At 64.2% G+C, this 53,858-nt stretch carries 62 protein-coding genes; 32 read left to right on the plus strand and 30 right to left on the minus strand.

Going from position 1 to position 53,858, the window contains the following annotated elements; all coding sequences use genetic code 11:
* Positions 1-17: 17 nt before the first annotated feature.
* A complete protein-coding gene (locus IE071_RS02520; RefSeq protein WP_189440858.1) occupies positions 18-899 on the plus strand; it encodes a cytochrome c oxidase assembly protein in 882 nt (293 codons plus the stop codon).
* Between the two features lie 92 nt (positions 900-991).
* Here the strand turns inward: IE071_RS02520 and IE071_RS02525 are convergent, their stop codons facing one another.
* Both IE071_RS02525 and IE071_RS02530 read right to left on the minus strand, forming a co-directional pair.
* Positions 992-1,459: a copper chaperone PCu(A)C gene (locus IE071_RS02525; RefSeq protein ID WP_189439598.1), complete on the minus strand. Its 468-nt coding sequence runs from the start codon at positions 1,457-1,459 to the stop codon at positions 992-994.
* On the minus strand, positions 1,456-2,064 hold the full coding sequence (locus IE071_RS02530) for an SCO family protein (RefSeq protein WP_189439599.1): 609 nt from the start codon (positions 2,062-2,064) through the stop codon (positions 1,456-1,458). Before IE071_RS02530 ends, IE071_RS02525 begins: the two co-directional genes overlap by 4 nt.
* A gap of 81 nt (positions 2,065-2,145) precedes the next feature.
* Here IE071_RS02530 and IE071_RS02535 point away from each other — a divergent pair, with 81 nt between their 5' ends.
* Together IE071_RS02535 and IE071_RS02540 are read left to right on the plus strand one after the other, a co-directional pair.
* Entirely contained in the window at positions 2,146-2,523 is a 378-nt protein-coding gene (locus IE071_RS02535) for a DUF423 domain-containing protein (protein ID WP_189440859.1), read from the plus strand.
* Between the two features lie 49 nt (positions 2,524-2,572).
* On the plus strand, positions 2,573-2,935 hold the full coding sequence (locus tag IE071_RS02540; RefSeq protein ID WP_189439600.1) for a PQQ-binding-like beta-propeller repeat protein: 363 nt from the start codon (positions 2,573-2,575) through the stop codon (positions 2,933-2,935).
* Between the two features lie 10 nt (positions 2,936-2,945).
* On the opposite strand, the gene IE071_RS02545 is transcribed toward IE071_RS02540, so the two are convergent.
* The 5 genes from IE071_RS02545 to IE071_RS02565 form a co-directional block, all read right to left on the minus strand.
* On the minus strand, positions 2,946-3,725 hold the full coding sequence (locus IE071_RS02545; RefSeq protein ID WP_189439601.1) for a CPBP family glutamic-type intramembrane protease: 780 nt from the start codon (positions 3,723-3,725) through the stop codon (positions 2,946-2,948).
* Positions 3,726-3,734: 9 nt separating this feature from the next.
* Positions 3,735-4,109 (minus strand): hypothetical protein, encoded by a 375-nt coding sequence (locus IE071_RS02550; RefSeq protein WP_189439602.1) that lies wholly within the window; start codon positions 4,107-4,109, stop codon positions 3,735-3,737.
* A gap of 26 nt (positions 4,110-4,135) precedes the next feature.
* Positions 4,136-4,330, minus strand: coding sequence for a DUF4177 domain-containing protein (locus tag IE071_RS02555; protein WP_189439603.1), 195 nt, complete (start codon positions 4,328-4,330; stop codon positions 4,136-4,138).
* A gap of 20 nt (positions 4,331-4,350) precedes the next feature.
* Positions 4,351-4,542 carry a type II toxin-antitoxin system antitoxin gene (locus IE071_RS02560; RefSeq protein ID WP_189439604.1) on the minus strand — a complete coding sequence of 64 codons (192 nt, stop codon included), beginning with the start codon at positions 4,540-4,542 and terminating at the stop codon, positions 4,351-4,353.
* 88 nt (positions 4,543-4,630) lie between these two features.
* The gene (locus tag IE071_RS02565; RefSeq protein WP_189439605.1) at positions 4,631-5,500 is read right to left on the minus strand and encodes an SPFH domain-containing protein; all 870 of its coding nucleotides are present in this window, start codon (positions 5,498-5,500) and stop codon (positions 4,631-4,633) included.
* 159 nt (positions 5,501-5,659) lie between these two features.
* Here IE071_RS02565 and purT point away from each other — a divergent pair, with 159 nt between their 5' ends.
* Positions 5,660-6,841: a formate-dependent phosphoribosylglycinamide formyltransferase gene (gene purT / locus IE071_RS02570; protein WP_189439606.1), complete on the plus strand. Its 1,182-nt coding sequence runs from the start codon at positions 5,660-5,662 to the stop codon at positions 6,839-6,841.
* A 57-nt stretch (positions 6,842-6,898) separates the two neighbouring features.
* Complete coding sequence (locus IE071_RS02575; RefSeq protein WP_189439607.1) at positions 6,899-8,401, plus strand: FMN-binding glutamate synthase family protein; 1,503 nt, start codon at positions 6,899-6,901, stop codon at positions 8,399-8,401.
* 31 nt (positions 8,402-8,432) lie between these two features.
* On the opposite strand, the gene IE071_RS02580 is transcribed toward IE071_RS02575, so the two are convergent.
* Genes IE071_RS02580 through IE071_RS02595 form a run of 4 tightly spaced genes read right to left on the minus strand, consistent with a single transcriptional unit; the run spans position 8,433 to position 11,088 of the window.
* Positions 8,433-9,146, minus strand: a complete 714-nt coding sequence (locus IE071_RS02580; RefSeq protein ID WP_189439608.1) for an arginyltransferase — start codon at positions 9,144-9,146, stop codon at positions 8,433-8,435.
* Between the two features lie 44 nt (positions 9,147-9,190).
* On the minus strand, positions 9,191-9,583 hold the full coding sequence (locus IE071_RS02585) for a hypothetical protein (protein ID WP_189439609.1): 393 nt from the start codon (positions 9,581-9,583) through the stop codon (positions 9,191-9,193).
* Positions 9,584-9,605: 22 nt separating this feature from the next.
* Complete coding sequence (locus IE071_RS02590; RefSeq protein ID WP_189439610.1) at positions 9,606-10,472, minus strand: acyl-CoA thioesterase; 867 nt, start codon at positions 10,470-10,472, stop codon at positions 9,606-9,608.
* 55 nt (positions 10,473-10,527) lie between these two features.
* Positions 10,528-11,088 (minus strand): N-acetylmuramoyl-L-alanine amidase, encoded by a 561-nt coding sequence (locus tag IE071_RS02595; protein ID WP_189439611.1) that lies wholly within the window; start codon positions 11,086-11,088, stop codon positions 10,528-10,530.
* 89 nt (positions 11,089-11,177) lie between these two features.
* On the opposite strand from IE071_RS02595, the gene IE071_RS02600 reads away from it, so the two are divergent.
* The 3 genes from IE071_RS02600 to IE071_RS02610 all read left to right on the plus strand — a co-directional run bounded on the left by IE071_RS02600 (position 11,178) and on the right by IE071_RS02610 (position 14,366).
* Complete coding sequence (locus IE071_RS02600) at positions 11,178-11,705, plus strand: alpha/beta family hydrolase (RefSeq protein ID WP_189439612.1); 528 nt, start codon at positions 11,178-11,180, stop codon at positions 11,703-11,705.
* Positions 11,702-13,888 carry a bifunctional 23S rRNA (guanine(2069)-N(7))-methyltransferase RlmK/23S rRNA (guanine(2445)-N(2))-methyltransferase RlmL gene (rlmKL, locus tag IE071_RS02605; RefSeq protein ID WP_189439613.1) on the plus strand — a complete coding sequence of 729 codons (2,187 nt, stop codon included), beginning with the start codon at positions 11,702-11,704 and terminating at the stop codon, positions 13,886-13,888. The genes IE071_RS02600 and rlmKL overlap by 4 nt, the downstream gene beginning before the upstream one ends.
* 64 nt (positions 13,889-13,952) lie before the next feature.
* Positions 13,953-14,366 (plus strand): hypothetical protein, encoded by a 414-nt coding sequence (locus tag IE071_RS02610; RefSeq protein WP_189439614.1) that lies wholly within the window; start codon positions 13,953-13,955, stop codon positions 14,364-14,366.
* Between the two features lie 89 nt (positions 14,367-14,455).
* Here the strand turns inward: IE071_RS02610 and IE071_RS02615 are convergent, their stop codons facing one another.
* Positions 14,456-14,896, minus strand: coding sequence for a DUF6491 family protein (locus tag IE071_RS02615; protein ID WP_189439615.1), 441 nt, complete (start codon positions 14,894-14,896; stop codon positions 14,456-14,458).
* Between the two features lie 236 nt (positions 14,897-15,132).
* Between IE071_RS02615 and egtB the strand changes: the two genes are divergently transcribed.
* Both egtB and egtD read left to right on the plus strand, forming a co-directional pair.
* The gene (gene egtB, locus IE071_RS02620; RefSeq protein ID WP_189439616.1) at positions 15,133-16,383 is read left to right on the plus strand and encodes an ergothioneine biosynthesis protein EgtB; all 1,251 of its coding nucleotides are present in this window, start codon (positions 15,133-15,135) and stop codon (positions 16,381-16,383) included.
* Positions 16,380-17,369: an L-histidine N(alpha)-methyltransferase gene (gene egtD, locus IE071_RS02625; protein ID WP_189439617.1), complete on the plus strand. Its 990-nt coding sequence runs from the start codon at positions 16,380-16,382 to the stop codon at positions 17,367-17,369. The genes egtB and egtD overlap by 4 nt, the downstream gene beginning before the upstream one ends.
* A 65-nt stretch (positions 17,370-17,434) precedes the next feature.
* On the opposite strand, the gene IE071_RS02630 is transcribed toward egtD, so the two are convergent.
* Both IE071_RS02630 and trxC read right to left on the minus strand, forming a co-directional pair.
* Complete coding sequence (locus tag IE071_RS02630) at positions 17,435-18,943, minus strand: S10 family peptidase (protein WP_189439618.1); 1,509 nt, start codon at positions 18,941-18,943, stop codon at positions 17,435-17,437.
* A 103-nt stretch (positions 18,944-19,046) separates the two neighbouring features.
* Entirely contained in the window at positions 19,047-19,490 is a 444-nt protein-coding gene (gene trxC, locus IE071_RS02635) for a thioredoxin TrxC (RefSeq protein WP_189439619.1), read from the minus strand.
* A 133-nt stretch (positions 19,491-19,623) separates the two neighbouring features.
* Here trxC and IE071_RS02640 point away from each other — a divergent pair, with 133 nt between their 5' ends.
* Positions 19,624-20,079, plus strand: a complete 456-nt coding sequence (locus IE071_RS02640) for a hypothetical protein (protein ID WP_189440860.1) — start codon at positions 19,624-19,626, stop codon at positions 20,077-20,079.
* Between the two features lie 89 nt (positions 20,080-20,168).
* Here IE071_RS02640 and IE071_RS15915 read toward each other — a convergent pair whose 3' ends face one another.
* The 6 genes from IE071_RS15915 to IE071_RS02670 all read right to left on the minus strand — a co-directional run bounded on the left by IE071_RS15915 (position 20,169) and on the right by IE071_RS02670 (position 27,015).
* Positions 20,169-20,942: an SH3 domain-containing protein gene (locus tag IE071_RS15915; RefSeq protein ID WP_189439620.1), complete on the minus strand. Its 774-nt coding sequence runs from the start codon at positions 20,940-20,942 to the stop codon at positions 20,169-20,171.
* Positions 20,943-21,048: 106 nt separating this feature from the next.
* Complete coding sequence (locus tag IE071_RS02650; protein ID WP_189439621.1) at positions 21,049-22,353, minus strand: amino acid permease; 1,305 nt, start codon at positions 22,351-22,353, stop codon at positions 21,049-21,051.
* A complete protein-coding gene (locus IE071_RS02655) occupies positions 22,350-23,429 on the minus strand; it encodes an aromatic ring-hydroxylating oxygenase subunit alpha (RefSeq protein WP_189439622.1) in 1,080 nt (359 codons plus the stop codon). The genes IE071_RS02650 and IE071_RS02655 overlap by 4 nt, the downstream gene beginning before the upstream one ends.
* Before the next feature lie 202 nt (positions 23,430-23,631).
* Positions 23,632-24,534, minus strand: coding sequence for an SH3 domain-containing protein (locus tag IE071_RS02660; protein ID WP_189439623.1), 903 nt, complete (start codon positions 24,532-24,534; stop codon positions 23,632-23,634).
* A 121-nt stretch (positions 24,535-24,655) separates the two neighbouring features.
* Complete coding sequence (gene msrB / locus IE071_RS02665; protein ID WP_189439624.1) at positions 24,656-25,258, minus strand: peptide-methionine (R)-S-oxide reductase MsrB; 603 nt, start codon at positions 25,256-25,258, stop codon at positions 24,656-24,658.
* A 35-nt stretch (positions 25,259-25,293) separates the two neighbouring features.
* A complete protein-coding gene (locus IE071_RS02670) occupies positions 25,294-27,015 on the minus strand; it encodes a cytochrome c biogenesis protein DipZ (protein WP_189439625.1) in 1,722 nt (573 codons plus the stop codon).
* A 197-nt stretch (positions 27,016-27,212) separates the two neighbouring features.
* On the opposite strand from IE071_RS02670, the gene IE071_RS02675 reads away from it, so the two are divergent.
* Together IE071_RS02675 and IE071_RS02680 are read left to right on the plus strand one after the other, a co-directional pair.
* Positions 27,213-27,818 (plus strand): RNA polymerase sigma factor, encoded by a 606-nt coding sequence (locus tag IE071_RS02675; protein ID WP_229792706.1) that lies wholly within the window; start codon positions 27,213-27,215, stop codon positions 27,816-27,818.
* 4 nt (positions 27,819-27,822) lie between these two features.
* Positions 27,823-28,476: an NrsF family protein gene (locus IE071_RS02680; protein ID WP_189439627.1), complete on the plus strand. Its 654-nt coding sequence runs from the start codon at positions 27,823-27,825 to the stop codon at positions 28,474-28,476.
* A gap of 6 nt (positions 28,477-28,482) precedes the next feature.
* Here the strand turns inward: IE071_RS02680 and IE071_RS02685 are convergent, their stop codons facing one another.
* On the minus strand, positions 28,483-28,965 hold the full coding sequence (locus tag IE071_RS02685; protein ID WP_189439628.1) for a YajQ family cyclic di-GMP-binding protein: 483 nt from the start codon (positions 28,963-28,965) through the stop codon (positions 28,483-28,485).
* Between the two features lie 134 nt (positions 28,966-29,099).
* On the opposite strand from IE071_RS02685, the gene IE071_RS02690 reads away from it, so the two are divergent.
* From IE071_RS02690 to IE071_RS02700, 3 genes are all read left to right on the plus strand, one after another.
* Positions 29,100-30,278: a BaiN/RdsA family NAD(P)/FAD-dependent oxidoreductase gene (locus tag IE071_RS02690; RefSeq protein ID WP_189439629.1), complete on the plus strand. Its 1,179-nt coding sequence runs from the start codon at positions 29,100-29,102 to the stop codon at positions 30,276-30,278.
* Between the two features lie 209 nt (positions 30,279-30,487).
* Positions 30,488-31,015, plus strand: a complete 528-nt coding sequence (locus tag IE071_RS02695; RefSeq protein WP_189439630.1) for a DNA/RNA non-specific endonuclease — start codon at positions 30,488-30,490, stop codon at positions 31,013-31,015.
* A gap of 15 nt (positions 31,016-31,030) precedes the next feature.
* A complete protein-coding gene (locus tag IE071_RS02700) occupies positions 31,031-31,957 on the plus strand; it encodes an NAD(P)-dependent oxidoreductase (RefSeq protein ID WP_189439631.1) in 927 nt (308 codons plus the stop codon).
* A gap of 23 nt (positions 31,958-31,980) precedes the next feature.
* On the opposite strand, the gene IE071_RS02705 is transcribed toward IE071_RS02700, so the two are convergent.
* Positions 31,981-32,868 (minus strand): PhzF family phenazine biosynthesis protein, encoded by an 888-nt coding sequence (locus IE071_RS02705; protein ID WP_189439632.1) that lies wholly within the window; start codon positions 32,866-32,868, stop codon positions 31,981-31,983.
* Positions 32,869-33,069: 201 nt separating this feature from the next.
* On the opposite strand from IE071_RS02705, the gene IE071_RS02710 reads away from it, so the two are divergent.
* The 5 genes from IE071_RS02710 to IE071_RS02730 all read left to right on the plus strand — a co-directional run bounded on the left by IE071_RS02710 (position 33,070) and on the right by IE071_RS02730 (position 36,602).
* Entirely contained in the window at positions 33,070-33,681 is a 612-nt protein-coding gene (locus tag IE071_RS02710) for a rhomboid family intramembrane serine protease (RefSeq protein ID WP_189439633.1), read from the plus strand.
* A 66-nt stretch (positions 33,682-33,747) separates the two neighbouring features.
* On the plus strand, positions 33,748-34,548 hold the full coding sequence (locus IE071_RS02715) for a histone H1-like repetitive region-containing protein (RefSeq protein WP_229792708.1): 801 nt from the start codon (positions 33,748-33,750) through the stop codon (positions 34,546-34,548).
* 129 nt (positions 34,549-34,677) lie between these two features.
* The gene (locus IE071_RS02720; RefSeq protein WP_189439634.1) at positions 34,678-35,103 is read left to right on the plus strand and encodes a hypothetical protein; all 426 of its coding nucleotides are present in this window, start codon (positions 34,678-34,680) and stop codon (positions 35,101-35,103) included.
* 94 nt (positions 35,104-35,197) lie between these two features.
* Positions 35,198-36,208, plus strand: coding sequence for an aminopeptidase (locus IE071_RS02725; protein WP_189440862.1), 1,011 nt, complete (start codon positions 35,198-35,200; stop codon positions 36,206-36,208).
* Positions 36,209-36,218: 10 nt separating this feature from the next.
* Positions 36,219-36,602 carry a nuclear transport factor 2 family protein gene (locus IE071_RS02730; protein ID WP_189439635.1) on the plus strand — a complete coding sequence of 128 codons (384 nt, stop codon included), beginning with the start codon at positions 36,219-36,221 and terminating at the stop codon, positions 36,600-36,602.
* Between the two features lie 15 nt (positions 36,603-36,617).
* Here the strand turns inward: IE071_RS02730 and IE071_RS02735 are convergent, their stop codons facing one another.
* Positions 36,618-37,427: a c-type cytochrome gene (locus tag IE071_RS02735; protein ID WP_189439636.1), complete on the minus strand. Its 810-nt coding sequence runs from the start codon at positions 37,425-37,427 to the stop codon at positions 36,618-36,620.
* Between the two features lie 357 nt (positions 37,428-37,784).
* On the opposite strand from IE071_RS02735, the gene pncB reads away from it, so the two are divergent.
* Complete coding sequence (gene pncB / locus IE071_RS02740) at positions 37,785-38,969, plus strand: nicotinate phosphoribosyltransferase (protein ID WP_189439637.1); 1,185 nt, start codon at positions 37,785-37,787, stop codon at positions 38,967-38,969.
* A 125-nt stretch (positions 38,970-39,094) separates the two neighbouring features.
* On the opposite strand, the gene IE071_RS02745 is transcribed toward pncB, so the two are convergent.
* From IE071_RS02745 to IE071_RS02755, 3 genes are all read right to left on the minus strand, one after another.
* Positions 39,095-39,892, minus strand: a complete 798-nt coding sequence (locus IE071_RS02745) for a MetQ/NlpA family ABC transporter substrate-binding protein (protein ID WP_189439638.1) — start codon at positions 39,890-39,892, stop codon at positions 39,095-39,097.
* A gap of 226 nt (positions 39,893-40,118) precedes the next feature.
* Positions 40,119-40,796, minus strand: coding sequence for a methionine ABC transporter permease (locus IE071_RS02750; protein WP_308427758.1), 678 nt, complete (start codon positions 40,794-40,796; stop codon positions 40,119-40,121).
* Entirely contained in the window at positions 40,793-41,803 is a 1,011-nt protein-coding gene (locus tag IE071_RS02755) for a methionine ABC transporter ATP-binding protein (protein ID WP_189439639.1), read from the minus strand. Before IE071_RS02755 ends, IE071_RS02750 begins: the two co-directional genes overlap by 4 nt.
* A 100-nt stretch (positions 41,804-41,903) precedes the next feature.
* Between IE071_RS02755 and IE071_RS02760 the strand changes: the two genes are divergently transcribed.
* Positions 41,904-42,389, plus strand: a complete 486-nt coding sequence (locus tag IE071_RS02760) for a glutathione peroxidase (protein ID WP_189439640.1) — start codon at positions 41,904-41,906, stop codon at positions 42,387-42,389.
* Between the two features lie 15 nt (positions 42,390-42,404).
* Here the strand turns inward: IE071_RS02760 and dacB are convergent, their stop codons facing one another.
* Positions 42,405-43,949, minus strand: a complete 1,545-nt coding sequence (gene dacB / locus IE071_RS02765) for a D-alanyl-D-alanine carboxypeptidase/D-alanyl-D-alanine endopeptidase (protein ID WP_229792709.1) — start codon at positions 43,947-43,949, stop codon at positions 42,405-42,407.
* A gap of 114 nt (positions 43,950-44,063) precedes the next feature.
* Here dacB and IE071_RS02770 point away from each other — a divergent pair, with 114 nt between their 5' ends.
* Complete coding sequence (locus IE071_RS02770; protein WP_189439641.1) at positions 44,064-44,546, plus strand: FKBP-type peptidyl-prolyl cis-trans isomerase; 483 nt, start codon at positions 44,064-44,066, stop codon at positions 44,544-44,546.
* 10 nt (positions 44,547-44,556) lie between these two features.
* Positions 44,557-45,741 carry an FAD-dependent oxidoreductase gene (locus tag IE071_RS02775; RefSeq protein WP_189439642.1) on the plus strand — a complete coding sequence of 395 codons (1,185 nt, stop codon included), beginning with the start codon at positions 44,557-44,559 and terminating at the stop codon, positions 45,739-45,741.
* A gap of 9 nt (positions 45,742-45,750) precedes the next feature.
* On the opposite strand, the gene IE071_RS02780 is transcribed toward IE071_RS02775, so the two are convergent.
* Both IE071_RS02780 and IE071_RS02785 read right to left on the minus strand, forming a co-directional pair.
* On the minus strand, positions 45,751-46,842 hold the full coding sequence (locus tag IE071_RS02780; RefSeq protein WP_189439643.1) for a phospholipase A: 1,092 nt from the start codon (positions 46,840-46,842) through the stop codon (positions 45,751-45,753).
* A gap of 138 nt (positions 46,843-46,980) precedes the next feature.
* The gene (locus IE071_RS02785) at positions 46,981-47,421 is read right to left on the minus strand and encodes a hypothetical protein (RefSeq protein WP_189439644.1); all 441 of its coding nucleotides are present in this window, start codon (positions 47,419-47,421) and stop codon (positions 46,981-46,983) included.
* Positions 47,422-47,579: 158 nt separating this feature from the next.
* On the opposite strand from IE071_RS02785, the gene IE071_RS02790 reads away from it, so the two are divergent.
* Positions 47,580-48,851 (plus strand): winged helix-turn-helix domain-containing protein, encoded by a 1,272-nt coding sequence (locus IE071_RS02790; RefSeq protein ID WP_229792710.1) that lies wholly within the window; start codon positions 47,580-47,582, stop codon positions 48,849-48,851.
* 38 nt (positions 48,852-48,889) lie between these two features.
* Here the strand turns inward: IE071_RS02790 and IE071_RS02795 are convergent, their stop codons facing one another.
* Positions 48,890-49,369 carry a hypothetical protein gene (locus IE071_RS02795; RefSeq protein ID WP_189439645.1) on the minus strand — a complete coding sequence of 160 codons (480 nt, stop codon included), beginning with the start codon at positions 49,367-49,369 and terminating at the stop codon, positions 48,890-48,892.
* Between the two features lie 362 nt (positions 49,370-49,731).
* Between IE071_RS02795 and IE071_RS02800 the strand changes: the two genes are divergently transcribed.
* The 6 genes from IE071_RS02800 (at position 49,732) to IE071_RS02825 (ending at position 53,753) form a co-directional block, all read left to right on the plus strand.
* Positions 49,732-49,941, plus strand: coding sequence for a cold-shock protein (locus IE071_RS02800; protein ID WP_189439646.1), 210 nt, complete (start codon positions 49,732-49,734; stop codon positions 49,939-49,941).
* A 258-nt stretch (positions 49,942-50,199) separates the two neighbouring features.
* On the plus strand, positions 50,200-50,409 hold the full coding sequence (locus IE071_RS02805; RefSeq protein ID WP_007507924.1) for a cold-shock protein: 210 nt from the start codon (positions 50,200-50,202) through the stop codon (positions 50,407-50,409).
* An 87-nt stretch (positions 50,410-50,496) separates the two neighbouring features.
* A complete protein-coding gene (locus IE071_RS02810; protein ID WP_189439647.1) occupies positions 50,497-51,414 on the plus strand; it encodes an alpha/beta hydrolase family protein in 918 nt (305 codons plus the stop codon).
* 53 nt (positions 51,415-51,467) lie between these two features.
* Complete coding sequence (locus IE071_RS02815; RefSeq protein ID WP_189439648.1) at positions 51,468-52,529, plus strand: NADH:flavin oxidoreductase/NADH oxidase; 1,062 nt, start codon at positions 51,468-51,470, stop codon at positions 52,527-52,529.
* A gap of 15 nt (positions 52,530-52,544) precedes the next feature.
* The gene (locus IE071_RS02820) at positions 52,545-53,417 is read left to right on the plus strand and encodes a pirin family protein (RefSeq protein WP_189439649.1); all 873 of its coding nucleotides are present in this window, start codon (positions 52,545-52,547) and stop codon (positions 53,415-53,417) included.
* Between the two features lie 33 nt (positions 53,418-53,450).
* Positions 53,451-53,753: an Mpo1-like protein gene (locus tag IE071_RS02825; protein WP_189439650.1), complete on the plus strand. Its 303-nt coding sequence runs from the start codon at positions 53,451-53,453 to the stop codon at positions 53,751-53,753.
* Positions 53,754-53,858: the final 105 nt, after the last annotated feature.

Consider the following 53,858-nt stretch of genomic DNA (forward strand, 5'->3'; position numbering starts at 1 on the left):
TCGCTGGTGCCGTGACCGTGACCGCAACCTTGCTGAAATGGATCGTGCCGTGGGAGTTCTCGTGGGTATTCCTCGCGGGCTTCGTGCTGACCTGCGTGTTGTATTTGCGCGGCAGCCGTCGGCTATCGGTGAGCCGCAGCCGCCGGCTGGCGTTCTGGATCGGCATGGCGATCATCTACCTGTCGCTGCACACCTATCTGGATTATTACGCCGAGCATGAGTTCTTCATGCACCGGATCCAGCAGCTCCTGCTGCATCATCTGGCGCCGCTACTGATCGTCACCGCGTTTCCGGGCACGGTGCTGCGCGCCGGCATGCCGCTGGCGTGGCGGGTGCATGTGCTGCAACCGCTGCGGCGCTCGTGGCCGTGGCGCATCGTCAGCGGCGTGCTGCTGAATCCGACCGTGGCGACGCTGCTGTTCATCGGCTTCATCGTGATCTGGCTGATCCCGTCGATGCAGACGCTGGCGATGCTGGATTGGCGCATCTACCGTTTCATGAACTGGAGCATGTTGATCAGTGGCTTCGCCTACTGGTCGCTGGTGCTCGATCATCGACCGCATCCGCCGGGGCGGATGACCGCCGGTCTGCGCGTGCTGTCGCCAGCGCTCACGATGACGCCGCAGATCCTGGCCGGCGCAATCGTCACCTTCTCCAAGACCGACCTGTATCCGATCTTCGAGATCTGCGGGCGCGCGTTCACCTTCAACGTGCTGACCGGTCAGCTGATCGGCGGCGTGATCATCTGGGTGCCGTCGGCGTTGCTGGAATCGATTGGCGGCCTGATGGCGCTGCGCCAGTGGCTGCGGCTGTCGCGCAACGGGCGGCTACCGCGCAAGCCGTTGCGTCAACGTTCGGCGGCGGCAACTGCCAGGGTTAATGCGGGCCGCTCGTCGTAGGAGCCCGCTTGCGGCGAAGGGCAGGAAAGCATCGCCCGCGAGTGGGCTCCTCCTACCGATAGCCAAGTGAGGTGGGCAAGTGCGGTGTGGCCTCAGTGTCCACGGTGATCGTCGCCGGCATCCATGGCATTGGCTGGACGTGCGATGAAGTCGGTGGCGAGCGTGCTGCCATCGGTGAAGCTGAGCGTCAGCCTGACTGTGTCGCCGGGCTTCACCGGTGCGTTCGCCTGCATCAGCATCAGGTGGTAGCCGGCCGGTGCCAGCACCGCCTTGCCATGCGCCGGTACGGGCAGCGCATCGACCATCGTCATGCGGCTCATGTCGCCCGCGGTCGAACTCTGGTGCAGCATCACGTCGGCATACACCGTGCTACTGGCGCCGCTCAGCGCGACCGGTTGGTCGCCATCGTTCTGCAACGTGACATAGGCGCCGGCTGGCAGGTCGCCGGGCAGTACACGGATCCAGGCATGACTGGCATGCACGTGGTCGGCGGCGCTGGCGTGTACGCCGCCAGTCAGCAACAAACCAGCGAGCAGGAATGACAACGTGGATGACTTCATGGCGTGGCTCCGGTATCGAGCAGCAGATGCAGGTCGTGCACGAGATCGTCGCGCGAGGCGGACGGCGTGGACAGCAGGCGCGCCTTGCCGTCGCGGTCGAACACGTAGATCGCCGAACTGTGGCTGACCTCATAGCTGCCGTCGGCCGAACCCGGTTCGCGGGTGAACGCTGAGCGATAGCGCTTGCTCAACGCCTCGGTCGCCCGCGCGTCGCCGGTGAGACCCACCGCGCGCGAGTCGAACGCATTGACGTAGGCATGCATCACGGCCGGTGTGTCGCGTGCCGGATCGACGCTGACGAACAGGATCCGCGCGCCATCGGCCAGCGGCCCCAGCCGCTGCATCACCACATGCAGCTGGGCCAGGGTCAACGGGCACACATCGGGGCAGTGGGTGTAGCCGAAATACAGCAGCACGACCTTGCCGCGATAATCGGCGCCGGTCACTGCCTTGCCATGATCGTCGGTGAGTTTGAAATCGAGGTCGGGCATGTGGCCGCTGATATTGGTCAGCCGGAACGGCAGCGGTTCATCGTGTTGGCAGCCAGCCAGCAGCAGGCCGACGACCAGCAGCAGGGCAGGGAGAAAGGCGCGGCAGAGCTTCATGCGAGAATCCGGAGCTTCAACCGGTCAAGCATACGACAGTGGTCGCAATGCACGGTCCGGCAAACAGGATATTCCGTGATGATGCGACAACCTGTCCATGCGCGAGCAGGTCTGCTGGTCGGCCTCGCCGGCGCCAGTGCGGTGCTGCTGGGTGCCTTCGGCGCGCATGCCTTGCGCGGCGTGCTCGACATGCACAGCAGGGAGTTGTGGCAGACCGCGGTGAACTATCACGTCTGGCATGCGCTGGCGCTGGCCTTGGCGGCGGGACTCGGACGTGGTCGCAGCGGGCGTTTCGCGATGGCTGCATTTGCCATCGGCATTGTGCTGTTCAGCGGAAGTCTGTACGCGCTGGCGCTCGGTGCGCCGCGCTGGACCGGCATCATCACGCCGATCGGCGGACTCGCTTTCATCGCGGGCTGGATCGCGCTGGGTTTGTCGCTGCGCTCGCGTGTGGATTGAGCCGCAGGCCCGTCATTCACCTGTCATGCCGTTGAGTCAGCATGCCGGCATGAACCTGGCCACGATTTTCCGCACGCATCCATGGTTGCCCGTCGTCGGCATGCTGGCGGCGCTGCTGGCCATCGTGCTGAACGGTTTCGGCCTGGTTCGTCCGCTGCCGGGATCAGGTACGCTGATGCGCTGGCACGATGCCGGGCGCGACTGGTTGCTGGTCGCCGATGACGACGCCAACCAGCTGACCGTGTATGACGCTGCCGATGGACGGCCGCTGCGACGGCTCGGCCCGGGCGCCGTCGGCAATGTCGCGACACTGGCCCAGCGCGACGGTCACTTGTTCGTGGTCGACGATGACGGCACACGCAATGAGCTCAAGCTGCCCCAGCTGAAGACGGTTGCCTCCAGCTCACCTTGATGCATCGCAATCAGAGGCTGGCCGCCAGCGGCAGCGCCACGTGCAGCACCAGATCGGCACAGAAGTGCGCCAGCATCGCGTGCTCCAGCCCGTACTTCCAGAACAGCGTGCCGGTCACCACCCCAACCAGCGCATTGAGCAGCACGATGCGGGCGATCGCGAACGGTGCGTGCGCCATGCCGGTGGCAAACGCAGCCGGCAGGTGACCGGCGCCGAACAGCAGCGCCGCCAGCACGATCGCGACGACGAACATCCACGCTCGCGCCTGTCGCCGGTTGAGCCATGCCAGCAGCCATACGAACAGGCTGACCAGCAGCAGGCGGCATTCAGTCTCTTCGACGATGCCGCCATAGAACGAGGCCAGCGCGCCACGCCACGCCGAGTCGATGGCGGCGGCTGTGCCGATGGAATGCCATGGTGAACGCGCCAGATCGAAGCCGACAACCAGCATCGAGGCCACCGCGCCGAGCACGGCAGCCAGCCACCAGTGCGCGCGCCGGGCGGGATCGCGCGGTTGGCGGTAAACCCAGGCGCGCAGCCAGGGTGCATCGAGTCCGTGCCGCGCGCCAAGGAACAGGCCCAGCCAGCCCAGCAGCCAGCACAACACGCCCGCCTGCAGAGCCTGGGCCGGCAGTAGCACCCACAGCGGAAGTGGTGACGCAGCGAGCTTCAGCGGCATCAGCGCGATGAGATAGGGGCACAGCGCCAGCGTTGCCAATATCCCGGCCACGCCCAGCCATAACGCCAGCTTCAGATGCGGTCCACGGACATATGGTTCGGTCGGCAGCATTGACGTGTCCTAGGGCATCGACTTGACGAAGAAGCCGCCGATCTTGCCGTCGGCGTCGCAGACCACCCGCGTATTGAGCTGGTCCTGGCCGTGGTGCAGCGGTGTCACCACCACGGCATAGCCTTGTACATTGCTGAGCTGCACCGGGCCGCGCACATCGGGTAGGTCAGGGTGTTGCACCTTGGCCTGCCAAAGCCGGGCCAGCCTGTCGACACTCAGACTTGCCTTCATGCGTTCGTTGAAATCTGCGGTGGCGCCGAGATAGTCGCGCTTGTCCAGATGGTCGAGCATTCTGCTGGAGGTGGCCTGGCAATCGGCGTCGGCGGCATGTGCTGTGCCGACCGCGAGACCGAGTGTGATGCAGACAGCAAAGGCAAGTTTCATCAGATGATTTCTCCGGATGAGGCCGCTCAGCGCGGCCGCTTGAAGTACAGCACGGTCGGTTGACCGGGGCCGACGCAGATGGCGCTGACCAGCTCCCAGCCAAGTGCGCCCTCGCGGTTGAGTTCACCGATGGCCTCGTCATCGGTTGGGGTCAGCACGAACTTGAGGCCACCGCCGCAGTGCTTCAGCGTCACGACCTTGTATTCCCATGTGGCAGTCATCGTGTGCTCTCTGGGTACCTTCAGTAGCTGTCGTCATCGGCCGGTGTTGCGGCCTTTTCGTTCTTCAAACGGCCGTTCTTGCGCAGCGCCTCGCGCAACACGTACTCGATCTGCGCATTGACGCTGCGCAGCTCGTCGTCGGACCAGCGCTGCATCGCATCGAGTACGGCAGCGCTGATGCGCAGTGGATAGGCTTTTTTCTCGGCGGCCATGCGTGCTCAGTGCTGCCGGCGGTGCCGGGCGGCGCTGGCGAAGGCTGCAATGACGATGATGATGAGAACGGCGGTCATGCTGTGCTCCTCAGCCGTTGTACAAGGTGCCGGTGTTCACCACCGGCTGGGTGCCGCGCTCGCCGCACAGCACCACCAGCAGGTTGCTGACCATGGCCGCCTTGCGCTCTTCGTCGAGCTGTACCACGCCACGTTTGCTGAGTTGGTCCAGCGCCATCTCGACCATGCTGACGGCGCCTTCGACGATCCGGGTACGCGCCGCGATGATCGCGCCGGCCTGCTGCCGCTGCAGCATCGCCTGGGCGATTTCCTGGGCATAGGCAAGATGGCTGATGCGCGCTTCGACCACCTGCACGCCGGCCTTGCCGAGACGGGTCTGGATTTCGTCGCGCAGATGCGTGTTGATCACATCGCCATGGCTGCGCAGCGATGGCACGTTGTCGTCGTGCGAGTCGTACGGATAGCTCTGCGCCATCTGCCGTAGCGCCGATTCGCTCTGGATGTGCACGTAGTTCTCGTAGTCGTCCACGCAAAACACCGCCTCGGCGGTATCCACCACTTGCCACACCACCACGGCGGCGATCTCGATCGGGTTGCCGTCGCTGTCGTTGACCTTCAGTTTGCTGCTCTCGAAGTTGCGCACGCGCAGCGACAGGCGCTGCCTGCTGTAGAACGGATTGGTCCAGCGCAGGCCGGCATCGCGCACGGTGCCAGCGTATTTGCCGAACAGTTGCAACACCTGGCCTTCGTTCGGCGCGACCTGGAAGAAGCCCTTCAGCAGGAGCACTTCGAGCACCCCCAAGGCGGCACCGACAAAGATATGCAGCGCCGGCTGTGCCGGATCGGCTGTAAAAATCAGTGTCGCGGCGACGCCGGCCAGCACGATGCAAAACCCGATGAAAGGGATGCCGGCGACGGAAAAACCATTGCGTTCGTTCATGGTGTTGTCTCCCTGAGATAGGCAAATTAGATATCAAATAGATATCAAATACAAGAGCCGATCTGGAATGCCAGGTAGGGCGGCCGAGAACCCGGATGGGGCGCCCTGAGCAGCCTCCTGGCCGCATACAATGGCGCTTTGCCTGCGCCGGAGAACCCGATGAAGCCGTTTGGTACGCCCCATTCCGATCATGCCTTGCGGGTCCTGCTGCTCGGGGCGGGCGAGCTGGGCAAGGAAGTCGCGATCGAGCTGCAGCGTTACGCGGTGGAAGTGATCGCGGTGGATCGCTACGCGAATGCGCCGGCGATGCAGATTGCCCATCGCAGCCATGTGATCGACATGCTCGACGGCAAGGCGTTGCGCGCGGTGATCGAGCTGGAAAAGCCCGACCTGGTGGTGCCGGAGATCGAGGCAATCCACACGCCAACCTTGATCGAGCTGGAGAAGGAAGGGCAGCGGGTGATCCCGACCGCCCGCGCGGCGTGGTTGACGATGGACCGCGAAGGCATCCGCAAGCTGGCCGCCGAGGAACTGAAACTGCCGACCTCGCCGTATCGCTTCTGCGATAGCGAAGCGCAATACCGCGATGCGGCCGCCACGATCGGCTACCCGTTCGTGATCAAGCCGGTGATGAGTTCATCCGGCAAGGGCCAGAGCGTGGTGCGTAGCGCCGATGAATTGCAGCATGCATGGGACTACGCGCAGTCCGGTGGCCGCGCCGGCAGGGGGCGCGTGATCGTCGAAGGCTTCGTGGATTTCGATTATGAAATCACCATGCTGACGGTACGGCACACCGATGGTGTCAGCTTCTGCGCGCCGATCGGCCATCGTCAGGAAGACGGCGATTATCGTGAGTCGTGGCAGCCGCAGCCGATGAGCGAGGTCGCGCTGGCCGAGGCGCAGCGACAGGCCGCCGCGGTGACCGGTGCGCTCGGTGGCTGGGGCGTGTTCGGCGTGGAGTTCTTCATCAAGGGCGATGCGGTGATCTTCTCCGAGGTCAGTCCGCGTCCGCACGACACCGGCCTGGTCACGCTGATCTCGCAGGAACTGTCCGAGTTCGCGCTGCATGCGCGCGCGATCCTCGGTCTGCCGATTCCGGTGATCCACCAGTATGGGCCATCGGCCTCGTGTGCCGTGCTGGTCGAGGGTGATGGCGCTGGGCCGCGCTATCACGGTGTGGCCACGGCACTGGCCGAACCGGATACGCAACTGCGCATCTTCGGCAAGCCTGAAGTGAAGGGCCGTCGACGCATGGCGGTGACGCTGGCGCGCGCCGGGTCACTTGAGGCGGCGGTAGGCAAAGCGGTACGGGCGGCGGGGCATCTGCGCATCGAGTTGTGAGCGCGGGCGATGCGCTAGGCTTGAAGGGTATGGCGACTGACTGAAGGGAGAGCATGCATGGAAACATCCGGATTTGCGCACTGGCTGGTCGTCGTAGTGGAACTCTGCACGGCGTTCGCGCTGCTGTTGCTGGCACTCGCGGTGGTTGTGGTGCTGGTGACCTGGGTGGTCGATCGCAACCAGACCGGCAACGCCGTGCTGCGCAACTTCCCGGTGATCGGCCACTTCCGCTACTGGTTCCTGCATCTGGGCGAATTCTTTCGCCAGTACCTGTATTCCAGCGATCGCGAGGAGATGCCGTTCAATCGCGCGCAGCGCACCTGGGTTTATCGCGCCGCGAAGAACGTGGACAACACTAACGCGTTCGGTTCCAGCCGCGACCTGCGTGGCGAGGGTGTGCCGTTCTTTGTCAACGCGCCGTTCCCGGATCTCGGCGTGGATCACGTCAAGCCGGTGCCGGTGACGATTGGCCCGTACGCGCGCGAGCCGTACAGCCATGCGCCGTTCTTCAACATCTCGGCGATGAGCTTCGGCGCGCTGTCGGCGCCGGCGGTACGCGCACTGTCGCGCGGCGCGGCCAAGGCCGGGATATGGATGGACACCGGCGAGGGCGGCCTGGCGCCGTATCACCTCGAAGGCGGTTGCGACATCGTGTTCGAGATCGGCACCGCCAAGTACGGCGTGCGCACGCCCGATGGCAAGCTTGACGACGACAAGTTGCTGGCGATCTGCGCGCACAAGCAGGTGAAGATGGTCAGCATCAAGCTGGGGCAGGGCGCCAAACCGGGCATGGGCGGCTTGCTGCCGGGCGCCAAGGTCACTGCCGAGATCGCCGCGATCCGCGGCATCCCGGTCGGCGAGGATTCGCAGAGCCCGAACCGTCATCTCGATATCGGCAACGTGCCCGAGCTGATGAATGCGATCCAGCACATCCGCGAACTTACCGGCAAGCCGGTCGGCTTCAAGGCGGTGCTCGGCGGGGTGGAGTGGATCGGCGAGCTGTGCGATGAAGTGCACAAGCGCGGCATCCAGAGCGCGCCGGACTTCATCATCGTCGACGGCTCCGAAGGCGGCACCGGTGCGGCGCCGCAGACGCTGATGGAAGGCGTCGGCCTGCCACTGCACGAAGCATTGCCGGCCCTGCTCGACATGCTGATCGTCAAGGGCCTGCGCGAGCGCATCAAGGTGGTCTGCTCGGGCAAGTGCATCACCGCCTACGACGTGGCGTGGGCGCTGTCGATCGGCGCGGACTTCGTCAATTCCGCGCGCGGCTTCATGCTGGCGCTGGGCTGCATCCAGTCACTGCAGTGCAACCGCAACACCTGTCCCACGGGCATCACCACGCAGAACCCGAAACTGCAGCGCGGCCTGGTGGTGCTGGACAAGAGCGAGCGCGTCTACCACTACGCGACGAACGTGATGAAGGAAGTCGGCATCATCGCGCACAGCTGCGGCGTCAGCGAGCCGCGTCAGCTCAATCGTGGACATTGCCGCGTGGTTGGCGATGATGGCTTGTCGATTCCGCTGGAGAAGTTGTTTCCGTATCCGCAGACGAAGTAGACAATCTGAACTCGACGACAGTCGCCGACCGTCATGCCTGTGGCATGGGTTGCCAGCCGTCCGCCGTGCGTATCTGCAGCGGCTTGAAGCGCCGCTTGTAATCCATCTTCGGATGCCCGTCGATCCAGAAGCCGAGATACAGCCACGGCATGCCGCGACGGCGGGCGAGTTCCACCTGTTGCAGGATCGCGTAGGTGCCAAGACCACGCGCGCTTTCGTTGGGATCGAAGAACGTATAGACGGCCGAAATGCCGTTGAGGCAGACGTCGGTGACGGCCACCGCGAGCAGGCGTTCACCCTGGTGGAGTTCCATGAACAGGGTCGGGCTCCACGGTGCGGTGAGGAAGCGGCGGAAGTCGCTGGCCTCCGCATCATCCATGCCGCCGCCAGCATGCCGGCTCTGCAGGTAGCGCTCGTACAGCGCGTGGCGTTCGCGGTTGTAGCCGGGGATCGATTCGCTGACGACAAGGTCGGCGTTGCGCTTCAGACAGCGGCGCTGGGCGCGGTCCGGCTGGAAGTTCGCTACGTCGATGCGGCATGGCGTACAGGCATGGCATTGCGGGCAATGCGGGAAATACAGGTGACCACCGGCGCGGCGAAAGCCGCGTTCCAGTGCCGGGCCATATAACTGGTCAAGGTTCGGTGCCGCCGGATCCAGCACCAGGTTCTGCGCCGTGCGATCGGCGTAGTAGCCGCACGCATGGGGCAGCGTCTGGAACAGGCGGACTTGGTCGGAGCGGCGCATGGCCCGATTCTATGCCTGCGCGGCGGCATCACACCATCCGGGCGTCAGACCACGTGCAGATAGCGCAGCGCCACCATCGCGAAGGCCGCCACCACCAGCAGCAGCACGATGCGCCGCACCCGAGCCACGGTGTTTTCACGGCGCGTCTCCGGCGTGGGATTGCGCGCGGCCGCGAGCTCCTCGCCGTGGCGGATCACCGGCTCGATGCCGATGTCGCGCAGCAGCGCGCGGGCCTTGGTGTAGTCGTCGGCGCTGGTGATCCACACCTGCGCCCAACTGCTGCGGTCGTCCTGTCGCTGCGAGTAGCTGAAACGCTGCCAGGTCGGGCGGTTGTAGTTGGAACGATTGACCACGGTGGCCTCGATGCCGTGTTCGGCCATCAGGGCGACCACGCGATCGATGCTTTCGTTACGGGGTGAGGTAAAGATCTGGCGCATGCGCGCAGTTTACGCGATCGGCTCAATCACCGCGGACGCGGATCAACCCTTCCTGCGCGGTGGAAGCGACCAGTTGGCCATCGCGGCTGAAGATCTGCCCGCGTGCCAGACCACGACCGCCCTGCGCGGTCGGGCTATCGAACGAATACAACAGCCATTCGTCGACACGGAACGGGCGATGGAACCACAACGCATGATCGAGGCTGGCCACCTGCACGTTGTGGGTGAGGTAGGAAATGCCGTGCGGCAGCATGGCCGTGCCGATCAGGTGAAAGTCCGACGCATACGCCAGCAGCGCGCGATGCAGGATCGCCGAATCGCTGATCGGCGAGGTCAGCTTGAACCAGATGTGCTGGATCGGCGGCCGCTTGGCCGGATGACGTTCGTCGCGCGGCCACACCTGGCGGAACTCGAACGGGCCGTCGATGCCAAGCCAGCGCTGCAACTTGACCGGCAGTCGCGCCAGCTCGTCCGGCGGCAGCGGGTGCAGCGGCTCGATGTCTTCCGGCGCTGGCACTTCGGGCATCGAGGTCTGGTGTTCGACGCCGTGCTCGGGTACTTGGAACGAGATCGAGCCATTCAGGATCGGCTGGCCGTGCTGGATCGCCAGCACCCGCCGCGACGAGAACGTGCCGCCATCGCGGGCGCGCTCCACGCTGTAGACGATCGGCGCATCGATATCGCCGGCGCGCAGGAAGTAGGCATGCAGCGAATGCGCCTCGCGCAGTGGGTCCACCGTTTCCTGGGCCGCCGCCAAGGCTTGTCCCAGCACCTGGCCGCCGAATACGTAGCGCGTGCCGATGTCGCGACTCTGGCCGCGGTACAGATTGTCTTCCAGCCGCTCAAGCTGCAGCAGATCGACCAGTTCGGTGACGTGGTTTGGCGACATCGGGGAAGCTCGTGGCGTTGGCGAAGGCGCGATTATAGCGGCCGTCGATTGGGGTCTAGCGCGTACCGATTTGCGTCAGTCCGCTGCCTTCCAGTACCGCGGCCCACGGAAACAGCGGGCCGGGATCGAGCTTGCGATGGATTTCCAGTGCGGGATCGTCGCTGGCCGGCATCAGCGCGGTGTCCAGCTCTTCATGCCCGGCGATCTGCCGCAGGTTCGGGAATTCTTGGCGCAACTGGAGCAAAAGGGCGCGTAGCGCACCGATCTGGGTATCCGTATACGGCTCGGTCATCTGCTGGTGTCGCGAGTCCCACCAGTGCGGGTAACGGCCCAGGTTGACCAGTTCGATGCCGATCGAGTTCGGATTGTGACCGCGCACATGATTGGCGACACGGGTGCCGGGAACATAGCGGTAAACCGCGCCATCACGGTCGATGTAGTAGTGGCCGCTGTTGCCGGCGCCGCTGGCGTGCAGCACTTTCTCGCCGTATTCGCGGGCGGTGGCCAGGTCCGGCAGCTCGGTGCAGTGGATCACCACCAGCTCGACCGCCTCGGCGGAGCGCTCGGGCAGCGCTTCGACGTAGGGCAACGGCTGGTCATGGATGGTCAGGCTCATGCGCGGCAGTTTCGCATGCGGCAAGGCCGCCCGGAAACGCCGCCTGTTACCATGCGAGTCTTGCTTTCAGCAGTTTCATGGAGACCGCCATGCGCGGCCAGATCATTCTTTCGCACGGTTCGGACTCCAGTCCGGACGCCACCAAGGTCAGCGCGCTGGCCGCACTGGCCGAGTCGCTGGGCTGGCACACGCAGCGGCCGGACTACAGCACCGACGATGCGCGCGGCCATGCTGGCTCGGTGGCGCCGCGGATCGCCCGCCTGCGCGCCACCATCGAGGCGCTGGATGCGCCGCCGCTGCTGGTCGGTTCCAGCATGGGCGCGTTCGTGTCCGGGCTGGTCTCGCTGGATGTGCCGGTGGCCGGCTTGTTGCTGCTGGCCACGCCGAGCGGGATTCCCGGCTATGCGCGCGCGTTCGACCTGCGCCGTGAGGTGCCGACGATGTTGATTCACGGCTGGCGCGACGACGTGTGTCCGCTGAGCGGCGTGCATGCGTTCGCGGCCCAGCGCCGTCTGCCCTTGCTGGTGCTGGACGACGACCATCGGCTGACTGCCAGCATGGACGCGATCACTGCGCAGTTCCGCACCATGCTCGATCAACTGGCGGCCAGCGCATGAGTCACTACTTCGCGACCTGCCCGAAGGGGCTGGAATACCTGCTGCGCGACGAACTGATCGCGATCGGCGCCAGCGACGTGCGCGAGGCGCTGGCCGGCGCGCATTTCTCCGGCACGCTGGAAACCGCGTACCGCGCCTGCCTGTGGTCGCGACTGGCCAGCCGTATCCTGTTGCCATTGGCCGAATTCGATGCGGCGGATGACGATGCGCTGTATCGCGGCGTGCAGGATATCGACTGGAGCCAGCACCTGGCCGCGCACGCCACCTTCGCGGTGGACGCCGGCACCGCGCTGAGCAAGCTCACCCACAGCCAGTTCATCGGCCTGCGCACCAAGGATGCGGTGGTCGATCAGTTCCGCCAGCGCGATGGCAATCGGCCGGGCATCGACACTGACGAGCCGGACATCCGCATCAACCTGCGTCTGCGTCGCGATCGCGCGACGGTGTCGCTCGATCTCGCGGGTTCGCCGCTGCACCGCCGCGGCTGGCGCGAAGTGCAGGGCGAAGCGCCGCTGAAGGAAAACCTCGCCGCCGCGATGCTGCTGCGCGCGCGTTGGCCGGAGGTATATGCCGCCGGCGGTGCCTTGCTCGATCCGATGTGCGGTTCCGGCACGCTGCTGATCGAAGGCGCCTTGATGGCGGCCGACGTGGCGCCCGGCCTGCGCCGCGAATATTTCGGTTTCCTCGGCTGGCAGCAGCACGACATCGCGCTGTGGCGCGGCCTGCTCGACGAGGCGAAGCAGCGCGCTGAAACCGGCCTGCGTGGTTTGCGCAGCGTGTTCTTCGGCAGCGATGCCGATCCGCGCATGGTGCAGACGGCCATCCGCAATGCGCAGGAGGCCGGTGTGGCCGGCTTCTTTACGCTGGATCGGCAGGATATGACGCATGCCGCGCCGCCAACCGGTGTCGACTACGGTCTGGTCATTACCAACCCGCCGTATGGCGAGCGACTGGGCGAACGCGCCGAGATGCCGAAGCTGTATCGCGCGCTGGGCGACACGCTGCGTACGCGTTTCACCGGCTGGCGCGCCGCCGTGCTGGCCGGCGATGTGGAGCTTGGGCGGGCAATGCAACTGCATGCGGACAAGCGCTACGCGCTGTACAACGGTGCGCTGGAAACCGTGCTGCTGACCTTTGACCTGAGCAAGCGCGACGAAGCGCCGCGCGAACTGAAGCCATTGTCGGCTGGCGCGCAGATGCTGAAGAACCGGCTGGAGAAAAACCTCAAGCACCTGCGCAAGCGGCTGACCCGCGAAGGTATCCACTGCTGGCGCGCCTACGATCAGGATCTGCCCGAGTACGCGGCGGCGATCGACGTCTACGGCGACACCAACGGCGACGATCACCTGCACATCCAGGAATACCGCGCGCCAGCCGATGTGCCCGCGGACATCGCGCGACTGCGCTTGCGCGAGATCGCCCGCGTCGCCGGTGAAGTGCTGGGCGTGCCGCGCGAACGCATCGCGATCAAGACGCGCGAGCGTGGCAAGGGCGGCTCCAAGTACGGTCAGCTCGATCAGCGCAACGAGTTCATCGAAGTGGACGAGGGTGGCCTGAAGTTCCTGGTCAACCTCACCGACTATCTCGATACCGGACTGTTCCTCGATCATCGGCTGGTGCGCGCGAAGGTACGCGAGCTGGCGGATGGAAAGTGCTTCCTCAATCTGTTCGCCTATACCGCCACCGCCAGCGTGCACGCGGCCGCTGGTGGTGCGCTGGAAACCACCAGCGTGGATCTGTCGGCCACGTATCTGGAGTGGGCCTCGCGCAATCTCGCGCTGAACGGCTTCAGCGGTTCGAGTCACCGGTTGATGCAGTTCGATGCGCTGGAATTTCTGCAGCGTGACCGTGGCCATTACGGGCTGATCTTTGTCGATCCACCGACGTTCTCCAACTCCAAGCGCGCCGAGGATTTCGACGTGCAGCGCGATCACGTGAAACTGCTCGATGCCTGCAACGAGCGGCTGACCCGCGACGGCGTGATCGTGTTCTCCAACAACTTCCGGCGCTTCAAGCTCGACCGCGCGGAACTGGAACAGCGCTTCGAGATCGAGGACTGGACCGCACCGAGCATCCCGTTCGACTTCGCCCGCCGCGCCGACATCCACGGCTGCTGGCTGCTGCGGCGGCGCAAACCTGACGCCGGGATTAACCCCTGGGACAGCGCCCGCATCAAAAAATGAACCCTTCAGTCCACATTAAGCGCGATCAGCCGAGCATAGGCACCGTAATCAACGGAGAGGTGTCATGACCAAGCGTTTCAGTAGTGCGAGCAAGCTGGCAGCCATCAGTCTGGCAGTCGCGGCAGCGGTGGCGATGCCACTCAGCGCGTCGGCTCGTGGCTGGGGCGGTCATGGTGGTGGCTGGGGTCATGGTGGTAGCTACCATGGCGGTTATTACGGTCATGGTGGCGGTCACTGGAGCGGCGGCCGCTGGATTGCCGGCGCGATCGTTACCGGTGCCGTGCTGGGTGTGGTAGCCGATGCCTTGAGCCCGCGGCCGGTGTATTACGGCGCGCCGGTGGTCTACGCCCAGCCGGGCGTGGTCTATGAGGACGGTCCGCCGGTAGTGGTGCGGCGTCGCGTGGTTGAAACCCGTACCACGGTGTATGACGATCCGCAGCAGACGCGTTACATCGGTGACGATGGCTACAGCGACTAAGCCCGTCTCGGTCAATCGCGATCACGGTTGGAGTTGAAAAAGAAGAGCCCGGCATGTCCGGGCTCTTCTTTTATCCAGCATGCACAGATTCAATGGGCGGGCATGGTCGTCGGCTGATCCGCGCCACTGCCATGGCGCTTGGCGTGGGCACTCAATTGATCAAAGCGCGCCTTGTCGATCATGCTGACCGACTGGATCGCACAGGGTGGCTGGTTGCGTGAATGCACGGTCTCGCCTACTTCGCCGCAGATGCGGCCCTGGTTGGCGACGACGTTGGACCGGTTAGGTCGGAACATCAAGCCGGGTGGAGACATGCCAAGTCGCGGACACGCGCTCTGCAGGGTCACCAGATAACGCTTGGGACCGGTACGCACGATGGCGGTGCGCGCGTCGACGATATGCCATTCATTGATCTGGCTGGTATCGATGCAGTCGGAGGTGTGCAGCGGTATGCGTGTCGGCGGGGTCCCGGCGGCTTGCACGGCACCGACGGTGAGAGCAAGCAACAGGATGGGGATGAGCGTTTTCATGGGCGTTACCTCGTCTGTTCGGGTAATACGCGTACCGTGATGCAGTCACGGGAGTTGCGTGTCGACCGGCATCTGTCACCGGCATGGGTGAGACGTCGCTGCAAAGTATCTGCCATCTACATATCACAAGAAGTGAACGGTTGGCACGGCATGCTGGCGGACATGTTTTTGAACGATCCATGCCACGAGACCCTCCGCTCTGCAGCGCCTTTACCGGCAGTGCCGGAGAGCCGCCGATGACGACCTGGCAGTCGTCTGCGCCGGCCAGCATGATGGCGCGTTTCCAGCAGGTGCGGCAGCAGACGCTGGCGCTATGCCACGGCCTGAGCGCCGAGGATCTGCTGCTGCAGTCGATGCCCGACGCCAGCCCCGGCAAATGGCATTTGGCGCATACCAGCTGGTTCTTCGAACAGTTCGTGCTGGGCCGTGACCCGGCGTATCGGCCGCACGATCCGGCGTGGCATTACCTGTTCAACTCCTACTATCAGTCGGTCGGTCCGATGCATGCGCGGCCGCAGCGTGGTCTGTTGTCACGTCCCTCGCTGGACGAAGTGCATGGCTATCGGCAGTACATCGACGCCGCCGTGAGCGAACTGCTGAGCCGTGATGACGACCCGGAGTTGGCCGCGCTGGTCGAGTTGGGTCTGCAGCACGAACAACAGCATCAGGAACTGCTGCTGACCGACATCAAGCATGCGTTCTGGTGCAACCCTTTGCAGCCGGCGTATCGCGCTGCATTGGCGAATCCGACCAAGTCGAAAACGGTGCCGCTGCGCTTCGTCGACGGCCGCGAAGGCATCGTCGAGATCGGCCATCGCGGCGAAGGGTTTGCGTTCGACAACGAAACCCCGCGTCACCGCAGCCTGCTGCAGCCGCATGCACTGGCCAACCGGCTGGTGACCAATGCCGAGTATCTGGCGTTCGTGCGCGAGGGCGGTTATCGCGAACCAGGCCTGTGGCTGTCCGATGGCTGGGTCACGGTGCAGCGCGAAGGCTGGCAGCATCCGATTTACTGGCAGGACGACCTGGCCAGCGAGTTCACCCTGGCTGGTGTGCGTGAACTCGATCCGCACGAGCCGGTGTGTCACCTGAGCTATTACGAAGCCGAGGCGTTTGCCCGCTGGGCTGGCGCGCGGTTACCGACCGAGGCCGAATGGGAGTCGGCGGCGCAGGGCGCCGCGATCGACGGCAACCTGCAGGATGCCCAGCGTTTCCAGCCGCGTGCGGCGAGCGGCGATACGGCGCTGCTGCAGCTGTACGGCGACGTGTGGGAATGGACAGCCTCGCCCTACGTCAATTATCCGGGCTTCCGCCCGCTGCCCGGCTCGCTGGGCGAATACAACGGCAAATTCATGTGCGGTCAGTGGGTGTTGCGCGGCGGTTCCTGCGTCACCCCGCGCGATCACATTCGCGCCAGTTACCGCAATTTCTTTCCACCCCATGCCCGCTGGCAATTTGCCGGGCTGCGATTGGGACAGGACCGATGAGCAGCGTGCAACCCTGTGGCGTCAGCGACGACGATCGTCGTCCGCCGATAAACGATTTGCTGGAAATCGCCCAGCGCGGACTCGCGCTCAAGCCGAAGCGGCTGCCGTCGTGGCTGTTCTACGACGAGCGCGGTTCCGCCTTGTTCGACGCGATCTGCGAGCAGCCGGAGTACTACCTCACCCGTTGCGAAATCGCGTTGATGGACGTGCATGCGGCAAGCATTGCCGACACCCTCGGCAGCGACGTGCGGCTGGTCGAATACGGCAGCGGCAATGCGCGCAAGACCCACATGTTGCTGGAGCATCTGCATGCGCCGGTTGCGTACGTGCCGGTGGAGATTTCGCCCGAGCCGTTGCGGCAGAGTGTCGAACGGCTGGCGGAAGCGTTTCCGCAGCTGCCGTTGCAGCCGCTGTGCGCGGACTTCAGCAAGCCGCTGCGGCTGCCGATTCCGCCGCGTGCGCCGCGCCGCACGGTGGTGTATTTCCCCGGCTCCACCATCGGCAATTTCGAGAACCGTGGAGCGGCCGCGCTGCTGCGCAAGATGCGCAACGAGATGGGCGACGCCGGCGGCATCCTGATCGGCGTGGACCTGAAGAAGGATCCGGCGGTGATCGAGGCGGCCTACAACGATCGCGCCGGTGTCACCGCCGAGTTCACCCTGAACATGCTGGCCCGGTTGAATCGCGAGATCGGCAGCAACTTCGAACTGTCGGCGTTCGCGCATCGCGCGCATTACAACCCGATGGCCGGGCGCATCGAGACGCATATCGTCAGCCGCCGCGAGCAACAGGTCAAAGTCGGTCGGGTGAACGTGGCGTTCCGCGCGGACGAGGTGATCCAGGTCGAATACAGCTGCAAATATTCGCTGGAGGATTTCGCTGCACTGGCCGCCAGGGCCGGCCTGGCGGTACTGCGTGTATGGACCGATCCGGAGCAGATGTTCAGCGTGCAGTATCTGGTGCGCGCCAGCACGGTGACGCGCTGAGTCGTTCCTGCGTCAGGTCGGATTGTCAGCTGGGGGCGCATGCCATGCGCCCCGGCTGACATCGATTACTTCGCGCCGTACAAGGCCTTCACGTCGCTGGTCAACGCGGATTGGCTGTCTGCCCGCGCGTAGAACATGTGACCGCCCGGATAGCTCTTCACCTGCACGCGGGTCGGGTCACCCATCGCCGGCATCTGGTCGACGATCAACACCGAGGCCATGAACGGACAGGACAGGTCGTCCCAGCCGTGCGCGATCAGCACGCGCAGGCCGGGATCGTTGGCGACTGCTTCACGCAGCTGCGATACCGAGCCCTTGTTCGCGTCGTCGTCTTCATGCCACAGCTTGTTCACCTCGTAGCTCAGCGCGTTGTAGCGGCCCTCGAATTTCCAGCCTACGGTCTGGGTGACGAAGTTGACCATCGCGCTGGTGGTCGGCGCGATGATGCCGTTGAGGATAGGATCGCCGGTCTGCTGACGCGGCGCATACGGGAACGGGTCCCACGCGGTGACATTGGAGTCGTAGCGGCTGCCGAGCCGGCCTTCGGCGCGATACACCTCGCGCAGATAAGCCTGGGTTTCCAGTCGGCCGCCGGAGCGCTTCACGAACAGCGGGTCGAGCCCTGTCAGTTCGGTGACCTTCTTCACCACGCGATCGGTCGCCTGCGGATCGGAGCGGCCACGCATCAGGTCGCTGGCGTATTCACCACGGGTGTACTCGATGACGCCGGTCATCGCCTCGGGCGTCAACTTGTGCTCGCGCTCCAAGTGCGCGGCGGCGATCGAGGGCAGGGTGAGCATCCACGGCAGTGGCGACACGTTCTCGTCATCCGACGCTGCTGGGTCAAGGTACGGCGACAGCAGCACTACGCCGTTCATCGCCACGCCGAGCTGGGTCTGCAGGTAATCCGTGATGCGCGGGCCGCGGAAGCCGCCGTAGCTTTCGCCGACCAGATATTTTTTCGAGGTCATTCGGCCGTTCTTGACCAACCAGTCGTAGACGATGCGCGAGAGATATTTGATGTCGATATCGGTGCTGTAGAACTGCTTGGTCGCTTCCTTGTCGTCGACCAGCGCGCGGCTATAGCCGGTGCCGACCGGATCGATGAATACCAGGTCGGTAAAGCCCAGCCAGGTGCCGGGATTGTCGTGCAGCGTCGCCGGTGCCGACGGCATGTCGCCCTCGACGCCGAAGTTCACCTTCTTCGGTCCGATCGCACCGAAGTTCAGATACACCGACGACGCACCCGGACCGCCGTTGAGCGCGAACGTCACCGGCCGATCCTTGCCGGGCATGGTATAGGCGGTGAACACCACTTCGCCGGTGATCTCGCCCTTCTCGTCGCGCACCGGTAGGGAACCCACGGTGGCGGTGTACTTCAGCGTCTTGCCATCCACCGTGGTGGTTTGCGTCACCCGCGCATCGGCCGGGAGCGGCGGCAGGTGGAAGCCGTTGCTGTTGGTCTTGTCCTCTGCTGCCGCTGGCTTGTGAGTGTCGGCTGCCAGCGTTGATGTCGTGTTGAATCCGGCCAGCACGAACGCTGCCAGCAGGGCTGTTTGCAGGGATTTGCGCACGGATCACTTCCTCGCGGACGAAAGCGCCAAGCCTAACCGGCGGCGCGGTGGCGGGAGTGTGCGTAAAGGCATGGGTGACGGCGGGTCATCCGGCCGGGGCGGCTTACCCCTGCGCCAGCGCACCATCGACGAACTGCTGCAACTGTGCCGCGTTCAGCGCGCCGGACTGCCGTGCGATCTCGCGTCCATGGCGGAACATGATCAGGGTGGGGATGCTGCGGATGTTGAAGCGCTGGGCCAGTTGCGGCTGCGCCTCGGTGTCGAGCTTGGCTAGCCGCAGGCGTGGCTCGAGCTTGCTGGCGGCCTGCACGAACACGGGCGCGAAGCCGACGCACGGCCCGCACCATGGCGCCCAGAAATCCACCAGCACCGGCAGGTCGCCACGGCCGGCGATCGTCTCGAAATTCGCCGCAGTCAGTTCCACCGGATGGCCGTCGAACAGCACCTGCTTGCAACGACCGCAACTCGGTTGCTCGCCGACGCGTTCGGCCGGCACGCGGTTGAGCGCGCCGCAATGCGGGCAGGGGATGTTCAGCGGTGTACTCATGGCAGACTCCGGCAAGGGATGGGCGCAAGCGCCATGGCCGACAAGATGGCGACGGCTGCCCGTAAACCCAAGTCGACTGCAGGTGACGCAACTCATGAGCATGCCGCATCGTCCAGCCGGTTTTCGTCCACGCATGTCGTCGCGCGGCGTGCTTATGCTCGGTCTGCGTGTGTTCGGCATGCTGTGGACGTTGCCGAACAGCCTGCTCGGCCTGCTGCTGGGCCTGATCGGCCTCGCGTTCGGCGCGCGCATGCGCTGGCAGCCACGCGAGCTGGCGCTGGTGGTGCGCCGCTGGCCGTGGAGTCGGGGTGGCGCACTGACCCTGGGCAACGTGATCGTGCATGCCGGCGAGCGGCTGGATACACCTTGCCTTACCTACGCCCATCGTGCCGGGCGTGGCATCGAGCCGCCGGTGTCGCTGGCCGATCATGAGCGTGCGCATGTGTATCAATACATGCTGCTCGGTCCGTTCTTCCTGCCGCTGTATCTGCTGTGCGGCGGAGTCAGCGTGCGCAATCCGTTCGAGCGCGCGGCGGATCGCTATGCGCAAAGCGGGCAGGGCTGGTGGCCATGGACGGGCGATGTTTGATCCGATGAAGTGGATCTTGTTCCGGGCCTGGAGGGGCTTTCGCAAAAACGCCGCGGACGAACCGCGGCGTTTTTGCAGAGGCCGCCTCGTCAGTTGCCGTTGTTGCTCTTGTCGGCAGGTGCCGGTCGAGCTTGCGGCTTGGGACGATTGCCTTGGCCCTGTGCAGGACGGTTGCCTTGGCCCGGCGGGCGGCTACCCTGGCCGGGCTGGCTACCTTGCGTCGGCGGTGGGCGATTTCCTTGCCCAGGTTGCGGACGATTGCCTTGTGCCGGTGGTGGGCGATTCCCTTGCCCCGGTTGTGGGCGGTTGCCCTGTCCCGGTTGTGGGCGATTTCCCTGTCCTGGTGATGGCTTGTGTCCCTGGCCGGGATTGCCGATGCCGGGGCGCGGGGGCGGCCTGTTTCCATGGCCCGGCTGCGGGCGCGGCGGCGGGCGATGGATGGGGCGCGGCGGTGGGCGGCTGACGATCGGCCGGCTATACCAGACATTGCGCTGGCGATAGAACGGACGGTTGCTGTAGTAGTTGCTCCAGTAGGTGCCGATCACGAAGCTGATGATCGGAATGCCGATGTTGGCGCCGTACTCCTGCACCACGACGGGCTGGTTTTGATACTGGTACTGGATGAAGGTGCCGGCGACCCATCCGCGGGTGCCCATGGTGATCACATCGCACCATTCCCAGCCGGCGGTGCAGCCTTGGATGTTGACTGGAGTGCCGACAGGAACCGTGAGGATGAGTGGATATTGCGAGTCGGGTCCGGCGCGCAGATTGACGTTGCCGGTGACAAAGCCGTCGGCGGCCTGGGCCAGGGCCGGAACAGCCAGGGCAAGTGTAGAAAGAACCAACCATGCAAGACGTTTCATCGATGGCATCTCCTGAGTTGCTGTCCGCTGAAGATCTTCCTCAAGTACAAGAGTCGCGATATGGGCCTGCCCACTCTGGGCTTGTTGCCGTTGCCGTGCAAGGAGATCAGCCCGGTTGGTTTATCTTGCGTGGCCGGGCGTTGATGCGCTGCCAGAGATGGATCGGTAGCCCGGCCAGCAACAGCACGCCGCCCCACAGCAGCGATTCCATGCCGGTGCCGATCAGCGCCCACAGGCTGTACAGCAGGGCGCCCGCGGCAATCAGCTTGCGCCACCAAAATGCGGCGACATCGATGCGCCACCATGCCAGCACGCTGATCACATACGGCAGCAGGCAGGTGGCGGTGGACAACAGGATCGAGAAGGTGAACAGCGCGACCAGGCTGCGGCTGTAGTTGGCTGCGATCAGTGCGCTGGCCAGCACGCTGCTGAGCAGCAGGCCGAAGCGCGGCGTACCGTGACGATCCATGCGCGCGAACGCCGCAGGAAACACCCGATCCTGCGCCGCTGCCAGCGGTGTCTGCGCTTGCAGCAACACCCAGCCGTTGAGTGCGCCGAAGCAGGAGACCGTGGCGACCACGCCGACGCCGACGCCAGCCAGCGGTCCCCACAACCGGCTTGCCGCCTCGGCCATCGGTGCCGCTGAATTGCGCAGCACGTCGATCGGCAGCAGTCCGATCACCACGGTGCAGGCGAGCATGGTGGTGATGCCGGCGATCAGCATGCCGATCACGGTGGCGCGCGGTACCGTGCGTTCGGGATCGCTCACCACGCCAGTCGGCACCGTCGCCGATTCCAGCCCGAGCAGTGCCCACAGCGTCAAGGCGGCTACCGCGGTGGTGACCTGGAGCAGCGGCTGGCCGCTGGGATTGAACGGTCGATAGGCGTCGAGATGGACCCAGCCCAGTCCGATCACCCCGAACAGCAGCAGCGGCACCAGCTTGAGCACGGTGGCGACGAACTGCATGCGTGCGGCCTCGCGTATGCCGGCCAGGTTCACCATGGTGCAGAACCACAGCGCCCCAAGCGCGCAGGCGGCGCCACGCAACGGTGTCGCGGTGGCCTCCGGCCATACCGCGCCGAGGCTACCGGCAAACGCCACCGCGATCGCCGCGTTGGCCGTCCATATGCTGACCCAGTAGCTCCATGCCGCCACGAAGCCGATGCCGTCGCCGAACGCCTTGCGCGCATAGCCGTAGCCGCCGCCATGGTTGCGCATCGCCTGCGCCAGCCATGCGTAGACCAGCGCCAGCAGCAAGGCTCCACCGAGGGTGAATGCCCAGCCGAGCACGCTTGCCGCGCCGTACGGCGCCAGTGCCGCCGGCAGCAGGAAGACGCCGGAGCCGATCATGTTGCCGACCACCAGCGCAATCAGCATCCACAGCCCTAGCGGTCGCGCGGCGGCGCTCATGCGTGTTCGCGATAGGCGCGACGCAGCAGTTCGTGGAAGTGGTGCACCGCGTTTTCACGCAGCGGATTCAAGCGGCCGGCCTCGTACGAACCGGACGCGAGTCCACGTTGCACGTCCTGGCAGATCGTCACGTCTTCGTCCTGCACCTCATCGCTGAATGCAATGTCTCTGGCGCGCCGCGCCAGCGCCTCGGGCGTGGTGGCGGGCGCGTAATAGAAATCAAATTCGACCAGGCAACGATCGACGCCCAGCGGCAGCACACGGTTGGTCTGCAGGCGGCCGGGCAGGATGTTGAGCATCGCGTTCGGATACAGGAAGTAGTACAGCGCCTCGCCGCTGCCGTAGAGATCGTCGCCGCTTTCCAGCGGGCTGAACTGGAAGGAATACCACTCGGCCGTCTCGGTGATGTAGCTGCGGTAGTCGAGCACGCTGTTGAGGCCCGGATGGATGTGCGGTACGTGGTAGCCCTCCAGGTAGTTGTCCACGTACACCTTCCAGTTGCAGGCTACTTCCCAGCTGGCGCGGTGATGGAATTCAAAGCCGGCCAGCGAGCGATCCGGGCCCAGCCGCGCATCGATGCCGGCGACGAATTCGTCAAATGGCGGAGCCTCACCGGTGGCGACGAATACCAACCCCTGCCACACCTGTACGCGTACTTCCGGCAGACGGATCGTGGCTGGATCGAAATCCGGCGTGCGACCCATTTCCGGCGCGCCGCGGAGTACGCCATCCAGGCCGTAAGTCCAGCCGTGATAGCGGCAACGCAGCGCGGTGGCGCCGCGGCCGTCGCAATTGGCGATCGGTCCGGCGCGATGCCGGCAGACGTTGTGGAATGCGCGAATCGTGGATTCGTCGCTGCGTACGATCAGCAACGGCAAACCCGCGATCTGAGTCACGACATGATCGCCCACGCCGCTCAGCTGCGATTGATGGCAGACCAGTTGCCAGCTCTGCGCGAACACGGCCGTAGCGTCGAGTTGCGGCATGCGCGGGTCGGTGTAGTAACGCGCGGAAAGTGCCAGCGCATGATCGAGCGGTTGTGCGGCAAGCACGTCGGGAGTGAACAGGTCGGCCATCAGGCAATACGCCGGTCAGTGGTGATGCCGGAGTATTGATCGCTGAGTGCGCTATGGGAAGGGCGCCACGGGCAGGCCTTTATCCCGGGCAGAGCACGACGCATTGGAAGATGCCTGACTCATGCGAGTCGCCAGTCAGCAAGACAGCCGGGCGGAAGTGATCTTCCATCAAATCGCCCGGCTGTCATCGCGTGATCAGCGATCAATGACCACCGTTGTCGGCGTGATCATCCTTCTTGTGCTCGGCAGGTTTGCCCTCACGGCCACCGTGTGCCTGTGCTTCACCCCGTGCCGGGGCAGCTTGCTGCTGCGGGCGGGCGCCGGGGTTCGGGCCACGCTGCTGCGGCACACTGGCCTGTTCCGCTCGCTGGTATTGCGGAGCTGGGCGATTCTCGTTGGCGCCGTGTCGCTGTGCGTTGTTTTCATACTGCGGCTGCGCGTTGTTCTCACGTTGCGGCTGTGCGCCAGCCTGCGCAGGGCGTTGGTATTGCGGAGCTGGGCGATTCTCGTTGGCGCCGTATCGCTGTGCGTTGTTCTCACGCTGCTGCTGTGTGCCAGTCTGCGCGGGGCGTTGATATTGCGGCTCCCGACGATTTTCGTCGGAACCATGCCGCTGACGATCGTCATTCGACATCGGTCGTCCCGCGTACGGGCGGTCCATGTGCCGCGGTGGTGGCCGGCGCGGAATGTCGCGGTGGTACCAGGTTTCGCGTTCGCGATAGAACGGGCGGCTGCGATAGTAGTGATCCCAGTACGTGCCGATCGTGAAGGCAACAATCGGGATGCCGATCTGCGCGCCATAGTCGGACAACAGCACCGGCTGGTCCTGATAGTCGTATTGAATGAAGTTGCCGGCGATCCAGCCGCGATTGCCGTCGTTGTCGTTGATCACGTCGCACCATTCCCAGCCATCGGTACAACCCTGCACGCTCACGCCGGTGCCAGCGGGAAGCTGGTCAACCAGCGGGTAGCTCGGGTCGGGACCTGCGCGCAGGTTGACGTTGCCGGTGACGAAGCCATCCTGCGCGTACGCGAGTGCGGGGAGGGCCAATGACAGTGACGCCAGGGACAGTGATGCAAGGGCAAAACGGGTCAGGCCTTTCATGCGAACGATCTCCAGCGGGTGGATGTCGTCGACAGTATATGCGTGTGCCGGCGTGACGATATTGGGAGTCCCGTGCCGTCGGGTCATCTGCGGTACATGGCCGGTATAGCGTCGGTACAGCTCAGCCTGCCGTCCGTGCGACGAAGCGCAACGCCACCGAGTTCATGCAGTAGCGCAAACCGGTCGGCTGCGGTCCGTCGTCGAAGACGTGACCGAGATGGCTGTCGCAGCCGGCGCAGCTGATCGCGATGCGTTCCATGCCGAACATGTGATCCCGGTGTTCGATCACGTTGCGCTTGGCGATCGGCTGCCAGAAGCTGGGCCAGCCGGTGCCGGAATCGAATTCGGTCGCCGCGTCGTACAGTGCGGTGGCACAGGCGACGCAACGGAACAGGCCGGCGACGGCAGGTTTCTCGTGGTCGCCGCTGAACGCCCGCTCGGTACCGTCGTTGCGCATGATTTCGTACGACGTCGACGACAATCGCTGCCGCCATTGCGCATCGGTCAGCACCAGTTTGGGTACCTGGCGGGGGCCGAGGTCGCGACCATCGTCGCCGAAGATTTCCAGCAAGACATTGCCGGGCTTGCCGACCGGGGTGTTGTCGGCAGCGAACAAGCGCGGGATGACCAGACCACCGCCGGCGACCAGCAGTGTGCCGCCGGCGAGCGCCGCGCGCAGGAAGCGGCGGCGATCCATCGCGAGGGTTTCATCGATGCGTGACATGGCAACCTCCGTGGGGATTCCAGTGGTGAAAAGGATCAGCCGAACGTGAATGCGTACGCCTGCACGCCGGGATCGAGGAAGGTGATCTGGAACAGCCGCTCGCCGCTGCCATTGGCCTGACGCACCAGTTGGTACAGGCGCTGGCCGGTGATTGTGCCGTTGCCGTCGGCGTCGGTATCCATGCCGTGATCGGCGCCGGGTGCCTTGCCGTCGATGGTGACGCGGAAGCGGATCGGCTTGCCGTCGCTGGCCGGGCCGAGCACCAGGTGCAGGTCGCGGCCGCGGAAGCGGTAGACGATGGCACCGCCGGCCTGATCGAGCTGGGCGTTTTCGCCGTGCACGTTCCAATGACCATCCAGCGACCATTGATCCGCGGCGAGTGAGTCTGGCGCGTGGTAGCTGGCGGTATCGTCATGCGCCACCTTGCCACCGACGAAGTTCTGCGCGCGGGCATAACCGACATAGGTTTCCGGCGAGCGGGTGGGGTCGTTGGACGCGGCGGCTTCGACGCCATGATGGTCGTCGCTGACGTAGCCGCCGGGCAGATCCTTCTGGCCGGCCGCGGTCAGCAACTGGCGGATCACGTCCTCGCTTTCCTGATAGCCACCTTCGCCGAAATGGTGATGGCGGATCTGCCCCTGCGTATCGATGAAGTAATGCGCCGGCCAATACTCGTTGTTGAAGCCTTTCCAGATTGCATAGTCGTTGTCCAGCGCGACCGGGTAATCGACACCGAGGTCCTTGACCGCCTTGGTCACGTTGGCCGGATCCTTCTCGAACGCGAACTCCGGCGCATGCACGCCGATCACCACCAGGCCGTGATCCTTGTACTTGTCGGCCCAGCCACGCACATACGGCAGCGAGCGGATGCAGTTGATGCAGGAGTACGTCCAGAAATCGACCAGCACCACCTTGCCGCGCAGCGATTCGGTGGTCAGTGGTGCGCTATTGAGCCATTGCGTGGCGCCGGCCAGTGACAGCAGCTGGCCTTCCACCGGCAGCGGCTCGCCGGCTTTCAGCGCAGCTTCGGGCGCTGGTGCCGGGCGCACCGCATTGATCAGCTTCTGTTCGATACCGCCGGTGCTGGCCAGCGAGACGCGGGTGAGCAGGCCGGTATCCAGCCCTAGTGCGATCGCGGCAACGCCGCACAGCACCAGCACGCCGAGCGCACGACGCACCCACTCGCCGGCGCCGAGCGAGCGCTTCATCAAGCCGAAGACCTTGCCGCCGATCAGCAGCGCCAGCCCCAGCGAAGTCGCCGCGCCGGCGGCATAAGTGAGCAGCAGCAAGGTGGTCTGCACGCTGGCGCCGTTCAGCGCGGCGCCGGTCAGCAGCAGGCCGAGGATCGGCCCCGCGCACGGCGCCCACAGCAAGCCGGTGGCGACGCCAAGGCCGGCGGCGCCCCAGATCGAGTCACCATCACCGGTCGAGCGCTGCGAAAGACGATTGCCCAGCGCCACGAAAGGACGAGTGATCCATTCGGCCAGGTGGGTCGACAGCAGGGTCAGCCCGAGGAAGGCCAGCACCACCAGCGCCACGTAACGGCCGTACTGGTTCGCGTGTACAGCCCAGCCACCGCCTAGAGCGGCCAGCGTGGCCACCGCGGCAAAGGTGATCGCCATGCCCAGCAGCATCGGCAGGCCGTTGCGCATGAAGGGCTTGTCGGAACGGGCGAACACGAACGGCAGCACCGGCAAGATGCACGGGCTGAGGATGGTCAGTACGCCGCCGAGGTAGGCGAGGATCAACACGAGCATGGGAGCGTCATCCGAGGGAGGTTGTCTGGTTATTCGTCGTGGAACCGGCGGCAGTTACATGCTTGTACGAAGTAACGCGTGGGCCGGACGCAGCGAAGAGTTAAGGACAGGCTGGAAGGTTCAGCCGTGGAGCAAGCATGTCGCAAACCTTGACCGCCACCGGCTTCATGGGTCTAGATAGTGGACTTTCCCGTGGGATGAGTCTCGTCCGGACCGTGCCAGTCGAATCCGCTGCCGCCAGCATTAGCGAAACGCCCGACCAGCGTCGGGCGGCGTGGATGGCTGCTGCACAGGCGGGTGATCGCCGCGCCTACGAGAAGCTGCTGGCCGATTCGGTGGCGTTGATCCGGGCGGCAGCACGGCGCCAGGGAGTCGCGCAGGATCATCTGGATGACGTGGTGCAGGAAACCCTGATCACCGTGCATCGCGTGCGTCACACCTACGATCCGACCCGTTCGTACGATGCCTGGCTCACCGCGATCGCCAACCGTCGCGCGATCGACGCGCTGCGCAGCCGCGGTCGCCGCGACAGTCGCGAGCTGCACGACGAATTTGCACTCGACAGTCATCCCGATGCGGACGATGCCAGCGCCGCCACCGAAAGCGGACAGCGCGCGCAACGCCTGCGCGAAGCGATCGCCGAGTTGCCACCGGGTCAGCGCGAGGCAGTGGAGCAGTTGGGTCTACGCGAGCGCTCGTTGAGCGAGGCGGCCGAACTGACCGGTCGCAACACCGGTGCGCTGAAAGTGAACCTGCATCGCGCGCTGAAGGCGCTGCGCGAACGTTTCCATGGAGAACCCTGAGACCATGTCCGACCCGCGACCCTATGAGGCACTGATCGACCGTCTCGGCACCGAGTTGGTGCCGGTGCGGCGTCTGCTGCCGCCATGGCTGCGTACCGCCGGTTGGCTGCTGGCGGTGGCGGCGATCGCGGTCCTGCTGCTGATGCATTACGGCGCGGACCCGATGCTGCGGCGCTGGGCTGGCACGCCGGATCTCGGCTGGGCCGGCATGGGTGCGGTGATCACCGCGATCACCGCGGCGTGGGCTGCGTTTGCGCTGGGCGTGCCGGGACGGCGTGCGTCCTGGGCGTGGTTGCCGCTGCCGGGCGCCTTGCTGTGGATCGGTGCCAGCGGGCTTGGCTGTCTGCGCACGTGGGTCGCACCGGGCACTCAGGTCGCCAGCATGCATCAATCCGCGGATTGCCTGGTATTCATCATCAGCTTCTCGATCCCGCTGTCCGCGCTGCTGATCGTGCTGCTGCGCCGCGCTTGCCCATTGCGGCCGGTGCTTACCGCGGTATTGATCGGTTTGGCCAGCGCGGCGGCTTCGGCCAGTCTGCTGGAGATCTGCCACTCGTTCGATGCGGCCGCCACCGACCTGGTGACGCATGCGTTGGCTGTAGCCGTGGTAGTGGCCGTCAACGCCGCGATGGGTGGCCGGCTGTTGTCGAAAGCCTGATCCGGCTCAGTCGCGGAAGTTGTCGAACTGCAGCGGTAACTCGACATCCGCCTTGCGCAGCACCGCCATCGCATCCTGCAGGTCGTCACGCTTCTTGCCGGTGACGCGCAGCTTGTCGCCGTTGATCTGCGCCTCGACCTTGAGTTTGGCGGCCTTCAGCGCAGCGACCAGCTTCTTCGCGATCGGCTGCTCGATGCCCTGCTTGACGGTGATCTTCTGCCGCGAGCCACCCAGGTTGGTTTCCGGATCGCCGACGTCGAGCGCGCGGACGTCGATCTTCCGTGCGATCAGCCGGGCGCGCAGGATGTCCAGCATCTGCTGCAGCTGGAATTCGCTCGGGGCGTTCTGCGTGATGACGAACTCGTCCAGCGCGTACGACGCGTCCTGACCCTTGAAGTCGAAACGGGTGGACAGCTCGCGGTTGGCCTGGTCGACCGCATTGGTCAGCTCGTGCTTGTCGACTTCGGAGATCACGTCAAAGGAGGGCATGGCGGCAGCTCGCTGGAAACAAGGGCAAAGTGTAAGCGATGCGACTGGGCGATAATGCGCGACCTCTCTTTTCGTCATTCCGGCTTGCGCCGGGATGGCGGGCAAAAGCAACGCGGCGTAACCATGGTGAGTTCTTGAAAACGGACGTATTGATCATCGGTGCCGGCGCCGCCGGGCTGATGTGCGCGATTGCCGCCGGTCAGCGTGGCCGCCGCGTGCTGGTGGTCGATCACGCCAACAAGGTCGGCAAGAAGATCCTGATGTCCGGTGGCGGGCGCTGCAATTTCACCAATACCGGCGCGACGCCGGCGAACTACCTTTCGGCCAATCCGCATTTCGCCAAGTCCGCGCTGGCGCGTTACACGCCGTGGGATTTCATCGCGCTGGTCGAGAAACATCGCATCGCCTATCACGAGAAAGAACTGGGTCAATTGTTCTGCGACGACTCGTCCAAGCAGATTGTGCGCATGCTGCTGGACGAATGCGCCGCCTCCAACGTCACGGTGGAGGCGAACTGCGGCGTGCAGCGGGTGCGCAAGACGCCGGAAGGTTTCAGCGTGTTTACCGCACGCGGCGAAGTGCATGCCGAATCGCTGGTGGTGGCCAGCGGTGGCCTGTCGATTCCCAGCATGGGCGCCAGCGGTTTCGGCTACGAACTGGCCCGTCAGTTCGGTCATGCCGTGCTGCCCACGCGCGCCGGGCTGGTACCGCTGACCTTGAGTGGCAAGCATCAGGAGCACTATCAGGATCTGGCCGGTGTGGCGCTGCCCGCAGTGGAAACACGCGTCGGCAAGCAAAGCTTCCGTGCCGGCCTGCTGTTCACCCATCGCGGCATCAGCGGCCCGGCGATCCTGCAGATTTCCTCGTACTGGAAACCCGGCGACGATCTGCGCATCGACTTGTTGCCGGATCAGGATGTCGGCATGTGGTTGGTCGAGCAGCGCACGGCACGGCCACTGGCGGAATTGAAAACCGTACTCGGCGACGTGCTGCCGAAACGGCTGGCGCAGCGGCTGTGCGAGCAATGGTTTGAAAGCCGGCCGATGCGTCAGTACCGCGAAGCCGAGCTGGAGCAGATCGGCGTACAGCTCAACGCGTGGCCGATCACCGCCAGCGGCACCGAGGGCTATCGCACCGCCGAGGTGACGCTGGGTGGCGTCGATACCGACGGCCTGTCTTCCAGCACGATGCAGTCGAAGCTGGTGCCGGGGCTGTATTTCATCGGCGAAGTGGTCGACGTCACCGGCTGGCTCGGCGGCTACAACTTCCAGTGGGCGTGGGCCTCGGGGCAGGCGGCGGGCGAGGTGGTGTAGCGTGGGATCGCCAATGGGCTCAATTTCGTATCGTTAGGTCGGGACAGCGACGAGTCTTCGCGGCTGGCCAATCTCATTCGATTTATGGTTTGTGCCAAAGCAGGAATGCAAAGCGGCGAAGTTGAATACATGCATAATTTCATGCGGTTGCATGTGGTTTGGATGGATTGTCGCGCCAAAGGTAAGGCGCCACGCAGCGGAGGTGTCGAATGACCGTATATCCGGAACTTGCGGGACTGGTGCGTATCGCCAAAGCGGGCCTGATGGCTGAGTCGGTCGTTCCATACCTCATCGAGGTTTGGGTCACCGAATACTGCCAGCAGGTCAGGAACTGCGAGATCGTGGAAACCAGTCAAGAGAAGTGCTCATTCCTGTTCGATATCAGTAACGAGAGATTGATTTCCGCGTGGGCCGTGAGTCAGGGCGCGTCACATAAAAAGCGTGATGCCACACGGATGCGGGGTCATCCACTTGGTTACGGATCGCGTTACCACCGAGGGCACGCCATACCGCACTCCCTGGGTGGCCCGACCGATATCAATCTGGTTCCGCAACTGGCCTCGATCAATGTTGGGCCGTTTCGTCTATTGGAAAAGAAAGCCGTGGCTACCGTGGGGTCTTTGTATTTCACGCATTGGCTTTATGGCTCATCGGATGCCCAGAAGCCGACGAGGGTGCAGCAGGGTTTGCTTCAGGCCGGTGCTGCTCCGGACATTGCCGTTCACCGGAACGCGTAGGTCAGTCGACGTTGAATGTCCGCTACGACGCGGCGGACAACGGATGAGGAAACCCGCATGAAAGTCGGATTTATCGGTCTCGGTGCGATGGGCAGTGCGATGGCCAGCAACCTGCTGGCGGCCGGGCACGCAGTGACCGTGTGGAACCGCTCCGCCGCGGCCACCGAACCGTTGGCCTCACTCGGCGCCAAGGTGGCGCGCACGGCCGATCGGGCCGCGCAGGGTGAGGTGCTGTGCAGCATGCTGGCGAACGATCAGGCGGTACGCGAAGTGTTTCTCGACGGCGGCCTGCTCGATGCGATGGATCGTGGCACCGTGCACGTGAACCACGCCACGATTTCGGTGGCGCTGGCGCAGCAGCTTGCCGAGGAACACGCGAAGCGCGGGTTGGCGTATGTCGCCGCGCCGGTGTTTGGACGTCCGGACATGGCGGCTGCGGCGAAGCTGAACATCCTTGTTGCCGGCCAGTCGGCCGCGATCGAACGCGTGCGGCCGCTGTTGGAAGCGATGGGCAGCAAGCTGTGGCCGCTGGGCGACGCGCCGGAGCGCGCGAATGTGGCGAAGATCGCCGGCAACTTCATGCTGGCTGCCGCGATCGAGAGCATGGCCGAGGCGACTGCGCTCACTCGCGCACATGGCGTCAGTGCCGCGAACTTCCTTGAGGTGATGACGAACACCTTGTTCGCTGCGCCGGCCTACCAGGGTTACGGCAAGCTGATCGCCGAGCAGCGCTTCAAGCCGGCCGGGTTCGCGTTGCCACTGGGTCTGAAGGATGTCGAGCTGGCCCTGACGGCAGGTTCGGCGGCACGCGTGCCGTTGCCGTTCGCCGGCGTGTTGCGCGACAGCCTGCTGGAGGCGCTTGCCGCCGACGATGCGGAACTGGACTGGTCGGCGCTGGCGCTGGTGGCTGCACGCCGCGCGCATCTGGACGAACGAGGGTAGGTTTTATCCGTGCGTGGTGGCTATCACGCGCCGTGCGGTGCCCAGTCCAGCGTGCCGTCGATCACGGTATGGCTGCGTCCACCGACCCAGATCGAGGCGCCATCCATCTGCACGATCAGTCGCGCGTCATGGCCGATCTCGCGGCCCTGGCTGACCTGATAACCGCGCGCCAGCGCGCCCTGCGGTTCGGCATGCGCGATAAACGCGGCGATCAGCCCATTGGCGGCGCCGGAGGCGGGGTCCTCGACAATGCCGACGCCAGCCGGGAACGCCCGCACGACCAGTTGATAATCGGAATGGTGGCTTCTCGCGAACGCGCACAAGCCCATGCTGTCGCTGGCTTTGGCCAACGCACCGATCGCCGCATGGTCCGGATGCCACGCACGCAGGCTGGCTTCGTCGTCGACCTCGGCCAGCCACCAGCGACGGCCGCCATCGACCAGTGCTGGCGGCAGCACGCCGAGTTCGATGCCGGCCAGCGCCGCCGGCAGCAATGGATGTGCGGCGCGACCGGTCTCCAGCACGCGTTCACCGGGTGATTGCAGCAACAGATCGCGGCTGGCGCCGTTGCCTTCGACGCGGATCGGCAGCACGCCAGCAGCGCATTCCTGCCACAGCAGGCCATTACGCGGCTCGGCCAGTCCGCAGACCAGCGCCGCATGGGCGCTGCCGATGCTGGGATGGCCGGCGAACGGAATTTCCTTGTGCGGGGTGAAAATGCGCACGCGGTAACTGGCCTTCGGATCGACCGGCGGCAGCAGGAAGGTGGTCTCGACCAGCGCCGTCCAGCGCGCGAAACGCTGCATCGCCTCGTCGCTCCAGTCGTCCGCGCCGATCACCACGCCGAGATGATTGCCACCGCCAAGGGTGGCGGCGAAGACGTCCAGATGCAGGTAACGAAGCAAGGTCATGATTCCGTGCCGCGGCAAGAGGCCGCGTAAAGCTGCGAATGATAGCCGTGCGTCGTCGATCCGCGCAGTGACATTTCAGGATATCTGCATGAGGGTAAGGCATAAGCGTCCACTCTCGACCAGGCGCGGCACCGATGGAAAGTCGACAAGAACCTGCCGGGACGCCAAGATGCGCGTTTTGCGGCCACCGCGGACCCATTCATGCCGATTACCCTGATCATCATCGCCATTACCTGCATCGTCTCGTTCATGGCGTTCAAGAACAGCCGGCTGATGAACGACCTGATCCTGTGGCCGCCGGCGATCACTCGTCAGCGCGAATACCACCGGCTGGTGACCTACGGGCTCGTGCATGCGGATTTCAACCATCTGCTGTTCAACATGCTTACGCTGTTCTTCTTCGGTCAGGCGATGGAGGGGTTTTTCACCCGCACCATGGGCAGCTTTGGTTTTGCCTTGTTTTATATAGGCGGCCTGGTGATCTCGATCCTGCCGACTTACCTGAAGAACCGCGGCAACCCGAACTATCGCAGCCTCGGTGCCTCCGGTGCAGTGTCGGCGGTGCTGTTCGCCTTCATTCTGCTGGCGCCATGGGCGACCATCAATGTTTTCTTCGCGTTGCCGATTCCAGCGATCATCTATGCCGTGCTGTACACCGGCTACTCGATCTACATGGATCGACGCGGTCAGGGCAACATCAACCACAGCGCACATCTGTGGGGTGCGGCTTACGGCGTGATTTTCACCATGCTGGTGAACCCTGGGGTGCTGCCGCATTTTCTCGATGCGCTGATGCATCCCGGCATGCGGTGAGCTGTTTGTTGGGGCGACTCGTCACCGTCCGATGATGAACGGTTTCCGCAGCGCGTAATGCCCGTCGTGGCGCAGACGCGCATACTGGCCGTGTCCTATCGACCACCGCAGGAGAACGAACGCATGGCTATGACCCGCAAGTCGGCTGCGAAGAAGTCCGCGGCAGAAAAAGCACTCTCCAAGAAAACATCGGCGAAAAAGGCCCCCGCGCGTAGCGCGGCCAAGGCAGCGCCGCGCAAGACGGCAACGAAGAAGGTCGCCACCAAAAAAGCCGCAGTGAAGAAGCTGGCGGCACGCAAACCTGCGGTGAAGAAGCCCGCGGTGAAGAAATCGGCGACGAAAAAGACTGCCGCAAAGAAGCCGGTCGCGAAGAAAGCGGCAGCGAAAAAGGTGGTTGCCAAGAAGGTCGTCGCGAAGAAAGTCGCTACCCGCAAGGTCGCTGCCAAAAAACCAACCGCCAAGCCAGCAGCCAGCAAGGTGGTCGCCAAACGCCCGGTCAGCAAGAAGGTCGCCGCCAAACCGATGCCGACAAAGCCATTGGCCAACGTCAGTGTTGCCGTGAAGAGCAAGCCGGCCGCCAAGCCTGTTCGCGTCGCGAAGAAGCCAGCCACTCGCAAGCCCGTGCCGGTGGAAGCGCCGATTCACCATATCAGCCAGGAAGATGCAGTTGCCAAGATTCAGGCGCTGCTGGAGGCCAAGCAGGAGCGGGTACGGCAAGGGCCGAGCTGGCCTGATGCCAATCCGACGCATCCGGCGTCGAATGGCACGGAATTGCACCCACCGATATCGGCGGAAGGGGGTGGTGAAGGTGGTGATGGCCGTGTGCTGGCGCCGCAGCGTGGTGAGCAGAGCAAGCGCAAGGATTGACCGGAGCCGGAGCACTTCGGCGGCCGCACATGGCTGGCAGGTAAATGCCGGTCGGCCATGCGCCGAAAACTCAGTACGCATTCAAGCGTGACGACCTAGCGTAGTGCCGTCACTTGGTGGAGACGGATCATGAAACGCCTGCTAGCCAGCCTTGCCCTGATCACCGCGGTCGCGGCGTTGTCAGGTTGTTATTACGATCCGGGCTACGGTTACGTGCGCAGCACCGGTTACAGCGGTGATGCGTACTACGGCAATGCCTACTATGCCGCGCCGGGTTACTACGATGGTTATTACGGTGGCTACTACGGCGGCGGCTATTACGGCTGTTGCTATGCGCCGGGCGTGAGCATCGGCTATTACGGCTACGGCGGTTCGCGTTATCGCTCTTATCGGGGCGGCGGGTATCACGGCACCGGCGGTTATTACCACGGCGGTGGCTATCAGGGTCGTGGCGGTCACGCGCAGGGGCATTCATCGTCTGGCGGCAGTCATGCCAGCGGTAGCGGCTCCCACAGTAGCGGCAGTCATCGAAGCAGCGGCAATTACAGCCACTAGGCGCCGCTGAGGTTTCGGGCACAATCGCGGGATGCTTCGATCCCGCCTTGTGTTCTCGCTTCTTCGCTTCCCAAGGCTCATCGTCATCGTGACGATGGGCCTTGTGCTATGTGCGTGCAGCAGCCTGCGTTACTACGCGCAGGCGGCGCACGGGCAGGGCGAGTTGATTGCTCATCGACGCGCACTGGACGAGCTGGTGCGCGATTCCGCTACTGATCCGAAGCTTGCGGCGCGCCTGCAACTGGCGCAGCAGGCGCGCCGCTTCGCGTCGCAACGGCTGGGCCTGCCGGACAACCGCAGCTATACCAGTTACGTCGAGCTGCATCGACCGTACGTGGTGTGGAATGTGTTTGCCACGCCGCGCTATTCGGTGGAAGCGGTGCCGCAGTGTTTTCCGATCACCGGCTGTGTCGCCTATCGCGGCTGGTTCAGCGAGGCAGATGCCAACGCCGATGCGGCACGACTGCAAGCGCGCGGCGACGATGTCTGGATCGGCGGCGTGCCGGCGTACTCCACCCTCGGCTGGTTTGCCGACCCGATCCTCTCCAGCATGCTGCGCTGGGATGACGACGAACTGGATGGCACGATCTTTCACGAGTTGGCGCACCAGCTGATCTACGTGAAAGACGACACCGCGTTCAACGAATCCTTCGCCACTTTCGTGCAGGCCGAAGGCCTGCGCGAATGGCGGCAGTCACGCGGCCTGCCCCCGCAGGATGATCGTGCGCAGGCGCTGGATGACGGTTTCACCAGGCTCGTGCTGGAGCTGCGCGAGCGCCTGAAAGACCTCTATGCCAGCGGTGTGGATGAGTCGGCCATGGCCGCCGGCAAGCAGCGCGAAGTCGAGGCGTTCCGCGTGCGTTATGTGCAGTGGCGCGAGCGCGACTGGCCGCACGATCATCGCTACGACAGCTGGGTCGCGCAGCCGATCAACAATGCGCGGCTGTTGCCGTTCGGTCTGTACGATCAGTGGACGCCGGCGTTTGCGATACTGTTCCAGCGTGCGGAACGCCAGTGGCCGGCGTTCTATGCCCGCGTGCGTGAGCTGGCACGCATGCCGAAAGCGCAGCGCGAAAAATTGCTGCAGGTGCTGCTTGACTCGTGAGGTGACCTCGATGGCCGATATCGAAAAGCGAATCCTGATCGAGCAATTCATCGATGCCTACAACCGCCTCGATGTGGACGGCATGCTGGCGCTGCTGACACCTGACGTGCTGTTCGAAAATGTTGCCGATGGGCAGGTGACGGCCGCGACCAGTGGCATCGCCGAGTTCCGTCAGCTGGCGGAGCAATCGAAAGCGTTGTTTTCGGAGCGGAAGCAGACCATCACGGCACTGAAGTTCCGCCCGGCATCGGTGGTGGCGAGCATTGCCTGGTGTGGAGTATTCGCGATCGATGTACCGAACGGACCAGCGGCTGGCACGGTGATCGAGCTGGAGGGTGAGTCGGAGTTCGAATTTGCCGGTGAGCGGATCAGCCGCATCGTCGACCGCAGCTGAGCCGGCGGCTAGGCGTCAATGTGCGGACTTGCGTTCGGCCATATGCCGCAGATAGGCCAGTACGGCATCGAGGTCGGCGTCGGACAGCGCCTTGGCGTCGAACCCCTGCATCTTCGCCTGTGGCCATTGCCGCAATGACTGTGGGTTGCGGATGAAGGCGCGCAACAGATCGGCGCGCAGGTATTCAATGGGGTTGTGCGGCAGGTTGAGATCCGGCCCGAGCTTCGCATCACCTTCGCCGTTGAGCGTGTGGCAGGCGAAGCAGGTCTTCTGGAATACCGCGAAGCCGCGTCGCACTTCGCTGTTCGCGGGCAATGATGGATCAGGCAGGATCGCCGGGAAGCGGGCGGCCACGCCGTCCTGCTTGCGGATCGTCGCCAGCTGGTACGGCCACTGTTCCGGGTTCACCTGGGCGGCTTGCGGCTGCGTCCACACGATGTAGAACGGTCCGGCGTGGCCGTTATCCGTGGTCAACGCAGGCCATGGTTGTGCCGGATCCTCGATCGCCAACCACGCTTCGCTGCCAAGTTTGTTCAACAGCAGCGCTGCGGGGATCTCGGCAGCAAAACCATCGCCGGCGACGAACTGCAGATGATCGCTGTCGTCGATACCCTTGAGCAGCGTAGTCAGTGGCACCGCGCGGTAGTGCATCGTGCGATGGAACGCGACATCTCCGGGCACGCTGATGGTGCGCACGTCGTGGCGTTGCAGCAGGGTTTCGGTGCGATAGGTGGTGGTGCCGTGGCCGAGGTCGATCTTCAGCTCGGCGGCGCATGCAGACAGGACCACGCCTAACGCGAGCAGGCAAGCGACGAGCAGCTTCATGGCGGGTTCCTGCAAGAAGTAAAGAAATTGTTGGTGGCGGATGCGTGAGTGATCTACATCACGATTGTGCATCCAAGCCTGTCGGGCAGCTGAACAAATCACGACGTGCACATTGAACTCACGGCGCAGCGGCCACACTAAGCCCACGTATCGCCGTGATGGCGACAGGAAGTGGCACAGTACACCGTGTTGCTGAGGGGCTGGCCTTACCTCCCCTGGAGGCCACCTGACAAACCCCATCCGTCCTCCCCTGGCTGATGGGGTTTTTTTTGCGCGAAACAAACCGCCCGGTTCGCGTGCGATGCGCTTCGACATGGATAATGGCTCACGCGCACCTCTTTCGCGCCTGGGCCACTGATGATCATCGACTCGCTGCTCGATACCGACCTGTACAAGTTCTCGATGATGCAGGTGGTGCTGCATCAGTATCCGGCCGCGCAGGTCGAGTACCGCTTCAAGTGCCGCAACCCGGGCATCGACCTGGTGCCGTACATCGAGGAGATCCGCGTCGAACTGGCCGCGCTGTGCCAGCTGCGTTTTGCGGTGGACGAGCTGGATTATTTGCGCAGCTGGCGCTTCATCAAGAGCGACTTCGTCGATTTCCTGGGGCTGTTCCAGCTCAACGAGAAGTACGTGGATATCGCGCCAGCGGCGGCGGGCAATGGCGAGATCGAGATCCGCATTCGCGGACCGTGGCTGCATACGATCCTGTTCGAGGTGCCGCTGCTGGCGATCGTCAACGAGGTGTATTTTCGCCGCACCAGCGCTGGTCTCGATCTGGCTGAGGGCAGACGGCGGCTGCAAGCGAAGATTGCACTGCTGCGTGATGCGCCGGATTACGCCGGCTGCAAGATCGCCGACTACGGCACGCGCCGACGCTATTCGCGGGCGTGGCAGGAGGAGGTAGTGACTGCATTGCGCGACGGACTGGGCGCGCAGCTGGCTGGCACCAGCAATGTATGGCTGGCGCGAAAACTCAAGCTGACTCCGCTGGGTACGCTGGCGCACGAATATCTGCAGGCGCATCAGGCGCTAGGCCCGCGCCTGCGCGATTCGCAGGTGGCGGCGCTGGAAGCGTGGGCGAAGGAATACCGTGGCGATCTTGGCATCGCGCTGTCGGATGTGTACGGACTCGACGCGTTCCTGCGCGATTTCGACATGTACTTCTGCAAGCTGTTCGACGGCACCCGGCATGATTCCGGCGACCCGTTCGCATGGGGCGACAAGGTGCTGGCGCATTACCGCGCGAACCGGGTCGATCCACGCAGCAAGGTGCTGGTATTCAGCGACGGTCTCGATATCCCGAAGGTGATGCAGCTGTATGCACACTTCCGCGATCGCTGCCTGCTCGCGTTCGGTGTCGGCACCAACCTCACCAATGACGTGGGGCCGACGCCGCTGCAGATCGTGATCAAGATGATCCGCTGCAACGGCCAGCCGGTGGCCAAGCTCAGCGACTCGCCGGGCAAGAACATGTGCGAGGACCCGGCGTATGTGGCCTACCTGCGCCAGGTATTCGAGATACCTGCAACACAGGGTTGAGTTGCTCTTGGCTCCTCCCCCTGCATGCAGGGGGAGGTCGGGAGGGGGTTGCTCAAGCTGGCAGGGAGGATCAAGAGCGAACCCCTCCCCAGCCCTCCCCTGCCAGCAGGGGAGGGAGCAGAACTTCAAAACGCCGGCAGCACGGCGCCGTGGTACTTCTGCTCGATGAATGCCTTGATCTCCGGGCTGTTCAGCACCTTGGCCAGCTTCTGCACGCGTGGATCGTTCTGGTTGTCAGGGCGGCCGACCAGATAGTTCACGTACGGCGAGTTCCGGTCCTCGATCAGCAGCGCGTCTTTCGTCGGGTTCAGGCCGGCCGCCAGTGCGTAGTTGGTGTTGATCAGTGCCAGATCCACCTCGTCCAGCGTGCGCGGCAGCATCGCCGCTTCCAGTTCGCGGAACTGCAGGTGCTTGGGATTCGCGGTGATGTCCTTCAGCGTGGACAGCTCGTTGTTCGGATCCTTCAGCGTGATCAGGCCATGCTTCGCCAGCAGCAGCAGCGCGCGGCTGTTGTTGCTGGGGTCGTTCGGGATGGTCACGCTGGCGCCGTCGGGCAGCTGGTCGATGTTCTTGAGCTTGTGCGAGTAGGCGCCGAACGGCTCGATGTGCACGCCGGTAATGATGACGAGATGGGTGCCACGCTCGCGGTTGAACGCGTCCAGATAGGGCTTGGTCTGGAAGTAGTTCACGTCGATGTTTTTCTCGGCCAGTTGCGTGTTGGGCTGCACGTAGTCGGCGAACACCTTGATCTGCAGATCCACGCCTTCCTTCGCCAGCAGCGGCTTGGCCTGCTTGAGGATTTCCGCGTGCGGGATCGCAGTGGCGGCCACGCGCAGCGTTTGACCCTCGTCCTTCGGCGCAGAACAGCCCGTCAGCAAGAGCAGGGTCAGGGAAGTGACAAGGGAGGCAATCAGCAGTTTCATGGCAAATTCGTTTGTGCGGCGCACAATAATAGGCCGTCTATACGGCCAAACGCAAATACGTGATCGGCGCGACCTGCCACGCTCACGCCTTCGGCCTGGCGTAACCGGCCAGCAGGAGCAGGGCCAGGACGGCGGCGACGGCGGCGAACAGCAATCTCATGGCGGCGATTCTCATGGGCGGCCAACGAAAGTAGGCCGCCCATACCGCCAAACGCAAATAACCAAATCAGTGTCGCTTATAACGCGTCACGATGCGATCGCCGAGCATCTGCAGCAGCTGCACCAGCACGATCAGCAGCGCCACCGTGACCAGCATGTAGTCGGACTTGTAGCTGAGGTAGCCGTAGCGATAGGCCAGGTCGCCCAGGCCGCCGGAGCCGATCGCGCCACCCATCGCGGTGTAGCCGACCAGGGCGATTGCGGTGACGGTGACGCCGGCAAACAAACCACCGCGCGCCTCGGGCAATAGCACATGGCGCACGATCTGCCACAGGCTGGCGCCCATCGCCTGACTGGCCTCGATCACGCCCTGCTGTACTTCGCGCAGCGCGGTTTCCACCAGTCGCGCGAAGAACGGCGCGGCGCCTATCACCAGCGGCGGGATCGCGCCGCGGATGCCGAGTTTGGTGCCGACCAGAAAGTATGTCACCGGCATCAGCACGATCATCAGGATGATGAACGGCACCGAGCGCAGGATGTTCACCAGCAGCGAGGCGATCGCGTAGAGCTTGGGCATCGGGCGCAGCTGGCCCTTGCCGGTGAGGTACAGCAGCACACCCAGCGGCAGCCCGATCGCGATGCTGAGTGCCAGCGAGCCGCCGAGCATCAGCAAGGTGTCGATGCAGGCGCGACCGATCTCGCCCCAGTCGTCGATGTTGGGAAACAACGTCTGCAACATGTTCATCGGCTGAGCTCCTCGATCTCGATGCTGGCTTCGCGCAGCGCGGCCAGTGCGGCGTCCACGCCGGCGCCCTGCATTGCCAGGGTGAGCTGGCCGTAGGGCAGATCCTTGATGCGGTCGATGCGGCCGGCGAGGATGTTGAAGTCGATCCCGGTTTCGCGCGCGACACGGCCCAATGCCGGGGTCAACGTGGTATCCCCGCGAAAGCTCAGTCGCAGGATGCGTCCGGGCACTTGCGCGAACGGCGCCAGTTCGCTGGCCGCTTCTTCCGGCAATGCCTCGTTGACAAAACGCCTCGTGGTGGCGTGTTGCGGATGCAGGAATACGTCGGCGACTGCGCCGTGCTCCACGATCACGCCGGCGTCGAGCACCGCCACCCGATCGCACACGCGGCGAACCACGTCCATCTCGTGGGTGATCAGCACGATGGTGAGCTTCAGCTCGCGGTTGATCTCAGCCAGCAGCTCCAATACCGAGGCAGTGGTCTGCGGGTCGAGCGCGCTGGTGGCCTCGTCGCACAGCAGGATCGAGGGTCGGTTGGCCAGCGCGCGGGCAATGCCGACGCGCTGCTTCTGGCCGCCGGAAAGTTGCGACGGGTATTTGTCGGCGTGAGCGGTGAGGCCAACCCGCGCCAGCAGTTCGTCGACGCGGGTGCGCAGAACGGCAGTATTGCGTTCGCCCGCCAGGCGCATCGGAAACGCCACGTTGTCCGCCACCGTTTGCGAGGCGAGCAGGTTGAAGTGCTGGAAGATCATGCCGATCCTGCGCCGCTGCGCACGCAGCGCCGGTTCGGCCAGCGCGGTCATTTCGGTGTCGCCGACGAAGATACTGCCGCCGCTAGGTCGCTCCAGCAGATTGATCAGCCGTATAAGCGTCGATTTGCCGGCGCCGGACAGGCCGATGATGCCGAATACCTCGCCATCGGCAATGTCGAGGCTGAAGGGTTGCAGCGCGGGAATGTCCCTGCCGTCGACACGGTAGGACTTGTGGACATCGACAAAGCGAATCACGGCGGACCTGGGTCTGCGGGTGGGAAGGTCATTCTATGCCACGAGCGTCACGCGCAATGGCGTAGACTGCTGGATTGATCTATCCAGTGGGAGTTCGGTCATGTCCAGTGTCTACGATTTCAGTGCCCGCGATATTGATGGCAATCAGCGCTCGCTCGCCGAATGGCGCGGCAAGACCTTGCTGATCGTCAATGTCGCGTCCAAGTGCGGTTTCACGCCGCAATACAAGGGACTGGAAAACCTGTGGCAGGACCAGCGCGATCGCGGACTGGTGGTGCTGGGCTTTCCATGTGACCAGTTCGGCCATCAGGAGCCGGGCGACGAGAGCGAGATCAAGACGTTCTGCAGCACCCAGTACGACGTGACCTTTCCGATGTTCGCCAAGGTCGAAGTCAACGGCGAGCATGCCGATCCGCTGTACAAGTGGCTGAAGAGCGAGGGCAAAGGCATCCTCGGCAGCGAGTCGATCAAGTGGAACTTCACCAAGTTCCTGGTCGACGCGGAAGGTCAGGTGGTGAAGCGCTATGCCTCCACCGACACGCCGGAGAAGATCGGCAAGGACACGTTGGTGCGACTGGGCGGCTGAGATGCCGCGGCCGGCTCAATCGCGCCCGCGATAGCTGGCCAGCAGCACCGCGATCGCATCCGCCTCGCTGCCGACGCTGGGCGCGTCGTCCGCGCGCTGGTAGTTGTTGAGCATGATCGCGAACGCCAGCCGCTCACCCGCCGCCGTGGTGACATAACCGGCCAGACCATGCACATAGGCCATGCTGCCGGTCTTCGCATGCACGTTATTTTCGGCTGCGGTGCCGCGCATGTGACCGAGCAGGGTGCCGTCGACGCCGGCGATCGGCAGCGCCTCGCGCAGCATGTCCGCATAGGGTTGCGCTGCCAGATAGACGAGCAGACGCACCAACGCATTCGGAGTAGCCAGATTGCGGCGCGACAGCCCGGTGCCTTCACCGATCAGGCTGGCCGAAGGCGGGATACCGATCTGCGTCAACAGCTGCCGTAGTGCCTCGATGCCGCGGCTCTCGCTGTTGCTGAAGCCGGCCATGGCGGTGACCGGTTCGTGCGCTCCCACGCTCAGCAGCAGGTTCTGCAGGTACAGGTTCTGCGAGCGCTTCAGGCCACGTTGCAGAATGTCCTTCAGCGGCGGCGATAGCACTTCGCCGACTGAGTCGGCATGGGCGAGCAGCGCCGCATCACCCTGCGGCCAATGCAGCGTGCGCAACTTGCCGGTGAGGTGGATGCCGTGGCGTTTCAGCGCCTGCCGCAGTTGCATGCCAGCCACCAGTGCCGGATCAACCATCGCCAGCTTGAAATGCTGCACCGGCGCGTCAGCGGCGATGCTGCCGAACGCATGCAGGCTGTCCTCGCCCGGCGCGCGATACAGGTTGATGTCGTTTGGCGTGCGCACTGCGCTGGTAACCAGCTGACTGACCACGACGGGCATGCCGTCGGCCGGAGGAGCAAGCTCCAGTTGCGCCGGGCGGCCAGCTGCCGCACCCGGACTCACCGTGACGTTGACGATGTTCTCCTGCACGCTCAAGGCGGAGGATGGCACGGCAAACCAGCTCTGCAGATCGCCAGCCTCCCAGCCGGCACCAAAGGTCGGCCCGGTGAAGTAACTGTCATCGGCGATCAGGTCGCCATGCACGAAACGCAGGCCGCGTGCCGCCGCCTGGCTGGCCAGCTGATCGGCCCAGCCGGCATTGTCGGCCGTGCCGAGAGTCGGGTCGCCCATGCCATACAAGATCAGCGAACCGTTCAGGCGGCCATTCACGATACGGTCGCTGGCCAGCAAGCGGGTGGGGATACGGTAATCCGGACCCAAGGTGGACAGGCTCACTGCGGCGGTGAACAACTTCGCGGTGGACGCCGGTTGCAGCAGCTGGTCGGCATGACGTGTGTACAGCGTGCGGCCGCTGTCGAGCGAAACCACGGCAATCCCCCAGCTGGCCGCGGCAAAGCGAGGCTGGTCGATCAACGCATCAATCTGTGCGGCCAGTCCGGCACTGGTGCTCGCGCCAGGTATCGTCGCGGGCGCTGCGGCACCGAGCCTCGTCGACACGAGGAGCAGGCAGAGCACCATCGGCAGGGACACGGAAAAGCGGTGCGGGCGACGGCATGGCGGCGTGGTCATGCCGCAGTATCGCCAATCCTGCCGCGGTCTGCAGGCATTTTGCGGTGTTCTGGTAACCTTGCAGATTCGTGTCGGCACCTGGCCGGCGGACTTGAACCTATTCGTGAGACTCACATGCAGATTGCCCAGAACTCCGTTGCCGCCTTCCATTACACGCTGACCGACGACGAAGGTCAGGTCATCGACAGCTCCGAAGGCCGCGAGCCGTTGACCTACCTGCATGGCAGCGGCCAGATCGTGCCGGGCCTGGAAAAGCAGATGGAAGGCCGTGCGGTCGGAGACAAATTCACCGCCGACGTGATCCCCGAAGAGGGCTACGGCGTGCGTCACGCCGAGCTGATGCAGGAAGTGCCGCGCGAGGCCTTCCAGGGCGTCGAGGACATCCAGCCCGGTATGCAGTTCCAGGGCCGCGGTCCGCAGGGCGAGATCAACGTCACCGTGACCAAGGTCGAGGACGACAAGGTGTTCATCGACGGCAACCATCCGCTGGCCGGCAAGACCCTGCATTTCGCGATCGAAGTGACCGATCTGCGCGTCGCCACCGAGGAAGAGCTGGCGCACGGCCACGTGCACGGTGCGGGTGGTCATCACCACTGACGCTTACGCCATGCATGGACGCTGGCATATTGCGATTGTGGGTTACGGCGCCGCCGGTCAGGCGGCGTCGTTGTTTCTGGCGGAACAAGGCCATCGGCTGAGCGTGTTCGAACAGGCCGCAGCACCTGGTCCGGTCGGCGCCGGCTTCCTGCTGCAGCCGACCGGCCTCGGTGTGCTGGCCCGGCTTGGCCTGCACGAGCAGGTGCTGGCGCAGGGGCAGCGGATCGAACGGCTGTATGGCTGCAATGTGCATGGCCGCTGCGTGATGGACATGCGCTATGCCGACCACGCTGCCGACTGCTTCGGCCTTGGGTTGACTCGCGGCAGCCTGTTCACCCTGTTGCGGGACGCTTATGCGGATGCGGCGCAGATCCGCACCGGCGTCAGCATCGAAACCATCGAAGCGGATGGTCGCTGTCTGCGCGACAGCAACGGCCAGCGTTATGGCCCGTTCGATCTGATCGTGGTTGCCGACGGCGCGCACTCACGGTTGCGTGCATCGATGCCGCAGCTGGTGCAGCGCCAGCCGACGTATCCGTGGGGTGCCATGTGGTGCCTGTTGCCGGCAGACGAATGGCCGCACCAGGATGTACTTCAGCAGCGCTACGGCGGTACCCGCGAGATGATCGGATTGTTGCCGGTGGGGCGACGGGTCGATCGCGACGGCCGTTGGCTTACCTTCTATTTCAGCCTGCCAGGTGATCAGGCAGATGCGTTCGATGACGCGGCACTGACGCGCTTGCGCGAGCGCGTGAGGGTGCTGTGGCCCGAGGCGTTATCACTGCTTGCATCCATCGACGCGCCCCAGCAACTGCAACGGGCACGCTATCGCGACGTCGTGCTGCGCACACCAGTGCACGAACGCACGCTATTCATCGGCGACGCGGCCCATGCGATGAGCCCGCAACTGGGGCAGGGGGTAAACATGGCGCTTTTGGATGCCCAGGCGCTAGCCGATGCGCTCGCCGCTACCAACGACATCGAGTTGGCGTTACAGCTGTATCCACGCGCACGACGGCACCACGTGGCGGTGTACCAGCGGCTCAGTCGCTGGCTGACACCGATATTTCAATCTGAACGCGATGGCTTGGCCCGGTTGCGCGATCTCGGTTTCGGGCCGCTCGGGCGGATGCCATGGGCCAAGGGACAGATGCTGAAGATTCTCGCCGGTATGAAAACCGGCTGGTGGCGTTGAGCGTCGCGTTCAATACCACTCGAGCAGCGAGATACCGAGGCCTGCGTAGGTGGCGTTGTGGTTGTAGTCGATCAGGCTCTCGCCGTAGCCCTTGAACACTTCCGCATAGCCACGCAGGTTGCCGACGAGCGGGAAGCTCCAGCTGAATTTCGCGGCACCGTGTTGGCGGCTGCCGCCGCGGAACGAGTCGCGCAGCATCATGCCGAATTCCTGGCCGTGCCATTCGCGGATGATCTGGACCTCACCACGTCCCATGTAGTCGCTGATGTCAGGGTTGTCGTCGGTGCTGCGTGCTTCGGGAATGCGCCACCACGGGCGGAACATCACGGTCCAGCCATCACGTTCGAAACCGATGTTCGCGATCATCCGGTTCCAGCTGCGCGATTGCGGATTGTCGCGCCCGTTGGACTGATGGTCGATGCCGATGCCGAGCAGACGGCCGTCCCAGCCGAGCAGGTGATAGTTGGTGTTGAACACCAGCATCGCCTCGGGTTCGTAATCGGTTTCGCGGAACGGTCGTGACTGCGCGGCGTTGTAGACCTGCCAGCGCGATGACTGGGTGTAGCCGACCCACACATCGCCGGCATCGCCGAATACGCCCTGCCAGACCTTGGTTTTCAGGCTGAGCTGGAATTTCGTCTCGACATTGTCCAACTGCTCGCTCTGCGCCACCGTGTTGTCGGGGTTCGGGCTGTGCGGCTGTTTGTTCTGGTTGCTGGTGGCGAACACCGGCAACACAAACACCGGCTTGTAGCCGCGGATGTTGAAGGTGCCGAGCTTGCTCTCGGGCGACAGTTCCCAGCGGCTGTCGAGCAGCGATAGCGGTCGTGCCACCTCGGTGTTGGTGACCACCGCGGCGGTCGCGTCCTTGCGGTCGCGGCTGAAGATGCTCGGTGTGGCGGTTGCCGTGTCCACCCGCTTCTGCGCGACCGGCAGATTCACCCGGCCGGTCGAATGGTCGTAACAGGCCAATCGTTGGGCATCGCTTTCGATCGCGGTGCAGGCGCGGATATCGGTCGGGTCCGGATTCTGCGCATGGCTGGACGGGGCGAACAGGCCGGCGGCCAGTGCCAGCGGCAGGATGGCGGAATGAGGCTTCATCAAGAGCTGAGGTTCCCTGGCGGACGGTCGAGGCACGAGTCTAGGTCATGCGCTCCATTGAGCAGGAGGGCATAACCTAAACCGGCAAACGCGAGCCGGCCATGATGCTGCTCATGGCCGGCTCGATGGCGCGAACCCTCAGAGTTGCTTGGTCCAGTTGATGTATTCGGACTTGCTGATGCTGCCGTTGCGGTTGCGGTCGGCGTTGATGAAGTCGTTGGCCAGCGGCGGGTACGCGCTGGCTTGTTCGGGTGAAATCGACTTGCTGCCGCCGGACAGCTGTTCGAACGTGGGTGCCGGACCAATTGTGGGAGCCGGGGCCGGGCTGCTTTGCACGACGACATCACCCTTGGGTGACGGATACGCCGCTGCCTGGCCGTCCGGTGGTGTAGGGGGAGTCGGCGCGCTGGCGGGCATCGTTGCGGCAGGCGGCATCGGGGCGGTTGCCGGAGCTGGGGGGGCCTCCGGCATGGTCGATTGCGGCGGCGGTGGCGGCGATGTGTCTTGGGCGATCAGCGTGCCGGCGAACATCAGCGTGCCGGCAATCAATGTGGACAACAGCGGCTTGCGAGATTTCATGATCGATACTCCATGCCAGAATACGTGCGTGAGATTGTGCGGATATCCGCAATCCATCAGGCGGGATCCCCGTTGCCGGGCGCCCAACTCGGGATCACGCTAACAAGGGTTTTGTAAATGCCGGCTCAATATCTTGGTCATGAAGCCGTGAAGCTGCCGTGTCGTTGAGCGCAGCTTCAGCTGATCGCCGCGTATTGAGCCTGGCGCAGGCACGCCTGCTGCAGCTGGACGCACAAGGCCTGTTGCAACCGTTGCGGCGGCGACCACGGCGCAGCGATGTCGTGGCGATGATCGAACGCATGCGCCTGCTGCAGATCGACACCATCCATGTGGTGGCGCGCAGCCCCTACCTGGTGCTGCACGCCCGGCTCGGTGACTATCCGATGACGTGGCTGGATGAGGCTCTGGCACAGGGTCAGCTGGCCGAGTGCTGGGCACATGAGGCCTGCTTCATCAGTGCCGCCGATGTGGCATGGCATCGTGGCGGACACGACCAGCGTGCGCATCATTGGGCGCATCGCCACGCCGCACGCATGCATCGTGAGCAACGCGCCGACATGGATGCGCTGCTGGCCGGTATTCGTGAATCCGGCCCGGTGCGCGCGGCAGATTTTGTGCGCAAGGATGGCGTGGCAAAACCAGGCTGGTGGGAATGGAAGCCGGAGAAGCGCTGGCTGGAAGCCTGGTTTGCGTTGGGCGAACTGATGGTGGCGCGACGCGAGAATTTCCAGCGCGTATACGACCTCGCCGAGCATGTGTTGGCCCGGCTTGATCCGCCGTTCGATCCGACAACCGCCGAGTTATCTGCAGCGGACCTGCGGCAACGGGCGATCGTCGACGGTGTACGTGCGCTGGGCGTGACGCCGGCCGGCTGGATCGCCGACTACTTCCGCCTGAAGCCGAAGGTCACCGATCGCGAGCTGGCACCACTGCTGGCCACTGGCGAACTGCTGGCAGTGCCGGTGCAGGGCTGGGCAACGCCGGGTTACGTGCATCGCGATCACGCCGATGTGCTGGACAAGGCATTGAACGGCCGCTTGCGCGCCACGCATACCACACTGCTGTCGCCGTTCGATCCGCTGGTATGGGATCGCGCGCGGGCGCTGGCGATGTTCGATTTCGAGTACACCATCGAGTGCTACACGCCGGCTGCGAAGCGTCGCTACGGCTACTTCGTGTTGCCGATCTTGCATCGTGGCCGATTGATCGGCCGACTCGATGCGAAGGCGCATCGCGGCGACGGCCTGTTCGAGATCAAGGCGCTGTTTCTGGAGCCCGGCGTGGCGCCGACACCGGCGCTGGTACAGGCCGTGGCCAAGGCGATTGCCGACACGGCCCACTGGCACGGTACCCCGGAAATCCGGTTGGGTCGCACCCAGCCGGTGGTCTTGGCCAAGGCGTTACGCACCGCCTTGAATGCTGCTCAGTGAGCGCCGTCGGCACTCACTGATTGGGGCCCGTCCCCGGATCAGGGCGTGCTGCTGGCTGCCGCCGGAGTTGCCGCGCACGACTTGCCATGCAGTGCTTGGCGCAACTGGGTGGCCAGCGAATTGCAGCGCGCGCCCAGTTGCGGGCGGATATCGGGATTCTCTGAATCACGCAGCAGGCTGGTGCGCATCGCCTCGTAACGCGACTGCAATTGGTCCGGCGCGAAAATGGCCGCCGCACGGTGGCAGGCGAGATAGCTGGACAGATAATCGTCGCAAGCTGGAATGCCGGTGTGCTCAGGCAGGTCGACGTCCGTGGTGGTGATATGGCCGTTGGCATTCACGGTCCGGCGTTGCTGATGGGTCTTGCTGGTGCCGGTGGCGGGTGTATTTGAGGTGGTGGCAGAGGATGTCGCGGCAGTCGAGGTAGTCGTTGTCCGGGTGGCCTTGTGCTCGGCACAACCAGTCAACAACAGACCACCGATCATGGCGGCCAGGGTCAGACGGGTCAGGGTAGGCATTAGCGGCACTCCTCAAGCTTGGCGACCATGCCGGCGACCATAGCGGTATGCCGGCAGTGGATCAGGGGATTTATTCACACTAGACATGGTTCGAGGTAAAGGAAATCTGAATTTGCTGCCCAAATCGACAAAATTCAGACGAATCGAGCTGATTTCGTACCGGGTTTCGCCATCTCGCATCCGCCCCATTCTGTCGTTATGATCCGCCCACTGAGTTTGCCGGGGTCAGCAGAGTTTGTGACCCGATGCAGCCGATCCGCGATCTGCCTCATCGTTCACCCCAGGGTTGTTTCCTTGCACACCAGTAAGCCGGCCTGCCGCATGGTGCAGGTTGAGTCTATAAACCCAGTGGAGTGATTATCATGTCTGATCGTCAGATCGGTACCGTCAAGTGGTTCAACGACGCCAAGGGCTTCGGTTTCATTGCCCGCGACAATGGCCCGGACGTTTTTGTGCATTTCCGCGCCATTACCGGCGGCGGTTTCAAGAGCCTGCAAGAAGGTCAGCAGGTTTCCTTCAAGGTGGTGCAGGGCCAGAAAGGCCTGCAGGCCGACGAAGTGACCCCAGCCTGATCGCCATGTTTTGCAAGGGAAACCGGGCAGTAATGCCCGGTTTTTTCTTGCCCGGATAATGGCCATGACAAGCTGCTTGACAAATCACTTGTATGCATGAAATCCGTTATGCTTGGGCCACTGCGTCTGCTTGGCTACGTGCGTGCCCCGCTTGGGTTTCCTGAATCCGCCCGTTGCACCCGACCCTGCATGCTCAGTAAACCGTCGGCCCGTTGGGGCCGGTTTGTCTCAGCGTCTGGTAATGGATCGGAGTGAGTCATGTCGGATCGTGAAGTAGGAACAGTCAAGTGGTTCAACGACGCCAAGGGTTTCGGCTTTATCAGCCGGGAGAATGGCCCTGACGTGTTTGTGCATTTCCGCGCCATCACGGGTTCGGGTTTCAAAAGCCTGCAGGAAGGGCAGAAGGTGAGCTTCAAGGTCGTCGACGGCCAGAAGGGCTTGCAGGCTGAAGACGTCACGCCCGTTTGATTGCGGTGGCGGAATCTGTTTGAAGAGGCCGGCTGATGCCGGCCTCTTTTTTTTGTAGTGGTCGCGCCAATTCGCTAGCCTGTCGGGATGTCTGATCATCCCGTTGAAAATGTCATGGCTGCAGCGAGCGAGCCGGAGCTGATCCCGGTGGTGGCCGCCGACGGTTCCCGTTTCGAATTGCTGGGGGTCCAGCCCGCCGGCGGCTGGCGTCAGTTGTTGTACTGGGTCCCGGCCATGGGCATACCGGCCCGACATTACCTGCCGCTGGCCGGAGCACTGGCAGCGCACGGAGTGGCGGTGGTGGTGCATGAGTGGCGCGGCATCGGTTCCAGCAATCGGCGCGCCGGCCGCGATGGCAACTGGGGTTATCGCGAACTGCTGCAGGAGGACTTGCCTGCCGGTATGGCCGCAGTCCATGAGCGCTGGCCGCAGGCGACCTGCTGGCTGGGCGGGCACAGCCTCGGTGGTCAGCTCGGTTCGCTGTATGCCAGCCTGCATCCAGCCGAGTTCGCCGGCCTGCTGCTGGTGGCTAGCGGGGCGCCGTACTGGCGCCGGTTCCGGCATGGCTGGCTGATTGGCGTGGCATATGCACTGGCGCCGTTGCTGGCTGGCCTGCTGGGTTATCTGCCCGGACGCCGGATCGGCTTCGGTGGCAACGAGGCGCGTGGGGTGATTGCCGACTGGGCACGCACGGGGCGCACCGGCCGTTATGCGGCGGTCGGCATGACGCAAGACTTCGAACGGCAACTGGCGTCACTGCAACTGCCGTCGCTGGCTTTGCGCCTGCGTGACGACTGGCTCGCGCCACAGGCGTCGCTGGACTGGCTGCTGGGCAAGCTGGGGTCGGCCGAACGCAGCATGGATGTGATCACGCCGCAGGAGCTGGGCGGCCCGGCCGATCATTTTGGCTGGATGAAAACGCCGGTACCGATCGCCACCCACATCGCCCGCTGGCTCGCCGCACAAGACGCCGCGGTCACCACGCCTGCCGATACGTTCGCTTGATTCCATGGCAGCGCGCCTGCATCTCGATGGGCTGCCCCCCGCTGGAATTCCCGATGAATCTGTTCGACACGTTCGCCCAGCGCAGCCTCAGCCTGCGCAACCGCCTGGTGATCTCGCCGATGTGCCAGTACTCGGCCATCGATGGTCTGCCGAATGACTGGCATATGGTGCACCTGGGCAGCCGTGCCGTCGGTGGTGCGGCGGTGGTGATCGCCGAGGCTACCGCGGTCTCGGCGCAGGGCCGTATCTCGCCGCAGGACACCGGCCTGTGGAACCAGGCCCAGCAGGATGCGTGGCAACCAATCGTTCGCTTCATCAAGGCGGAAGGCGCGATCGCCGGCATTCAACTGGCGCACGCCGGACGCAAGGCCAGCACGTTGCGACCGTGGGAAGGACATGGGCCGGTGCCGGCCGGGCAAGGCGACTGGCTGACCGTGGCGCCGTCAGCGTTGCGGTTCGACAAGGGCTGGAACGTGCCGCAGGCGCTGGATGAGGCCGGTATTCGCGCCGTGGTCGCGGATTTCCGTGCGGCCGCGCAGCGGGCGCTGGCGGCTGGCTTTCAGTTGATCGAGCTGCACGCGGCACACGGCTACCTGCTGCATCAATTCTTGTCACCGCTGAGCAACCAGCGCAGTGACAACTATGGCGGCAGTTTCGAGAATCGCAGCCGTCTCGTGCGCGAAGTGATCGTTGCAGTACGTGAAGTATGGCCGGCCGAGCTGCCGCTGTGGCTGCGCATCTCGGCCACCGACTGGGCCGATGAGGGTGGCTGGGATATCGAGCAGAGCGTGCAGCTGGCGCAGCAGGTGAAGCCGCTCGGCGTCGACCTGATCGACGTTTCCAGCGGTGGCCTGCTGCCGCATGTGACGATTCCGCTGGCACCCGGTTACCAGGTGCCGTTTGCCGCGCGCATCCGCCGCGAAGCCGGCATCTCCACCGGTGCTGTGGGCCTGATCACCGAGGTCGAGCAAGCAGCGCAGATCGTCGCCACCGGCGAAGCCGACGTGGTATTGATGGCGCGCGAAAGCCTGCGCGATCCGTATTTTCCGCGCCGCGCGGCCCAACAGCTCGATGCAAAAATCGAAGCGCCAATTCAGTATCGGCGTGCCTGGTAAGCGACGGAGAACATGATGGAAGCGAACCCGATCCTGATCGAAGGCCGCCTGCACGATCTCGGCGATGGCTTCACCGTGCGTCGCATGCTGCCAGTGCTGCAGGCGCGCCATGTCGGCCCGCTGGTGTTCTTCGACCACATGGGACCGGCGACGTTTGCGCCGGGCAGCGGCATGGACGTGCGGCCACATCCGCATATCGGGCTGGCTACGGTGAGCTGGCTGTTCGACGGCGCGATCCGTCACCGCGACAGCATCGGCAGCGTGACCGACATCCGTCCCGGCGAAGTGAACTGGATGACTGCCGGCCGCGGCATCGTGCATTCGGAACGCACGCCGCCGGACGAGCGTCGCGATGGACAGGCGCTGCATGGCGTGCAGATCTGGGTGGCACTGCCGCAGGCCGATGCCGAGATCGCGCCGGAGTTTCACCACCATGAGCGCGCCAGCTTGCCGACGCTTCGTCAGCCGGGCATGGAGGCGGTGCTGATTGCCGGCAGTGCCTATGGACAGCAGGCACCGGTCAAGGTGTTCGCGCCGATGTTCCTGCTTGAGGTGCGCCTCGATGCCGGCACCGAACTGGCCTTGCCGCAGGAGCATCTCGAGCGTGGCGTCTTTGTCGTCGACGGAGCGGTTCGTTGGGGCGATCTGGACGTTGCTGCTACCCAGATGGCTGTGCAGACCGGACCTTCGGCACCGTCGCTGCATGCACACAGCGACAGTCGGCTGCTGCTGTTCGGCGGTGCGCCACTGGATGGCGAGCGGCATCTGTGGTGGAACTTCGTCGCCAGCACGAAAGAGCGTATCGAACAGGCCAAGCTCGACTGGCAGGCGCAACGCTGGGGCAAGGTAACGGGCGACGAGGACGAGTTCATTCCGCTGCCGGAATAATCGGATCAATCAACCACGGAGCCCACGTCCACCATGTCCAGCTACAGCAGCTTCGCCGAGTTCTACCCGTTCTATCTGAGCGAACACAGCAACCGCAGCTGCCGCCGCATGCACTTCATCGGCAGCAGCCTGGTGATTGCGGTGGTGCTGGTGGCGTTGTTCACCGGCCAGCTGAGCTGGCTGTGGCTGATGCCCGTGTTCGGCTATGGCTGCGCCTGGATTGGCCACTACGGCTTCGAAAAGAACCGGCCGGCCACCTTCAAGCATCCGCTGTACAGCCTGCTCGGCGATTGGGTGATGTACGGGCAGATGCTGCGCGGCAAAGTCAGTTTCTGAGCGATTTGCTCCCTCCCCCTGCAAGCAGGGGAGGGTCGGGGGAGGGGTTGCTCTTGATCTTCCGCGCAAGCTCGTGCAACCCCCTCCCAGCCTCCCCCTGCAAGC

The sequence above is a fragment of the Rhodanobacter panaciterrae genome, from assembly GCF_014651895.1.
In the GTDB taxonomy this organism is placed as follows: domain Bacteria; phylum Pseudomonadota; class Gammaproteobacteria; order Xanthomonadales; family Rhodanobacteraceae; genus Rhodanobacter; species Rhodanobacter panaciterrae.

Coding starts and splice junctions, on each gene's coding strand:
- IE071_RS02525 (WP_189439598.1), bottom strand. CDS start 1,459: ATGAAGTCATCCACGTTGTCATTCCTGCTCGCTGGTTTGTTGCTGACT.
- IE071_RS02530 (WP_189439599.1), bottom strand. CDS start 2,064: ATGAAGCTCTGCCGCGCCTTTCTCCCTGCCCTGCTGCTGGTCGTCGGC.
- IE071_RS02535 (WP_189440859.1), top strand. CDS start 2,146: ATGCGACAACCTGTCCATGCGCGAGCAGGTCTGCTGGTCGGCCTCGCC.
- IE071_RS02540 (WP_189439600.1), top strand. CDS start 2,573: ATGAACCTGGCCACGATTTTCCGCACGCATCCATGGTTGCCCGTCGTC.
- IE071_RS02545 (WP_189439601.1), bottom strand. CDS start 3,725: ATGCTGCCGACCGAACCATATGTCCGTGGACCGCATCTGAAGCTGGCG.
- IE071_RS02550 (WP_189439602.1), bottom strand. CDS start 4,109: ATGAAACTTGCCTTTGCTGTCTGCATCACACTCGGTCTCGCGGTCGGC.
- IE071_RS02555 (WP_189439603.1), bottom strand. CDS start 4,330: ATGACTGCCACATGGGAATACAAGGTCGTGACGCTGAAGCACTGCGGC.
- IE071_RS02560 (WP_189439604.1), bottom strand. CDS start 4,542: ATGGCCGCCGAGAAAAAAGCCTATCCACTGCGCATCAGCGCTGCCGTA.
- IE071_RS02565 (WP_189439605.1), bottom strand. CDS start 5,500: ATGAACGAACGCAATGGTTTTTCCGTCGCCGGCATCCCTTTCATCGGG.
- purT (WP_189439606.1), top strand. CDS start 5,660: ATGAAGCCGTTTGGTACGCCCCATTCCGATCATGCCTTGCGGGTCCTG.
- IE071_RS02575 (WP_189439607.1), top strand. CDS start 6,899: ATGGAAACATCCGGATTTGCGCACTGGCTGGTCGTCGTAGTGGAACTC.
- IE071_RS02580 (WP_189439608.1), bottom strand. CDS start 9,146: ATGCGCCGCTCCGACCAAGTCCGCCTGTTCCAGACGCTGCCCCATGCG.
- IE071_RS02585 (WP_189439609.1), bottom strand. CDS start 9,583: ATGCGCCAGATCTTTACCTCACCCCGTAACGAAAGCATCGATCGCGTG.
- IE071_RS02590 (WP_189439610.1), bottom strand. CDS start 10,472: ATGTCGCCAAACCACGTCACCGAACTGGTCGATCTGCTGCAGCTTGAG.
- IE071_RS02595 (WP_189439611.1), bottom strand. CDS start 11,088: ATGAGCCTGACCATCCATGACCAGCCGTTGCCCTACGTCGAAGCGCTG.
- IE071_RS02600 (WP_189439612.1), top strand. CDS start 11,178: ATGCGCGGCCAGATCATTCTTTCGCACGGTTCGGACTCCAGTCCGGAC.
- rlmKL (WP_189439613.1), top strand. CDS start 11,702: ATGAGTCACTACTTCGCGACCTGCCCGAAGGGGCTGGAATACCTGCTG.
- IE071_RS02610 (WP_189439614.1), top strand. CDS start 13,953: ATGACCAAGCGTTTCAGTAGTGCGAGCAAGCTGGCAGCCATCAGTCTG.
- IE071_RS02615 (WP_189439615.1), bottom strand. CDS start 14,896: ATGAAAACGCTCATCCCCATCCTGTTGCTTGCTCTCACCGTCGGTGCC.
- egtB (WP_189439616.1), top strand. CDS start 15,133: ATGACGACCTGGCAGTCGTCTGCGCCGGCCAGCATGATGGCGCGTTTC.
- egtD (WP_189439617.1), top strand. CDS start 16,380: ATGAGCAGCGTGCAACCCTGTGGCGTCAGCGACGACGATCGTCGTCCG.
- trxC (WP_189439619.1), bottom strand. CDS start 19,490: ATGAGTACACCGCTGAACATCCCCTGCCCGCATTGCGGCGCGCTCAAC.
- IE071_RS02640 (WP_189440860.1), top strand. CDS start 19,624: ATGTCGTCGCGCGGCGTGCTTATGCTCGGTCTGCGTGTGTTCGGCATG.
- IE071_RS15915 (WP_189439620.1), bottom strand. CDS start 20,942: ATGAAACGTCTTGCATGGTTGGTTCTTTCTACACTTGCCCTGGCTGTT.
- IE071_RS02650 (WP_189439621.1), bottom strand. CDS start 22,353: ATGAGCGCCGCCGCGCGACCGCTAGGGCTGTGGATGCTGATTGCGCTG.
- IE071_RS02655 (WP_189439622.1), bottom strand. CDS start 23,429: ATGGCCGACCTGTTCACTCCCGACGTGCTTGCCGCACAACCGCTCGAT.
- IE071_RS02660 (WP_189439623.1), bottom strand. CDS start 24,534: ATGAAAGGCCTGACCCGTTTTGCCCTTGCATCACTGTCCCTGGCGTCA.
- msrB (WP_189439624.1), bottom strand. CDS start 25,258: ATGTCACGCATCGATGAAACCCTCGCGATGGATCGCCGCCGCTTCCTG.
- IE071_RS02670 (WP_189439625.1), bottom strand. CDS start 27,015: ATGCTCGTGTTGATCCTCGCCTACCTCGGCGGCGTACTGACCATCCTC.
- IE071_RS02675 (WP_229792706.1), top strand. CDS start 27,213: ATGAGTCTCGTCCGGACCGTGCCAGTCGAATCCGCTGCCGCCAGCATT.
- IE071_RS02680 (WP_189439627.1), top strand. CDS start 27,823: ATGTCCGACCCGCGACCCTATGAGGCACTGATCGACCGTCTCGGCACC.
- IE071_RS02685 (WP_189439628.1), bottom strand. CDS start 28,965: ATGCCCTCCTTTGACGTGATCTCCGAAGTCGACAAGCACGAGCTGACC.
- IE071_RS02695 (WP_189439630.1), top strand. CDS start 30,488: ATGACCGTATATCCGGAACTTGCGGGACTGGTGCGTATCGCCAAAGCG.
- IE071_RS02700 (WP_189439631.1), top strand. CDS start 31,031: ATGTCCGCTACGACGCGGCGGACAACGGATGAGGAAACCCGCATGAAA.
- IE071_RS02705 (WP_189439632.1), bottom strand. CDS start 32,868: ATGACCTTGCTTCGTTACCTGCATCTGGACGTCTTCGCCGCCACCCTT.
- IE071_RS02710 (WP_189439633.1), top strand. CDS start 33,070: ATGCCGATTACCCTGATCATCATCGCCATTACCTGCATCGTCTCGTTC.
- IE071_RS02720 (WP_189439634.1), top strand. CDS start 34,678: ATGAAACGCCTGCTAGCCAGCCTTGCCCTGATCACCGCGGTCGCGGCG.
- IE071_RS02725 (WP_189440862.1), top strand. CDS start 35,198: ATGGGCCTTGTGCTATGTGCGTGCAGCAGCCTGCGTTACTACGCGCAG.
- IE071_RS02730 (WP_189439635.1), top strand. CDS start 36,219: ATGGCCGATATCGAAAAGCGAATCCTGATCGAGCAATTCATCGATGCC.
- IE071_RS02735 (WP_189439636.1), bottom strand. CDS start 37,427: ATGAAGCTGCTCGTCGCTTGCCTGCTCGCGTTAGGCGTGGTCCTGTCT.
- pncB (WP_189439637.1), top strand. CDS start 37,785: ATGATCATCGACTCGCTGCTCGATACCGACCTGTACAAGTTCTCGATG.
- IE071_RS02745 (WP_189439638.1), bottom strand. CDS start 39,892: ATGAAACTGCTGATTGCCTCCCTTGTCACTTCCCTGACCCTGCTCTTG.
- IE071_RS02750 (WP_308427758.1), bottom strand. CDS start 40,796: ATGAACATGTTGCAGACGTTGTTTCCCAACATCGACGACTGGGGCGAG.
- IE071_RS02760 (WP_189439640.1), top strand. CDS start 41,904: ATGTCCAGTGTCTACGATTTCAGTGCCCGCGATATTGATGGCAATCAG.
- dacB (WP_229792709.1), bottom strand. CDS start 43,949: ATGACCACGCCGCCATGCCGTCGCCCGCACCGCTTTTCCGTGTCCCTG.
- IE071_RS02770 (WP_189439641.1), top strand. CDS start 44,064: ATGCAGATTGCCCAGAACTCCGTTGCCGCCTTCCATTACACGCTGACC.
- IE071_RS02775 (WP_189439642.1), top strand. CDS start 44,557: ATGCATGGACGCTGGCATATTGCGATTGTGGGTTACGGCGCCGCCGGT.
- IE071_RS02780 (WP_189439643.1), bottom strand. CDS start 46,842: ATGAAGCCTCATTCCGCCATCCTGCCGCTGGCACTGGCCGCCGGCCTG.
- IE071_RS02785 (WP_189439644.1), bottom strand. CDS start 47,421: ATGAAATCTCGCAAGCCGCTGTTGTCCACATTGATTGCCGGCACGCTG.
- IE071_RS02795 (WP_189439645.1), bottom strand. CDS start 49,369: ATGCCTACCCTGACCCGTCTGACCCTGGCCGCCATGATCGGTGGTCTG.
- IE071_RS02800 (WP_189439646.1), top strand. CDS start 49,732: ATGTCTGATCGTCAGATCGGTACCGTCAAGTGGTTCAACGACGCCAAG.
- IE071_RS02805 (WP_007507924.1), top strand. CDS start 50,200: ATGTCGGATCGTGAAGTAGGAACAGTCAAGTGGTTCAACGACGCCAAG.
- IE071_RS02810 (WP_189439647.1), top strand. CDS start 50,497: ATGTCTGATCATCCCGTTGAAAATGTCATGGCTGCAGCGAGCGAGCCG.
- IE071_RS02815 (WP_189439648.1), top strand. CDS start 51,468: ATGAATCTGTTCGACACGTTCGCCCAGCGCAGCCTCAGCCTGCGCAAC.
- IE071_RS02820 (WP_189439649.1), top strand. CDS start 52,545: ATGGAAGCGAACCCGATCCTGATCGAAGGCCGCCTGCACGATCTCGGC.
- IE071_RS02825 (WP_189439650.1), top strand. CDS start 53,451: ATGTCCAGCTACAGCAGCTTCGCCGAGTTCTACCCGTTCTATCTGAGC.